Source organism: Apibacter sp., from assembly GCF_025291155.1.
Taxonomy (GTDB): domain Bacteria; phylum Bacteroidota; class Bacteroidia; order Flavobacteriales; family Weeksellaceae; genus Apibacter.
Map to the genome: position 1 here is coordinate 1 of NZ_JAMBJZ010000002.1, position 57,671 is coordinate 57,671.

The window sequence follows — 57,671 nt, forward strand, 5'->3', positions numbered from 1 at the left end:
AGGAAAGTCAGCATAGAATTCTGTAACAGTACGAGAATGATCGATGATCTGGAAAGGTCAATTGGAAATAAAACTGATTGGGCTGATTATAGTTAGCTCTCATCAAAAAGTATGACTTTAGAAAAACATTTATTTTTGATTGTGGTACTGAGGATATATTATACCAAAGTTCTTTTCAATTAATTGATTATCTCTATAAAAAGAATATTCCCGCAACATTTATTAGCCAGACGGGCAATCATATATTGGCATTTTTCTATTGAACATCATTTTGTTTATTTTCAACAACATTTAAAATAATATTACTTGAAAAATATTATTCTTTCTTTCTCTTAATGTTATTCTCTGCCCAAGTACTTATCTTTTCAATGTAAGGTAGTATACCTTGTCCTAATTTGGTTAGTTTATATTCTACTTTAGGTGGAACTTCAGGGTATACTTTACGAGAAATAAAACCATCTTTCTCTAGCATCTTTAACGTAGACGAAAAAACTTTGAGAGAAATCCCATCAATCCTACTGAGTAATTCTCCAAAACGTAATATATTTTCTTCGCTCAATATTTGAATAATGAGAATAGACCATTTATCTCCAAATCGATGCATTACAATACGAAGAGGACATTTATTATCACAGGGTTTTCTTTTTATTAAAATTTTATTCATAAGTATTAAATAATCAATATTACTAACCTTTAGGTTATATAGCAAACTCAAAAGTAACGTATTGTTTTTTAAAACGTTATGTAATACTTTTGATAAATCAAAAATAAAATTTTATTCATTAAATAGAAAATAATTTTATTGATACTTGCTATCATTAGCACAATAGACTTTAGAAGTAAACAAACAATTTAAATGGAAACAAAATGGATAATATTAATCAAAAATTACTTGTTATTGATAATCACTCTCATGTCACATTCCCGCTCGAAGATCATATTCATTTAATGGATGAAGCAGGAATAAACAAAACAATATTATTTAGAACCCTAGTACATCCAGAAAAGACAAAGAATCTATATGAATTGAGAAAGGAAATGAATCAGTTGAATTCAATTCTTAACGGAAATGTTTCTTTGGCTCAACTTAAGGCGAAAGATGCTGAAACAGAATTATTAACTGCAATAGAAAGATACCCCGATCGATTTATCGGTTTTGGGGCAATTCCCCTATCATTTAATACCGTTCAAATGGTTGAATATATTGAAAAAGAACTTCTCGCTAAAGGATTGGTTGGCATAGGTGAGTTTACTCTAGCTAGTGGTTCCATTTATTTATTAGAAAATGTATTTAAAGCTTCGAGTAAGACCAAAAACATTCCATTGTGGATACATACTCTCAATCCTCTTATACTTAAAGATATACAAGAAATAGAAATTATGGCACAAAAATATCCATCAGTTCCTGTAATTTTGGGTCATATGGGTGGAATGAATTGGTTAGAAGCTATTGATATAGTAAAGAATACAACTAATATATACATTGACACCTCTGCTAATTATTCTACGTTAGCTTTAAAGACTGTAATTGAAGAATTACCCGATAAAACTCTGTTCGGCGTTGATTATCCATACGGAAATATATTATTATCTCGAAAAACAATTGAAGAAGTTTGTAAAAACAAAGATGTCTTAGCAAAAGTACTAGGTGGAAATATCCAAAAACTTTTGAAGATAGATTAAAATAATTGTTATTATTCTCGATGTACGCACTCAGATAAAAATAAGCTTTTTTCAAAGGTAATATTTACATAAGCATATATCGATTTACTCATAAACTTCTACTTTATAAATCACTTAAAAAACATATGCCAATGAATGATTAAATTAAAAGAGAGTTCTTCAATATTTACTTTAAACTGCTTAAAACATTATCAAATACAATGATTTGTTTCAAGGTTCATACAAATCAAAACATAGAAAAAAATTTCAAGAGAAAAAGCCTTTTAAAATTTACCACCTTATATTAGGTTATTCTTCTATTATATAGAATCTAAAAAATAACATATTATTCACCTAATTATAGGACACTAATATCCTTAACCCCTTCTAACAATTCCAACCAAGAAAGAGTAATTAGTTTATTAGTAAATTCCAAAAGATTGTAAATATCAATTCATATATGTTATTCTACTTTTTCTTCATTCAAAAATAAAGATTGTTGAGATATATGAACTAAGGTAGAAAATAAACAAGATAAATCAGTATAGCTATCTATTTCTAGAGTTAAACAATATTTTTTCATACTTATTTTTACGAATTGCTCTCAGACAACTTTAGCTTCTATACATAGTTTTTTGTTTTTCTTATTCATAACACAACACTTTGAAGCAAAAAATATAAAATAAATCTATATAGTATTGATAAGTCCTTTATATTATACATTTTTACCGATAAAATACAGGTCTCTTTTTATCAGATTTTTCTTATTTTTGCTAAAATACTTTTATTATGAATACAGATACAGCACCTAATAAAAAAGTACATCAGGGAAGAAATATAAAAAGATTAAGAGAAATGCTTGGAATTAAGCAAGAGTCTTTAGCTTTTGATTTAGGTGTTAGCCAAGCAACTGTATCAGATTATGAACAAAAAGAAGCATTAGATGAAAAAATATTAGAGAAAGTTTCTCAGGCATTGAAAGTTTCTGTAGATGCTATTAAAAATATGACTGATGAAAATTTGACAAACTTTTTTCAATCATTTTATGATAATAGTAGTCTCAATTATCAATGTACATTCAACCCTATTGATAAAATTATTGAGTTATACTCTGAAAAAGAAGAACTTTATAAGCAATTATTAAAAGACAAGGATATTTTAATAGAAAAGTTGTCTAAGGATAGTAATTAAAGAAAATTCTAAAAATTCATATTCATACCACACATTTGAAATAGTCACGATTTCATATGACAGTTACTAATAAAAACAGTAACATTAAATTATGAAAAAGATAAGTTTTGACTACATCACAAAAAGTCATTAAAACAAATTATGAGTTTTAAGATTAGCCCGATAATTAGGAATGTAGGTTAATTGCTTTTTGATTTTATAAAATTTACACAATTGCAAAAACATTTTTTATCTTAAAAGGTAATTATAGGTAATCAATTATATAAGATATGCAGCATTATTAAATAAAATAAACACCAATATTTATTTTCAATATCTTTTATACTTAATGATTAGATACGAATTTTAATCCAATGATGGAACTTACAAGAGTAATGATAAAAAAGATTCTCCAGAATGTTGCCGGTTCTTTGAAAACAAATATTCCCAATAATACTGTACCCGCTGCTCCTACTCCGGTCCATACAGCATAAGCTGTTCCTAAAGGCAAGGTTTGCGTGGCCTTTATCAGTAAAAGCATACTTGAAATTATACACACTAAAAAGCTAGCATACCAATAATAAACGGCATTGCCTTGTGAATTTTTTGCTTGCCCTAAACTAAAAGTAAATCCTACTTCAAATAAACCTCCGATAATTAACAGTATCCAATTCATTTTTTTCTATAAATCTCTTTTTTCCTTGCAAAAATAAAGAAAAACTTATTTTTTATCTATTATTTTAATTTTTCAAAGTTCTAAGCATATTTTCTAAGATTTCATTTAATTTAAGGTAAATTGTAATAATTACAGGTTTCTAATTTTTTTATATATCTCATATCTTTTTTATGAATTATAAAAGACACCTCATCATACATTAAGTAATTATTGTATCTTATGTCTTCTTAATTATAAAAATATTTCGAAGTAATTTTAAAGTAATATTTTCTAATACTATAAAAAATCACTAAAATTGTAACCAATTGATAGCATTTATATGAAAATAGTAAAATTTGGAGGATCATCCGTCGGTTCCAGTCAAAGCATTCAAAATGTAATTGACATCTTGAAGCAAAAACATGCTTCCGGTGAAAAATTTCATGTAGTATCTTCTGCCATGGGAGGAGTAACTAACATTTTAACAGACTTAGCTCAAGCAGCTTCAGAAGGATATGATTTTAAAACGGTACTAACAGAAATTGAACAAAAACATTTTACGGTTATCAAGGAAATGATTGCGGTGAAAAATCAGAATCCGACATTTACCCAAATTAAGATTTTCATTAATGAAATCGAAGACCTTTTACAAGGCGTATACAGCTTACAAGAACTCAGCCTACAAAGCAAAGATCTCATTATAAGTTATGGAGAAAAATGTTCCACATTTTTATTAAGTCAAATTGCTAAACAATATTTTTCTAATAGTTTATATGTAGACACTTCTGCTTTAATAAAAACAGATAATAATTTTGGAAATGCACGAGTAAATACTCCTCTTACAGAGCATTTATTGAAAGAATATTATCAACAACATACCGAAAATATACTTTTTTTTACCGGTTTTATTGCATCCAATGAAAATAATAGAATTACTACTTTAGGCAGAGGTGGAAGCGACTATACAGCTGCCATCATTGCTGCTGCTTTAGATGCAAAAGAAATTGAGCTATGGTCTGATGTTGACGGTATGCTAACAGCCGATCCTCGTGTTGTAAAAAAGGCATTTTCTTTATCAGAACTTTCCTATACGGAAGCAATGGAATTATCTTACTTCGGAGCAAAAGTTATCTATCCACCCGCTATGATTCCGGCATTTCGAAAAAAAATACCAATTGTATTAAAAAATACATTTAATCCTACCTTCGAAGGAACCAGAATTGAGGAACATACTCATAAAAATATGTATCCGATCCGAGGAATTTCTTCAATCAACGAAATAAGCCTTATCAATATTACAGGGAGCGGAATGATCGGACAGATAGGATTTAGCGGTAAACTTTTTTCCTTACTTGCCCAAGAACATATCAATGTAATACTCATTACCCAATCTTCTTCAGAGCACAGTATTACTTTCGCTATAGAGCCTAAAGACGTACAAAAGGCGAAGCAATTATTTTGGAGCGAATTTGAGTTAGAATTGGAAACCAATAAATTAAACCCTCCGATTATTGAAGAAAACTTATGCGTTTTGGCCATAGTAGGAGAAAATATGAAACAAACTCCGGGAATATCCGGGAAACTATTCCATGCGCTGGGAAGAAACGGAATTAACATACATGCTATTGCCCAAGGATCTTCCGAATATAATATTTCGGTAATCATTAAACGCAAGAACATATCCAAAGCCCTCAATGCAGTCCATGATGCTTTTTTCACTCAATTAACTAAAACACTACATGTATTTAGTGTCGGAACCGGAAATATCGGAACTACCTTATTGCGTCAGATTCAAGCTCAGAGTGATTTTTTACGCGATAATAACGGCATTGAAGTAAAAATATCAGGGATCGCCAATTCCAGAAAAATGATTATTGATGAAGAAGGAATCGACCTTACCCAATGGGAAAAAGCTATAAATGCCGGAGAGGTATCCAACATGGACACATTTATCCAAAAAATAAAATTATTAAATCTTTCTAATTGCATTTTTGTAGATAATACCGCAAGTCCAGTCACAGGGACCTATTATAAAGAATTATTTGAATCGAATGTTTCCGTGGTTACTTGTAACAAAATTGCTAATTCGTCTTCCTATAAAGAATATAAAGATTTAAAAGACACAGCTAGAAGAAGAGGGGTTGATTTCTTTTATGAAACGAACGTAGGTGCCGGTTTACCGATTATTCGAACCTTAAAAGACTTAATGACCAGCGGCGATAGAATTCTTAAGATTGAAGCTATTTTAAGCGGTACGATTTCATACATCTTTAATAATTTTACCGGAAAGATTTCCTTTTATGAGGTCGTAAAAAAAGCTCATGAGTTAGGATATACAGAGCCCGATCCTCGGGAAGATTTAAGCGGAAAAGATTTTATGCGTAAAATGATGATTCTTGCTCGAGATGCTGGTTATGTGGTAGAAGGAAAAGATGTAAGTTTAGGAGCTATTCTTCCTGAAAGTTGTATTAATGCCCCATCTATAGATGATTTCTATAAAGAATTAAAAAAATCAGATTCCTATTTCAACCAATTGAAAGAAAAGGCCGAAAATGAAAATAAAGTTTTAAGGTATATCGGAAAATTGGAAAACGGCAAAGCTTCTATAAGCCTTGAATGGGTAGATTCCAACCATCCTTTCTATAATTTAACGGGAAGTGATAATATTATTTCTTTTACTACAGAAAGATACAAATTTAATCCGTTAGTTATAAAAGGACCGGGAGCAGGTGCTGAAGTTACAGCTGCTGGCGTTTTTGCTGATTTAATTAATGTAGGTGCCAATTAGATTTTTTGATCTATAGACTTTATATTGTTTTAAATTTTTATATTCAGAAGCTTTTAGTACGGATTTTTTCAAATTTAAACCATTAATAAACATATTGTATAAAGGATACAAGGCTTTTGATATCAAATATAATTAGCTTACATTTGTCTAAATAAAATTGAACGTTTTCAAATTTAGATGAGAGAAAAAGATAGTGTGCACGTTTTTGCTCCCGCGACTTCAGCTAATTTTATTTGTGGATATGATGTTTTAGGCTTAGCACTGAATGAGCCCGGCGATGAAGTATTACTAAAACGCGTTGATGAGCCAGGAATAAAAATAACTAAAATAACCGGAGATCAGGGGCTTTTGCCCACAGATCCGAATAAAAATACGGTAAGCGCTTGTGTAAAGATGATTCTGGATTTCTTGGGTAAAAAAAACTACGGGATTGAAATTGAACTTCATAAAAAAATGCCAATCGGAAGCGGTTTAGGTTCCAGTGCGGCAAGTACTATAGCGGGATTGTTTGCTATTAATCAACTTTTAGGCGAACCTTTATCTAAGAATGAGCTACTACCATTTGCCTTAAAAGGTGAAGAGCTTGCCTGCGGACATGGTCATGCCGATAACGTTGCTCCTTCGCTTTTGGGGGGCATAACTTTAATACGTAGCTACAATCCATTGGATGTTATTAATCTTCCTGTACCTAAAGAGCTTTGCTGTTCAATTATCTTTCCGCATGTAGAAGTACAAACCCGAGCCGCGAGACAGATTTTGAAGAATAAAATAGAATTGAAAGATGCGGTTTCCCAATGGGGAAATATTGCCGGATTGATCACCGGTTTATTTAATGAGGATTATGAGTTAATTTCAAGAAGCCTTGAAGATAAACTCATCGAGCCTACACGATCTATTTTAATACCAGAATTTGAAGCTATGAAGAAAATTGCTAAAGAAGAGAAAGCTCTGGGATTTGGAATATCCGGATCCGGACCTTCAGTAGTTGCTTTTACGAGAGGAATAGAATCGGCAAAAAACATTACGAAAAAGCTTAAAGAACATCTTAAAAAGAACGAAATAGAAAGTAACGGTTATTTTTCTCCTGTAAATATTCAGGGAGCAACCGTACTTTAAAATGTAAAGCATAACCATACGATAATGAAATTATACAGCACTAATAATAAAAATCTTAGCGTAACTTTTAAAGAAGCCGTTTTTACCAGCTTCCCCTCAGATAAAGGCTTGTATATGCCATTGAAAATTCCCAAACTATCGGAAAATTTTATACAGAATATCACGCAATATTCTTTTGATGAAATAGCTTTGGAAATAGCTCATGCTTTTATTGGAGAAGATATTCCCTATAATGACTTGGAAAAAATAATTAAGGATGCAATCAATTTCGATGCTCCATTAGTTTCGTTAGATGAAAATTTGGCTGTGTTAGAGTTATTTCACGGTCCATCTCTTGCTTTCAAAGATTTTGGCGCTCGTTTCATGAGTCGGGTGATGGCTTATTTATCCGATAATAAAGATAAAACACTCGATATTTTGGTAGCTACCTCGGGAGATACCGGCGGCGCTGTAGCATTGGGATTTTTAGGAGTTCCGGGCACACGGGTAACTATTTTATATCCAAAAGGTAAGGTTAGTGAAATTCAAAAACTCCAATTAACTACTAACGGACAAAACATACGCGCTCTTGAGGTTAACGGTACTTTTGATGATTGCCAGTCCTTAGTAAAAATGGCTTTTAATGATCCTGAGCTTAATGCTAAGTTAAGATTAACTTCAGCAAATTCTATAAATATTTCACGCTTGTTACCTCAAACCTTTTATTATCTATATGCTTATGCGCAAGCTCTCAAGATAAATAAAAAAAATATTGTTTTTGTAGTACCAAGCGGAAATTTCGGTAATATAGGAGCCGGATTACTTACCTATAAAGCTGGTCTTCCCGTGAAACATTTTGTTGCCGCTACCAATGTTAATGATACGGTTCCCGTTTATTTACAAAAAGGAATTTATGAGCCTAAACCATCTGTACAAACACTATCCAATGCTATGGATGTTGGTAACCCAAGCAATTGGGTGCGTATTAGTGACTTATTTAATGAAAATTTGGATGCGTTGCGTAATCTTATTTCTGCTTACTCCTTTACCGATTCGGAAACCATACAGAGCATTAATGAATTATATAAAAACTATAACTATATAGCTTGTCCTCATACTGCCGTAGCTTATTTAGCCGCAAAAAAGTATAACCATCCGGAGGATTTCACAATATTTTTATCTACAGCACATCCTTGTAAATTCATAGATGTCTATCCTGATAATTTTAAAAATAAAATTACTATACCGGATCAAGTACAGCAACTCGAAAATAAAAAGAGCTCAGCTACTTCTCTTGAAAATAACTTTTCAAATTTAAAAGCTTTTCTTATAAGTGAATAACATCTTTGAGGGATCTAACCATTAAGTAAATATAAATTTTGTAAGGAAATCATAAAATTATCTTAATAAATTTTAAAAATTCCTTACTATATTTGCATGCAGAAAATTTCATAGTAAATGATTTCATTTATAATTATACTACTTTCTGTATATATTTACTTTATTATTTCCCTCCTTATTAATCATAAAGTAACATTATTACTTTCAAATACATTAGTTAATCTAAATAATAATAAAAACACATTAGCATATCATGAAATATAAAAGAATACTTTTAAAGTTAAGTGGAGAAGCTTTAATGGGAAATCAACAATATGGAATAAGCTCGGATATTCTTCAAAGTTATTCTAAACAAATTAAAGAAATCTCTGACATGGGGGTGGAAATTGCTATAGTTATCGGAGGCGGAAATATTTTTAGAGGAGTAGCAGGTGTTGCAACCGGAATTGACAGAGTTCAAGGAGACTACATGGGAATGCTTGCCACGGTTATCAATGGAATGGCACTTCAGAGCTCACTCGAAGCATTAGGTGTACATACCCGTTTGCAAACGTCTATAAAAATGGACCAAATCGCTGAACCTTTTATTAAAAGAAGAGCTGACAGGCATTTGGAAAAAGGTAGAGTGGTCATATTCGGAGCGGGAACCGGAAATCCTTATTTTACTACAGATACGGCTGCTACTTTGAAAGCTATCGAAATTAATGCTGAGGTAATTTTAAAAGGAACTCGTGTAGACGGTATTTACGATACGGATCCTGAAAAAAATAAAAATGCAGTAAAATTTAATAGCATTTCCTTTGACGAAGTATATGAAAAAGGACTTAAGATCATGGATATGACAGCTTTTACGTTAAGTCAAGAAAATCAACTTCCTATCATTGTTTTTGATATGAATAAAGAAGGAAATTTAAGAAAAATTATTGAAGGGAAAGAAGTAGGGACTTTAGTTTCAATTTAATTAATTAAATTTTATATTTGCAAGGCAACGTTAGTAGAAAATTATGGAAGAAATAAATTTAATTATTGAAACGACAAAGGAAAGCATGGAGTCCTCTTTAAGGCATTTAGAATCTGCTTTTAATAAAATTCGTGCAGGACGAGCAAATCCTTTAATGCTTCAAAACATTTTAGTGGAATATTACGGAGCCCCTACTCCTTTATCTCAAGTTGCCAACATCTCTGTTCCCGATGGTATGACTTTGAGCATTCAACCCTGGGAAAAGTCTACACTAAGCGCTATAGAAAAAGCCATTTTTCAATCTAATTTAGGTTTTACTCCTAATAATAATGGTGAAAATATTATTATAAACATACCTCCTTTAACCGAAGAAAGAAGAAAAGACTTGGTAAAACAGGCAAAAGCGGAGTGTGAAAATTCTAAGGTAGGTATTCGAAAAGCAAGACAAGAAGCTAATGCGGATATTAAAAAGATAGAAAGTGCTTCTGAAGATGAAAAGAAAAACGGAGAGGAACAGATTCAATCCTTAACGGATAAATATGTGAAATTAGCCGAAGAACATTTATCTCACAAAGAAAAAGAGATCCTGACTGTTTAATTTTACAATTATATATTAAAAAAAATTATAAATCGGTTTCTTTCTTTAAGAACCGATTTTTTTTACCTTTGAATTTATAGCTATGTCAAAAACAGTAAGTGTAATCGGATTAGGTCTAATTGGTGGTTCAATAGCCTTAGATCTTAAAAAAAGTGGATTTGCATCAAAAATTATCGGTGTTGATAAATCTAAACTCCATGAGAAACAGGCTTTGGAATTATCCATTGCCGATGCTATTATGTCTTTGGAAGAAGCTGTTTGCGCATCTGATTTAATTATTCTTTCCACTCCCGTGGATGTAAGCATGAAACTACTGCCGGCTATTTTAGATAGGCTTCCTTCAAATGCAGTACTTATGGATGTTGGATCCACCAAATCATCCTTAATCGAAAAAGTAAAAAATCATATAAAAAGAAAGTTCTATGTAGCTTCTCATCCTATGGCGGGAACGGAATATAGCGGTCCTTCTGCTGCTTTTCATGGATTATTTAAAGATAGGGCTGCAATCATATGTAACCCTGAAGATTCATCCCCTAAAGCCGTGGAACTAGTTTCTGAAGTGTATTCGAAATTAGGTTCCCGTTTGGTGCTTATGGATGCAGAGTCTCATGATGAACATGTTGGCTATGTATCTCATCTTTCTCATGCTATTTCCTATGCTCTAGCTGTCTCTGTCCTCGAAAAAGAAAAAGATGATGCCGCCATATTCAATTTGGCTTCGGGAGGATTTGCCTCAACTGTACGTCTGGCAAAAAGCTCTGTGGATATGTGGCTTCCCATTTTTGAACAAAATTCCAAATATATTTTACCTATACTCAATACTTATCTTAATAAACTCACGGAATTTAAATCTTACCTAGAAAATGGAGAAACTGAACATCTATATGAATTTATAAAGGAAGCTAATCGAATCAAAAATAAATTGGAAAAGAAATAAATTATATTAAAGCCCTTATTGGATTGTAAATAAAATTTTTACTTAAATTATTCTAAAGGGTGAATACTTTTATTGTTGGCGAGATTAGATTTTGCAAAACATCTATTGTTTCATAATTTAAAAAATTATTCCCTTTAAATTGGAAAAATTATAACTAATAGCTTTTCGTTATCAAAATTATCATTTTACCATCAATTATATTTTTATAAAACAAGATAAATTTTTAACAACTTAACCATCCATATAGATTGGGTTATGTAGATGTCCAACCAATTTCAAAACTCTTTCGTTGTTTGTTAAATAAAATTATTCCTCCTTGATATTTAGTTAGCCTTAAAATGCAAATGAAATAAAGTATTTTTTTAGTAATTTATCTTTTCCTAAAAACAATAAATTTTTATCTATTTTATATCAATATTTTCTTTAATAGGTTTAATTAATATTTTTTGTTATTATTTTAGATGTCACTAATTAAATAAAAGGGCTTACATTTCAGTAAGCCCTTTATTAATTAAAAAAGTAACTTTATAATCACTTTTTCGACCTTACGTAAGCCATTTCCAACAACGTGGATTAATCCTCCACCTTCTGTTTTAACTAATTCTTCTTCAGTTAGTTCTCTTACGTTCAACAATTTTAAATTTTTCATAATATTATTTTTTTATTATTATTGTAAATATATATTATATTTTTAATTATTATCCATATTAATGATAAATATCATATTTTATTATATTATATTTATAAATATATTAACAAATAATATATATTTTATCATAAACAAAAGACTATATATAGCTAAAATTAGATTAAAAATTACTAATACAATTATCTTCGAAAGAGACTGTTTGCTATTCTGATCCAATTATTATTTACGCTCCTGTAGGTGTAAGCATGAAATTACTACCTATTATTTTAGATAAACCTTCTTCGATTGTAGTACTTATTGATATAGAATACACCCAGTCAACTTTAATCAAATTTGCTTCAGAAAGATTTACCTCAACTTAACGTTTAACAAAAAGCCCTGCGGATATATGACTCCTTATTTTTGAACAAAAACTCAAGTATATTTTACGTATACCCAATATTTATCTTAATAAACCTACGAAATTTAAATCTTACCTAGAAAATGGAAAAACTGAACATTTATATGAATTATTAAAAAATTAATCAAATCAAAAATAAATCGTAAAAGAAATAGATTTTATCGAAACCCTTATGAGTTCTAAAATAAAGATTTTAATTTTATTATTCCACTAATTAAATAAAAAGGTTTATTAAAATGCAAGACCGTAAGTAATTTCTAATTTAATTATTATTGAAACCTCTCATAAACGGACAAAAAGCTCCATACTCCCCCACATTAACTTACTATTTTTAAACAAGTTATCTCACATCCAATGATATTGAATTTTTCATCATATTATTTTCTTATTATTATTTCAAAAATTTACATTTTATCCCCCTATACATAATCACGATAATTATAATATCATTTTTTTTAGATCTATTTATTAATACTAATTAATTTATTATAGAAATAATATTAATATATATAAAGTACATTACAATAATTTTTTATCATTTTAAATTATATGTATATGAATCCATATAAACCTATAATGATTAAAATCAGTTTTAGATAAAACCATCTAAATCTCTACATTTTTTTTACTTTATATATAGAAACGACGTTTTATACTTCTTTAAACTTGAGTAAGAAAGCCATAGATTTTAATTTTTGTATAAGTTATAGCATGTGCTTTATACCGGCTGTCTTCTCGAACATCTTTTGAAAATATTTTTTTATGACATCTAGGGAATTTATACTTAAACTAATTATAATAACTTTAAAACAATACCCTAAAATAATTATACAAATTTTTCAATAGTTATTAAATATTATTTACAATTAAATATAAACACTAATAAACATATAAATTGAATATACAACGTAAAATATAACTATATTTGTATCAATTTGTATATTTGTATATATTTATTATACTACTATGATAAAGATGTATTTACCAATATTAATATTTATTTTATTAATATTTATTTTTCTTCCAATAGTACATATTCCGATAAATTCTTCTTCCAGAGGCATCATACGTTCTTATAATGAAAATGTAACAATTATTTCAATGGTCAGCGGAAGAATAGTAATAAATAATCTAACACACAATAATCAAATTATTAAAAAAGGCGACACTCTTTTAGTAATAACAACGCAACAATTAGAAACTCAAAAAAATTTACAACGCTCTCATCTTTCAGATAGTTATGCTCAATTAAATGATCTTAATAAAATTGTTACGGGTAATTTTCAACTATTAGAAACCGGACAATACCAAAAAGAAGTCACCGCCATGCTTGAAAATATTGCACAAATTCAAGCCGAAGTCAACCTTGCAAATAAAGATTTTAAAAGAGCTGAAATTTTATATATGGAAGGTGTAATATCGCAATCGGAATATGATAAAGAGCTATCTAAGTTTGAAAATTTAAAAAAACAAATCTCAACGATTAGAGAAAAACAGATAGCACAATGGGAAGCACAAAAAAGAGAAACTGAAAGGAAAATTAATGAGCTCAAATCCGAATTTAATAGATTAGGCCAGGAAGCTGAAAATTATATTATAATTTCTCCAATTTCAGGTAAGTTAATGAATTTTAAAGGGAAACAAAAAGAATCTTACATCATCGAAGGAGAAGAAATTGGAGTAATATCTCCCGAAGATAAGATAGTTGTTGAAGTCTATGTTTCTTCCAAAGATATCGGATTTATACACCTTGAGCAAGATGTTAAAATTCAAATGGATACATATAATTACAATCAATGGGGGCTATTAACAGGTAAAGTTATAAAAATTGAACAATATCTTACTTCAAATGAGAAAACAGGAGAAAATTACTTTAAAGTATTTTGCTCAATGGATAAAAATTTCTTACAGTTAAAAAATGGACATAAAGGAAATATTGAAAAAGGGATGACTCTTACCGCTCGTTTTCATTTAACTGACCGTACATTATGGCAATTATTATTTGACCGTCTCGATGATTGGTTTAATCCAAGCCTAAAAGAATAAGTAATGAAGAAAAAAATCCTTGTAAAACAACATGATTTTAAAGATTGTGGAGCCGCATGTTTAGTTTCCATATGTGCTCATTATGGAAAATCTATTTCAATTGCTAAAGTACGTCAAATTTGCCATACCGATACCAGAGGAACTAACGTGCTTGGAATGATTCAAGGCCTTAATGATCTCGGTTTTAACGCAAAAGGTGTTAAGGGCGGTTTAGATTCAATTACCAAAATCCCTTTACCTTCTATCGCGCATATCATTTTAAACGAGACCATGCATCATTATGTAGTTATTTATAAAGTTTATAAAAATACTATATCCTATATGGACCCTTTTAAAGGAGAAATTGAGACAAAAACATTAGAAGAATTTTCAAAAATTTGGTCTGGCGTAATAATCTTACTGGAGCCAAATGAATATTTCGAACAACGCAATGAAAAAGTTAATATCTACATAAGATTTTGGAATTTAATTAATCCACATAAAGCTATATTATTACAATGTCTTTTAGGCTCCATAATTTATACAATTCTGGGTCTATCAATGCCTATTTATATTGAAAAAATAACAGACTATGTTTTAATTGATGGAAATTTAAGACTATTAAATATATTATCAGTCGGCATGATTATAATATTATTTTTTCAAATTTATATAAATAGTATTAAAAGCATATTAATGCTAAAAACGGGGCAAAAAATAGATAAACATTTAATTTTAGGATATTACAAACATCTTTTAGATTTACCTCAACGCTTTTTTGACACCATGAAAATTGGAGAAATCATATCAAGAATAAATGATGCTGTTAAAATTCGTTCTTTTATAAATGATGTTGCTATTCAGATATTTGTTAATTTCTTTACTATTATTTTTTCATTTATACTCATGTTCTATTATAATTGGAAATTGGCACTAATCATATCTTTAGTTATCCCTATATATTCTGTAATTTATTGGTTAACAAATAATAATAGCAAAAAAATTGAGCGTCAAGAAATGGAAAATTCTGCAGAGTTAGAGTCTCATTTAGTCGAATCTATTAATTCTATTACTACAATTAAACAATTTGGAATAGAAACTTTTGAAAACAATAAAACAGATAATCTTTTCACTAAACTTATTAATACAATTTATAAATCTGTATTAAATTCAATTCTTCCTATAAGCTCTACTGAATTTCTAACGAAAATTTTTACTATCATTCTTTTATGGATAGGATCAAGATATGCGATAAAACAAACCATTACACCAGGAGAATTATTATCGTTTTACGCTTTAATCGGTTATTTTAATACACCCTTATTAGAGTTAATTGGATTGAATAAAACAATTCAAAGTGCAATTATTGCTGCAGATCGTCTTTTTGAAATTATGGATCTTGAAAGAGAAGAAACTACTAATAATTTTGAATTAACAAGAGAAAACGTTGGCAACATAGAGTTTGATAAGATCACATTTAGTTATGGAAGCAAGGTTACTGTTTTCAAAGATTTTAGCTGCATTATCCCTAAAGGGAAAACTACTGCTATCGTTGGTGAAAGTGGATCCGGCAAAACCACTATAGCTTCTTTGCTTCAAAAATTATATCCTTTAAAAAGCGGCAAAATAAGAATAGGAAATTACGATTTAAATTATATTTCAAATTATTCACTTCGGAAATTAATTTCTACAGTACCTCAACAAATTGATCTATTTTCAGGAAATGTTATAGAAAATATAGCAATAGGTGAAGATTTCCCAGACATTCAGAAGATTATAAATATAACTAAAAATGTTGGAATTATAGAATTTATTGAAAATCTACCTAATGGTTTCAAAACCTATTTGGGTGAAAATGGCTCAATACTTTCAGGGGGACAAAAACAAAGAATTGCTATAGCTCGAGCTCTTTATAAAGATCCTGAAATTTTAATTCTAGATGAAGCAACTTCTTCATTAGATTCTGAGTCTGAGCAGATCATACAAAAAACATTACTTGACTTCAAAAGCATGGATAAAACTATGATTATTATAGCTCATAGATTAAGTACTATTGCTTTTGCTGATAATATAATTGTTATCGACAAAGGAAAAATAATAGAACAAGGATCGCATAAGGAATTAATTAATTTAGATGGAAAATATGCTTCTCTTTGGAAAAAACAAACATTGGTTATATAAAAAAATAAAGATTTATTTAGAACGTTTAGTGACGACCTACCTAATTGATCAATAAAATAACATTCTTTAAAAAAGGCTATAATTTTAATTATATGAAAAGATATTAAAATAATATTAGTTTTACTTAATTTTCAAATATAACTTTGATTATAATACCTAAACTACTGCTAAATGGTCCTCCAAAATATATATTTTATAATCAACTAATTGTAAAATTGAATGTAAATATTCTTATTTTTTCTTTACCATAGATCATTTCTCAATTATTTTGTATAAATCTAATTCAAAAAATAGATTTTTCATTATCTAAATTATCATTTGTTCCATTAACTAAATTTTTGATAAAGCAAGATAAATTATAGATAGTTTAAATATTTATAATTAGCATTAGTAAGTATCTAAGTTATTTCAGATCTCTTAAGATTATTAATAAATTTACTTTTTTCTTTTATATATAGGTACGGTGCTGCAAGCCTCTCCAAACATTAATGAGGAAGCCAGCGGTTTTAACTTTTGTATAAGTTGTATATATGCGTTTTGCGGAACCGGTTTACGAGAACATCCTTTAATAATAATTTTTTTATCTTGATATGTTTCTTTATCCATTTTTTCTATAATTTCAGTGTAAATATCTCTTTCAAGGTCTTCCAGTGTTCCGAATGATATCAACTTAGCTATTCCTGTTAAATAACTAGCAATTAACAAGTAAGACCAGGAAGGTATAATAACATCAGAAGAACAAATTATAGCGACATAGGTATTTTTATATATTTCCCAATCCAATTTTGAAAGTTTCTCACGAAAATCTTTTTCTTTAAGGACTAAACCTTCATATAGATAATCTTTTAAATCAAACAGTACTCTTTTTTCTTTAGGATAAAAATCTTCTAAATCAATGGTAATAAGCCCGCTTTTTTCTACTTTATTTATAATTTCATCCATCGTAAATTATTCATTTAATAAGTCAGGCCTTCTTTCTTTCGTACGTTTATAAGACATTTCATGTCTCCATTCATCTATTTTAGCAAAATTACCGCTTAATAGAATTTCGGGTACCTTTAAGCTTTTATATTCTTCCGGTCTTGTATATACCGGCGGCGCTAGCAAATCATCCTGAAAGGAATCATAAAGAGCTGATGTTTCATCATTTAATACACCTGGAAGTAACCTAACTACCGCATCTACTAAAACACATGCTCCAAGTTCTCCTCCGCTCAAAACGTAATCTCCTATCGAAATTTCCCGTGTTATAAACATATCTCGAACTCTTTGATCTACTCCTTTATAATGTCCGCAAAGTATGATAATATTTTCTTTTAATGATAAGGTATTGCAAGTCTTTTGATTCAAGGTTTCACCATCGGGAGTCATATAAATTATTTCATCATAATTTCTTTCTAATAATAATTTGGAAATGCATTTATCAATAGGTTCAATCATAAGGACCATTCCTGCTCCCCCTCCGTATTGGGTATCATCTACTTGACGATAATTTCCTTTCGCATATTCTCTTAAATCGTGAAAATGAATTTGTACGAGTCCTTTGTCTTGCGCTCTTTTCATAATGGATTGCTGTAAAGGACTTTTCAATAAATCCGGTACCACGCTTATTATATCTATTCTCATACTCTATTCTCTAATACAATTTTCAATAATTTATTGAACCTTATTTCTTTATTAATGAATTAGTATTGTTATTTTCTAGAAATAACAATTTTATTAAAATAGCTAATTAAATGTAATATTTTAATATTCTCTATTTTTCGAACTTAAACATTTTTTACCAATTTTTTGTTTCTTTTAGGTGAGTTATATGGGCTAAGTGATGATTACCATGCCAGGCATACGTTCCAATAGATTCTTTTATTGTAAATTCTTTATTAATTCCTGGGTGAATGAAAGTCTTCTTAAGATCTTCTTCTGTAAGTTGTTCTAATAAATATCCCCATCTTTCATGTACTCCTTCAACTATAGCTAAAGAAGAGGCTATTGGAAAATTTAGACTATCAGGCAATTCTGCCCATCGTTTCTCATAGTAAGGTTTAATTACAGGATTATTTTCAGTTAATGCTAATTTTATCCTGATAAACGAATTCATATGACTATCAGCCAAATGATGAATAACCTGCCTAACTGTCCATCCCTCTGGTCTATAAGGGGTATTCAACTGTTCCTCTTTTAGTTTTTGCACTTCTTTTCTTAATCTTTCAGGTAAAGATTTTATCTGAATAATCCACTGTTCCAATTCTTGTTGAGAAACATTTTCAGGCATTTCAAACTTACCTATCGGATATTTAAGTTTTTCAAGATTTAACATGTTTGTTATATTTTTATTTAAATAATTTCCATCTTGGTATAATTGGAACTAAGGCAAAACCGATAAATAAATATAATCCGTTAATAGCATCTAATTCTTCAAAGCCTAATGATAAATGAAATAAAATATCTAATATTAAAGTCAAGCCAAAGAGATATATTCCCATTTTGAAGAAATTAAAGGTAGCTATTGCACCTATGATCATAAGTATGCCTAAAACAATATTTGAGACAAAAAACCAAGTTGAGGCACCCGGAAAATATATTTTCATAAAACCTAAAATTCCGAGAAAAATAGGTATAAAGCCCATAAAACCCATATATAGACATGAAAATATAAATGTTACAGTTTTTTTTTCTTTTACCTGAAAATATTCCTTAGGACGTTTACCGAAAATTTCTTCATCAGAACTCATATTTTATCTATTTATAACCAAAGTAAATGTACAAAAAATTTATAGGGATATAACGAATACAGGAGGAATAATATTCCTCCTGTATTTATACTTCTTATCTCGTATCTAGATAATTTAAAATAAAAAATCGTAACCTTTCAGACTTAGTTTCTCATATTTTTCTGCATCAAACTTATATAACTTAGCAGATTTTCTAGACGTAGAATTATCTATTAAATCTGTTTCAATAATTAATTGAGAATTTACTATTTTTTTTCTGAAATTTCTTTTATCCATTTCTCGGTTTAAAGCGGTTTCATATAACTTTTGTAATTGAGATATGGTAAAATGTTCAGGCAACAAATAAAATCCTATTGGTCTTCTTTTTACTCTTCGTTTTAACCGTTCTTTTGCATAATCTATTATATCATTATGGTCAAAAGCCAAATCCGGAATTTTAGAGTATTCAACCCATTCTTCACCCCTATCCTTAGAATATTTTAGAAGCTCATCGTCTAGCTTCACTGTAGCGTAATAAGCTATATTAACTACTCTTCCTAAAGGATTTCTAAAAACTTTTGCAAAAGCTTTTAATTGTTCAACGAAGATATAATCTTTTTGTGTATGTAAAAACACTAATTTTTCTAAATTAGAATCAATACCTTCATGGGCTTTCACATATACAGAGGGCAGAAGTTGAGCGCCTTTAAATGGACCGTTATTTGTATCATTACTTAGTAAAATACGCAACCTTTCACCATCAAAACCAAACAAAACCAAAGAAACAGATATGGCTACCTTAAAATAAATTTCTTTTTCTTCAGGAAGCATTATTTTTATTTAAACAAAGCATCCATTAATCGGTTTTGATCGTTGATGCTTTCTTCTAGTGAAATCATACTTTCTGTTCTTAAAACATCGTCAATATCATCTATTTTATAAATAACATTTTTTGCATCTTCAGCATCTTTAGCGCTAATTTTACAATAAATATTATATTTCCCTGAAATTACATTCGCAGTTGTCACATTTGGAATAGCTGCTAATTTCTCTAATACGCTTTGAGTTTTACTTGATTTAGTCAACAAAATTCCTACATAAGCTATAAAGCTATATCCCAAAATATTGTAATCAATATTTAAACAAGTTCCTTTGATAACCCCTACATCTTCCATCTTTTTAACTCTTACGTGTATAGTTCCTGCGGATACATCCATTTTTTTTGCAATTTCAGTAAAAGGCATTCGGGTATTAATAGATAAAAATTGTAAAATTCTTTTATCAGTTTCATCTATATAAAATTTCTCTTTCATGGTAAAAACTTTATTGTTTGTTAATTTAATTTATCTTTATTTTACAAATATATAAAATTAATCTTCAACCTATGTATGTTTTTATACAAATTCTTTAAAATTTAAACAAAATCTCTACTAAATGAACAATTCTACTCATTGATTTTAAGTATAATTAATTTTATTTTTATCTTTGTTATCAAATTAATTGATAATAAGATATTTTTTTTAGTATTAATAATTTAGTTTTGAAAAAAATTATAAAAGAAATAAAATTATTTTTTATAGGTAAAACACCTGAATGTAAAAAAGGTACAGCTACATGGAAAGCTGAACTTTATGAAATTATTTTCGAATCTGATACGATTAGAGGTAAAATTTTTGATGTAATTCTTCTTTTTTTTATTACTCTAAGTACGCTCATTATTATGCTGGAAAGTGTTCCGGGAATTAGCTCGAAAATAGGATTTTGGCTTTATATTTTAGATTGGTGGGTCACTATTTCTTTTACTGTAGAATATATTTTAAGAATATCCACCGCAAAAAAAGCAAAAAAATATTCCACCAGTTTCTATGGAATTATCGATTTATTATCCATTATTCCTACCTATTTAAGTATATTTTTTGTAAAATCTCATTTTTTATCAATTATACGAATATTAAGACTTTTACGAGTATTCAGAATTTTTAAAATGGGAACGTATATTGATGAAAGCAATTCCCTTTTAATTTCATTGAAAAGAAGCAAACGCAAAATATTTGTGTTTTTATATTTTATTATAATCACAACGTTAATTTTAGGTTCTTTAATGTATGTAATTGAAGGCGGAAGAAATCGTAATAGCTTTTCCAGCATTCCTCAATCGATGTATTGGGCAGTAGTTACTTTAACAACGGTCGGGTATGGTGATGTAGCTCCTACCACTGTTTTGGGTAAAATTATCGCATCCGGTATTATGATCTTGGGATATTCTATTATTTCAGTTCCGGCGGGATTATTATCTGCTGAGTACAGAAGAAATAAGAAAAACGAATTAAATGTCAAAAAATGCAATTTTTGTAATACAATTAATAATGAAGCTGATGCTATTTACTGCAAACATTGCGGACATATTCTGAATGAACCTATAAAGGATAACGCAAATAATAACTGACTTTTTATAATTATATGTTTACCGACGAATATTATATGAAAATTGCTTTACAGCTTGCAAAAGAAGCTTTTTTCAAAGATGAAATACCGGTAGGTGCCCTAATTGTTGCCAATAATAAAATTTTAGCTAAATCATATAATTTAACAGAATTGTTAGTTGATGTTACCGCTCATGCGGAAATGCAAGCTATTACTGCTGCAAGTAATTTACTAGGGGCAAAATACCTTATAAATTGTACTTTATATGTTACTCTTGAACCCTGTACGATGTGTGCTGGAGCCTTATATTGGTCTCAAATAAGCAGGGTTGTTGTAGGTACCTCAGATAAAAATAGAGGTTTTTTGTCAAAAGGATTATCACTGCATCCGAAAACAGAATATGTATCAGGTATTTTAGAAAACGAATGCTCTTTATTACTTAAAAATTTTTTTGAGTCAAAAAGATAAAAATGTATTTGTTACATAAACAGTTTTACTATTGAATAAACAATCATTGCAAGTACTGCACTAACCGGAATGGTAAGCACCCATGCCCATAATAATTTAATAGTAATTCCCCAACGCACTGCAGATACCCTTTTAACCAAACCTACTCCTATAATGGATCCTGTTATAGTGTGGGTAGTACTTACCGGTATTCCCCAATGCTCACTTAAGAATAAAGTTATTGCTCCTGATATTTCTGCTGTAACTCCTTCTAAAGGAGTTACTTTCGTGATACGGGTTCCCATTGTTTTTATGATTTTCCATCCTCCCGACATAGTTCCCAATGCAATTGCTATAAAGCTACTTATAGGTACCCACCAATAATCTGTAGTGAAATGCTGGAATCGTTCAGCTGTTGTTAGGTTCATATATTCTATAGAATGAGCAATATTAACTTCATAATAGATAAATGCTGCTCCAATAATACCCATTACTTTCTGTGCATCGTTTCCTCCATGTCCAATGCTGAAAGCTGCTGATGAAACTAATTGTAATTTTTTAAACCATTTATCTGCTTTATAAGGATTGGCATTTCTACAAATATTCATAATTATTAATGTAATAATTGATGAAACTATCATTCCTATGACAGGAGCTATGAATATAAATAATATTATAGGTATTACGACCGGATAATTTATAACTGTTTGTCCTGCTTGACTAAATCCTCCTATATGGGCAACGGCCGCTCCTATAAATCCTCCGATTAATGTATGGGAAGAAGAAGATGGAATTCCGGCCCACCATGTAAATAAATTCCAAATAATTGCTGCTACCAGCCCTGAAAAAATAACTTCCAGAGTAATAAAATTTTCATGAACTGATTTTGCTATGGTATTTCCAATTTTAAATTCTCCAACAATATATAAGGAAACAAAATAAGCAACAAAATTAAAAAATGCTGCCCAAAGAACAGCTTGAAAAGGAGTTAATACTTTTGTCGAAACAATGGTGGCAATTGAATTTGCCGAATCATGAAACCCATTAATATAATCAAATATTAATGCTAATATCACGATAGTTACAAGTAAAGCCATAAAGTGTTTATGAGTATTTAACTAAGATAGATTCTATTATATTAGCTGAGTCTTCACATTTATCTGTAACGTCTTCTAAGTATTCCAATACGTTCTTCAATTTTATAATATCCAATACATCTCTTTTACTTTCAAATAATGCACCAATTTCCTTACTGAAAAAATCGTCAGCTACGTTTTCAATCCTATTTATTTCCACACAAGAAGCTAAAACTTCTTTAGGTTTTTTAAAATTTCTAAGATTATAAACTGCTTTTTGGAGCTCTAATACGCAATCATGGATAAGATTTGCAAAAGTAAAATAGGCCGGAATATAAGGTGACTTATATAGCATAATATATTTACATGATGCATATAATATATCTGCAATATCATCAAGTGCTGAAGTTAATTGATGGATATCCTCTCGATCGAAAGGGGTAATGAAATTTTTTCCTAATTCTATAAATATGCTGTGTGATAACTTATCATTAGCATGTTCATAATCTTCCATTTTCTTATAAAATGCCTCTGTTATAGTTTCTTGTGATTTCATCCCCTCTACCATATCTTTCGACATGGCAGCCAGATTATCAACAACTTGTTCGAATAAAGTATAGAAAACCTTATCTTTCGGTTGAAATAATCTAAAAAATGCACTAATACCCATAGCTTGCTTTTTAGTTTACTTTATGTAAGCAAATATATCGAATTTTAAATTAATCAATATATCTTTTTTTAAATTACACGATTTTCAAGTCTATGTATTTGTTTAAGAAGTTTATCCAACGTCATAATTTGATTAAATATTTCCAATCTTCTTTCTTCTGATATTTCACCGGAACTTAATTCTTTAGCTAATTTTTTATTTATTTCTGAAATTCTTATTGCTTTATATTTAAGAATTACATCTTTTGTATTTTTTGATAAATTTTGTTCTAACGTAGGAACATAAATTTCTTTAAGTTCCCAATTGTTACTAATTGAGTATTTCTTTAGCAATTTCCCTGCAGCAAATTGAGTGATATCATCTTCTTTTGATTTAACAAAATATTCTCCGGTTCTTAATTGATTATTTTCTATACCTTCGATTATTTCTAAATAAATCTTATTATAAAAATCTATGGTCAATTGCAAATCATCTTCTTTAAACCTCTGAACTATTTCTTCAATTACTGTTGTGGTATAAGGTTCTTCTTCCTCTAAATAACTTATTACTATTTGGTGATCTCCGTATGAAAGAAGCAATTCTAGAATATCTTCTTCAATTTTATAAGTAAAATCTATCTCTTCTTGTTGAGATTTATCAACGGGTTGCAATACAACTTGCTGTCTTTTATTACTACTGACTCCTGTTTGAGTATTTTGTTGGGTTAATTGGGCTAACTCACTAAATAATACTTGCTCTGAAATATCTAATATACGCGAGCATTCTTTTACATAAATCTCTCTTTGAATTAGATTTTTAATCAAAGCTATACTTCCAACAATGTCCCTAATTAATCCTGCTTTTTTTATCGGGTCTCCATTGGTTTCTCCTAGTAATATATCGGTTTTAAAGCGAATAAAATCTTTACTGTTTTCTTTAAAAAATAGTTCTATTTCATCAGCAGTATGTTTTCTCGCGAAGCTGTCCGGGTCTTCTCCATCAGGAAATAATAAAACCTTAACATTCATCTCTTGTTCAAGAATCATGTCTATGCTTCTAAAAGAAGCTTTTATTCCAGCTTGATCTCCATCATATAAAATGGTTATATTATTAGTTAACCTTTTTATTAGTCGTATTTGTTCGACAGTTAGTGAAGTACCTGAAGACGCTACTACATTTTTAATACCATTTTGATAGAGGGATATCACATCCATATAGCCTTCTACTAAAAAACAATTATCTTCTTTAATGATAAAAGACTTTGCATGAAATAATCCATATAGAACCTGACTCTTATGATAAATTTCACTTTCAGGCGAATTTAAATATTTAGATGCTTTTACGTTATTTTGTAGTATTCTTCCTCCAAAACCTAATACTCTTCCTGAAAAACTATGAATGGGAAAAATTACTCTTTCTCTAAAACGATCAAAACCTTTATCTGTTACATCTTTAAATATGGTTAAACCGGACTGTTCTAATATCTCTTTTTTATATCCCTTATTAAATGCGAATTGCGTAAAAGCTTCCCATTCCTTAGGGGAATAGCCTAATTGAAATTGCTTAATAATATCATCGCGTATACTTCTTTCTCTAAAATAAGAAATACCTATATTATTGCCCTCTTCGGTTTTCCAAAGTTGATTCTGAAAATATTCATTAGCTACTTCAGATAATTGATATAGGCTTTCTTTATTTAATTGAATTTCTTTTTGAGTTTCAGTCTGCTCTTTACTATCCTCCTCAATTTCAATATTATATTTTTTTGCCAGGTAACGTAATGCTTCTGGATACGTGTAATGTTCTTGTTCCATGATGAATGTAACCACATTACCTCCTTTTCCGGATGAAAAATCTTTCCAAATCTGTTTTGATGGGGAAACCATAAATGATGGAGTTTTTTCATCTACAAATGGGCTCAAACCTTTATAATTACTTCCCGATTTTTTAAGATTTATAAAATCGGAAATTACTTCTTCCACTCTGGCTGTAGAAAAAATCTTATCTATGGTCTCTTTGGAAATCATAAATACAAAAATACATTAATTTAAATTTATCGTCTGATAAGTTTCTTTACCTAATGCTACAAATTATGTTGACTTTTGTTTTAAAAATATTATATTATGATTGATATTTAATACATTGATGGTAATAGTAAAAGGAATATTAAATCTAAAGTTTTTAGATATATATTCATTTTAAGAAGTATTATTACTTCATTTTATTAAAGTCAATGGAGTAGTATCTTCTTTTAGTCAAATTTATAGTATTTAGTTATAAATTATTTTTGAATTATTTAATATTCAGTTTTCTTATAATAAAAAAGCATCTGAAGAAAAAATCAGATGCTTTACAATTTTTTTTATATATATGATAACTATTTTTTTCTTTCTGATTTATCTTGATCGGAAGTATTCCAAATTTTTAATTTATCGTTCTTAGAAATACCTTTAACTTGCACATATATCCCGTCAGATAACCCTAATTTAACATATACTTTTTTAAATTTCCCATCAGACTGTAAAACTTCCAAATAAGGTTTTTCTCCGTCAAATTGCATTAAAGCTTCTCTAATGGCTAAAATATTTTTTCTTTCACTAAGAATTACTTCTGCATTAGCACTATATCCAGCACGTATAGAAACACCTTCAGGAATTATAATATCTGCTTTGATTTTATATTTTACCGCTCCATTTTCTTCTTTACCTTGAGGGGAAATAAAAGTTAATCTTCCATTTATATCTTTATCTTGAAGAGCACCGATAATTATTTTAAGTTTCATTCCTTCGTGCATTTTTCCTGCATCAGATTCATCAACCTTACCTTCAAAAATCATCTTACTAATATCCGCTATACTTGCAATAGTTGTTCCTGCATTAAAAGTATTAGCTTCAATTACTTGGTCCCCTACTTCTACAGGGACTTCCAAAGCCTGTCCATTTGCCGTGGAACGAACTTGGATACTGGCTAAATCTTCTAATCCTGAAGTTATACCCGTTTTAGCAATATCATAATCTTTTTGAGCTTGATTTAGATTTTGCTTAGCTATTTTATATTCTGTTTCTGCGCTTTCGAAATCTTGCTTAGAAATAACTCCTTGACCAAACAAAAGCTTTTGACGATCGAAAACTTTTTTTTGATTAGCTAACTTAATTTCTGCAGAGTTAATATTTTGCATAGCTGTATTAACAGTAGATACCACCGGCACAACTTTAATGGTAGCCAATAATTGTCCTACTTTTACTTCATCACCCTCTTTTATATATATTTCTTTTATGATTCCCGAAATATTAGGTTTGATTTCAATCCTTTCTTTTGGGTTAATTTTACCGGTTGCCACAGCTTTTTGCTGAATAGTCATAATTACCGGAGACTCTGTCTCAAACTTATCATTCGACCGTGTATTGGTTATTATTACATACCAAATACAATACAATAAAAGTGCAATAAAAGCAATAGATAAAACTATTTTAAGAACTTTATTATTCATGATAACTAATTTCAATTATATTTGTATAATAATCTCAAAATTTGTTACGTAAAAAATAACTTTTTTAAGTTTTTTTCTACTTTACTTATTTTAGTTGTAAATATAGGATTCTTTTTTTATTTATCTCACATAATATCAGCAACAAACATTTATAGCAATCTAGATTCGGATAATTTTTTCTTTTATATATTTGTTGTTTGAAAATACATCCCTTATTTTAAATGGACCCTTCATTACCAAATAAAATTCTTGAATCTTATTGGGGATATAAAGAATTCAGGCCTCTTCAAAAAGAAATAATTCTTACAATTTTAGAAGCTACCGACACGGTTGCTCTACTACCTACAGGGGCAGGCAAATCAGTTTGTTACCAAATACCTTCCATTATAGCCCGGGGTACTTGCATTGTAATATCTCCCTTACTTGCTCTCATTAAAGATCAAGTTAGTTTATTAAAAAAGAAAATGATTCCAGCTGAATTTATTTCTTCCGAACAAACTCCTGATCAACAAATTTCAGTATTTAATAAATTAAAAAATAATGAATTAAAATTACTATATGTTTCCCCGGAGAGACTATTAAATAAAACATTTTTAGAAATCAGTAAAGACATTGAAATATCCTTTATCGCCGTAGACGAGGCACATTGTATCTCTGAATGGGGAAATGATTTTCGTCCGTCTTACCAACAAATTAAAAAATTTAGGGAACATATCGGATATCATATTCCATGCATGGCATTAACAGCCACTGCAACGCACAAGGTTCTTTCAGAAATAATAAAAAAGCTAGACTTAACTAATGCTCAAGTTTTTAAAAAATCATTTAAAAGAGAGAATCTTTCTTTACAAGTCATGAACATACATGATAAATTAGGACAGATTGAAAGAATATTACATCGTTATAAAGGATCAGGAATAATTTATTGCAGAACAAGAAATGAAACTAAAAATGTATATGAAACTTTAAAAAGAAAAGGGTTTGATGTTGACTTTTTCCATGCAGGTTTGCCTGCTTATGAAAAGATAAAAAAACAAAGGGAATGGACGGATAGTGACAGTAAAGTTCTAATTTCAACTAATGCATTTGGAATGGGTATCGATAAGGAAAATGTACGTGTTATTATTCATCTTTCCCCTCCATATTCTTTAGAAAATTATTACCAAGAAGTAGGACGTGCAGGGAGAGACGGACATTTATCACATACTTTTTTGTTATGGAATGAGCAAGAGTTTTCAGATATTTATTCTTCATTAACCCAAACTATTTCTTCTAAATCTGAATACAGCAAAATTTTACGTTATTTATTTTCAATGTTTAGCATTGTACCCAATGAATTACCTGAAAATATTTTTGATTTTGATTTAAATCTATTTCAACAGCGTACCCAAATAAGCAAAAATAAAATCATCCCTATATTAGAATTTCTTCATAATAGCTCTGTACTCCAGTGGAAATTTGAACCATCGGAAAGTCTGTTAAAAATAAATTTTCCCATTGAAAGATTAGATACAAATTTTTATGGTAAAGATTCTATTATATTGGAAAAAATAGCAAGAAAAATAACCGGCGTTTTTTCGTATCAAATTAAATTTGATGAAAAAAAATTAGCTGAAAGTCTTTTAATTCCTACTCATGACTTACATTCTATGCTAGTAAAATATAATCAAACGGGAGATATTTCCTATATAGATGGCAATAAACAAAAAATTCTTTTTCTTGAACCGAGAAATGATCAAATATTTTTAGGCAAATATTGGGATAAGTTTCAAGCAATCCAACAGAATAAATTAGTAAAATACAAGGAGCTGGAATTTTTTATAAAAAATAAAAAATATTGTAGAATGAGACTAATTCTGGGATATTTTAACGAAAAATCAAACCAGTCTTGTGATAAGTGTGATGTTTGTTGTGAATCTAAAATTGAAGGAGATTCTTACTTACTAGAGATTCTTAATTTTATAAAAAAAGAGCCTAGAAGTAGAGAGGACATTTATGCAGAATTTCAAAATATACCTTTTGAAAAAATTCATGAATATTTACAAGAATTGATTTCAGAGAATAGAATTAAAGCATTAAATTTCAATACTTATTCTATTTAATTCACATCAAAAGTTTAGAAAATTTCTCTTATTTATTTTTTACCTTTACTGGTATGAATATAGATATTGAACCATCCTGGAAAAATTTATTACAATCGGAATTTGAAAAACCCTATTTTTCTTCTTTAATAAATTTTGTAAAGCAGGAATATAAAGAACATACCTGTTATCCTAAAGGGAAAAATATTTTTAAAGCTTTTGAATTAACTCCATTCGACCGGGTTAAAGTAGTATTGTTAGGTCAAGATCCTTATCATGGAGAGGGACAAGCTATGGGATTATGTTTTTCTGTACCAGATGGAATTGTTTATCCTCCTTCTCTTAGAAATATTATTACCGAATTAAAGAATGATACCGGAGTAGAATTAAAATCGGGCGATTTAACTCCATGGGCAAAACAAGGAGTGTTTTTGCTAAACGCAACTCTTACTGTGCGGGCTCACCAAGCCGGTTCTCATCAAAAAAAAGGATGGGAAACCTTTACTGACTCAGTGATTCATAAAATATCTTCAGAAAAAGAGCATGTTGTTTTTATATTATGGGGAAGCTATGCACAACAAAAAATTGATTTAATTGATACTCACAAACATTGTATTATAAAATCAGTTCATCCTTCTCCTTTATCTGCACATAGAGGTTTTTTCGGCTCAAGACCTTTTAATCGTACGAATGAATATTTAGTTTCAAAAAAAATAAAACCTATTCAGTGGTAATGCTGAATAGGTTCTTTATTTTATTGGAATAAATATATTTTATTCAATTATTTTTTAAGTTCTTTTTCTAATTCTCTCATTAATTTCCTTTCATTTTTCTTGTACAATTTTTTCTCCTTCCTAGTCATATCTTCATAATTTTTTTCAAAAAAATCAGAAGTATCCCCTACTTCTTCACCTATAACCTGTATTTGTTCAATTCCATCTTCTCCAATAGTTGAAATTATTTTTTTATCCTCTTCCACTTCTACATTATCTTCTTTTCCTTCATTAGGTATAGAAACTTCAATTTTTTCATCTCTTTCAATTTGCGGAGCAGGTCGGACAATTGATTCTATCTCTATCGTTTTTTCTTCAGTTCGCGGAGCAGGATTAACAATTGGTTCCATTTCTACTGCTTTTTCTTCAATTTGAGGAGCAGGGCGAACAATTGATTTTATCTCTATCGTTTTTTCTTCAGTTCGCGGAGTAGGATTAACAATTGGTTCTATTTCTACTGTCTTTTCTTCAATTTGAGGAGCAGGACTAACAATTGGTTCTACTTTTACCGTTTTTTCCTCAATTTGAGGAGCAGGACTAACAATTGGTTCTATTTCTATCGTTTTTTCTTCAATTTGAGGAGCAGGACTAACAATTGGTTCTACTTCTACCGTTTTTTCTTCAATTTGAGGAGCAGGACTAGAAATTTCCTCTATTATTTCTTCTGATCCGAAAGCTTCATTTGAATTTTTTTGTTCTTGATTTATTTTAACCTCCGGAGCAGATAAAAATTCCTTCGATTTATCTTCAACTACATTAGCTTCCTCTATTTGAATTTCTATTTCTTTTTCCGGCGAAACAACTTCTTGTTTTTCTTCAACAATTTCTTCCGGAACCTCATTTACAACAGTTGAAGCTTCATTTACTTCAGTTAATTTTTCTGGTTTCTTTTCTTCTCTTTTATTTATTACAGGCATTTCCTCTGCTTTCGGCAAAGTAGAAACTTCTCTTTCTAATTCGGTTTTTACGATTGTTCCATCAATCAATTTCCAATATCTGTTTCCAGCTTCATCTTGTACAATTACCACTTCATTTGGTGAAGTAAACGTTGGGACTACCGATTTTTTAGTCTTTATTATATTAATTTTTTCATCTTTTCCATACGCAAATGCATAGCCATTACTTGTACTTCCCTCCAATGAACCCCTATAAACTAAGATATTTTCTCCATCTTGCTTAAAATAAACATCTTGTTCAGATGTTTCTTTTACTTTTCCTCTTTGAGCGTATGCTGAAAGCGTAAGTAGTAGAAGAAAAACAGTATAATTTTTTTTCATTGTTGTTTACTTATTTTAATTAAAAAATATAAATTTTTCAAGTTACTAATATACATCTTTATTTAATAATTACATATTTTTTTATTTATCAAGGTCATTTATATTATTTTTTTTTGAAATAAAAATTATTTACTATTTGTTTTTAAATCATCGTTATAAGGCAATGTACCTTTATTTTTTTTCAACTTAAAATTCTTAAAATCCTCAGATGATTCGATTCCATTAAACGAAATATTGGTAGTAATTCCGTCTGCTCTATAAATTTTTACTGTATCATTAGAAAAAATTTTCCTTTCTTTCTTATTCCAAAATATCTCATTGGTTTTTAAGGTATCCTTATCCGAGTTAATGATCACTACATTCTTACGAGCCTCATACCAACCCGTAGATTCAATTATTTTAGCATAATCAGCCTTTAAATGTCCGGGATCTTTATCTTTTTGATAAAAATCCAGATCCAGCCCTTTAGGAAAAACAGTATAGGGAGTTGGAACAAATTCATATTCCTCCATAAGGGGAGCTCTTAATTTAATAACTGCATAAATTGAATCAGTCAATGTTATCGTAGCATTATATATTTTTCTTGAAGCAAAATTTGTATTTTTCCCCCCTCTATTTTCTCCTTTTTCATCTGAACAAGAGGCATAAATAAATATAAAAATGATTAGAAATATCCAGTTCTTTATATCTTTAATTTTTAGTACCATAAATAGATGAAAGGAATATTAAATTTGAAAAATTCTAATCGTATTGTCTTTTTCTAAACCAAAGATCATCAAAATTAAACCCTACCTTAAAATTAACAAAGTTTTCCTTAATTAACCCATTTGATTTAGTTCCTCTTTGCCCTAATTCAATTCCTAAATTAAGCATGGAAGGATCATATTTACCCCTCTTTCCTAAAGGTAATCCTAGTCCAGCTGTTAATGCATATTGGTTGATAGTTTTATTATTTACGTCAAGCCCTGTATTTTCATAATACACACCATAACGATAAACAATTTTTTCAAAATAAGATCTAAAACCATTTATATTTGGAAGATACCATCCACCTACAGCTACACGATATTTATTTTTATAATTAAAATTATCTTCCGGTATTTTCAATTTAAATTGATCAGTAAATTTAAAATCTGCACCTAAAGACCATTTATGTTCTTTTCCATAAGAAACCCCGAACGAATACGATGATGGTAATTTTGCATCATGGGTTCCTTTAACATAATTTAATGTATCAACAGTGATTTTTTCATTATTATTGTTATAATTATAAGTTGAATAAAGATAATTTACATCTGCATCTATATTATGTCCTATATTATAGGTCGCTCCGATTTTTAATATATGATTATCTTTTAATTTTTTATGATAAGCAACCCCTAACGTATAATCGAAGAAACCGTATTCTTGTTTATTAAAAATACCTGAAATTAAATTTGCATTTTGTAAAGATATTTCTTGATCTTTTTTCAAATCTCCCCATACATAACCAATTTTAGCTCCTAAAGAAAATTCCTCAGATATATTGTAGGAATACATTCCACTAAATGCATTGAGTCCACCCCTTCCTTTAAATAAGGATCTTTGGTTTACTATCCCTAAATTTTCCATATTTATATCATACCCTATATTGGTATAAGGTTGTAAGTTAACCCCAACTCTCGATTTGTTACCAACTGGAAAAGCTAAGGATAGATTGGCCAAATAAGTTGTAGATCGATCACTACTTACATTTGAAGTCTTTGCATTAGTATAATCGGTATTAATTACAATATTGTAACTAGTGTACCTTAAATTTCTATTAGCTGCCGGATTAATAAAGTTAGCTTCATTATTAAAATCTGAAATATAAGATGTACCTAAACCTCCCATCGATGAAATCACGATATCGGAATTAGTTTTACTTTCCCCTAATCCAAATGAAGAATAAGGTGAAGTAGAAGTTTGCTGAGCATAAATTACATTCAGAAAAATAATAAATGATAATATTGAGAAAATTTTAATTTTCATTCAGTGCGTTTTTATACAATATACAAATATGTTAATAATGTATCGATTATAAAAATAATTGTAAGTAAAAATTCTTAGCAAGAATAAAGAAGTAATAAAAAATTGATTTTTTTTTGAAAAATATTTTGTCATTAAAAAATATGTCCTATATTTGCAATCCCAAATGAGAGGTACCTTAGCTCAGTTGGTAGAGCAAAGGACTGAAAATCCTTGTGTCCTTGGTTCGATTCCAAGAGGTACCACTTCATAAATCCATAATCAATTCGTTAAGAAAAAGATTATGGATTTTTTTATTTAACGAATTTTTATCAATTTTATTTTCATGTAAATTTTTTAAAAAATTTAATTGCATTTTAAAGATTAAATCAGCTTTTTGCAAGTTCATTCTTAAACTCTTTTTCTGACATTAACAAAATCTCTATAAACTCTTGACAAGTTTGCCAATTGAAAATTTTAATTCTACAATATAATTCCAATTCTATCAGATTTAAAATAAATCAGTTATTTTCTTTTCGATAAAATGTAGATCACTTTCATAATTCCTTTTATCATTCATTTTTATTTTAAATAATATTTAATTATTTTTTTGCTTATTTTATTGAATTTTGGAATAAAATTAGATTATCATATTTATTATAATCTTAACTCTTAGAGCTAAAAAATACAATAAATATTTTTAAAGCATAGCTCTCATTAAATTATATTAATTATGAATAACATAAGCATTTTCGTTTTTTTAGCAGGAATAATTATATTAAATCTAATAGCTTTTTTGCTGGGAAATTTATATTGTTTTGTTCCAACTTGGTTAAATTATACTATGGTTGGAGTTGAATTATTCTGCCTTTTACTGAGTATATATGCACGCATGAAAGACTTTAAAAATATAGATGCTTCTATAGGTATTATCCTTAATATTTTTCTTACAATTTTATTAGTTTGCCATATGATACTATATAAATCATCCAGTTAAAACAAAATTGAATTATCTATAAAGTAATTTAGAAAACGTATTTTTGCTTTTCTATTTTTAATCTATGAATTATCTTTCAGTAGAAGACATTAGTAAGTCTTATGGTATAAGAACTTTATTTTCGAATGTTTCTTTTCATGTAAATGAAGGAGATCAAATTGCATTAGTTGCCAAAAACGGAAATGGAAAAACTACTTTATTAAAAATCCTAGCTGGGATTGAAGTTCCCGATTCTGGAACAGTATTGCTTAATAAAGACAGTAAAGTAGTTATGTTTGAACAATCGGAAAGTTTCGATGGAGAAGTAACTGCTGAAGAATATATATTTTCTCATTCAAATCCTGTTTTGGATATTGTTCATCAATACGATAAGATGGTGCAGAGCGATCCATCCAACCCCCAATTATTAAGACTTATTGAAAAAATGGATCAATACGATGGATGGAAAGTGGAACCTGTTATTCAGGAAATAATTTCTAAATTAAAAATTGATTTTCTTACACAAAAAATAAAAAATTTATCCGGAGGCCAGCAAAAAAGACTTTCACTTACCAAATTTTTAATTGATATAAGTTTTGAAAAAGGAAATATTTTATTAATACTTGACGAACCTACCAATCATTTAGATATTGAAATGGTTGAATGGTTGGAATTCTTTCTTAACAAGGAAAATAAAACTCTAATTTTGGTTACTCATGATCGTTACTTTCTTGACGCAATTTGTACACGAATCTTTGAATTGGAAGATGGAGTCATATATTCACATTCCGGAGACTATGAAACTTATGTAACAAATAAATCCTTACGAATTGAGAATCAATTAGCCCAAACGGATAAAGCAAAGAATTTATATCGTAAAGAATTAGAATGGATGAGACGGCAACCTCAAGCCCGAACATCCAAATCTAAAAGTAGAATTGAAAGCTTTTATAAAACGGAAGAAATCGCAAAAAAAAGCATATCGGATACAAAAGTTCAATTAGACATGCAAATGACTCGACTTGGGAAAAAAATTATTGAAATGGAGCATGTTTCTAAACATTTTGGAAATAAAGTAATTTTAGATAACTTTTCATATTCCTTTGCTAGAGGAGCGAAAATCGGAATAATAGGAAAAAATGGGGTAGGTAAAACAACTTTTTTAAAAATACTTGAAAAACATGAGCAATTTGATTCAGGAACCATAGAATGGGGCGAAACCTTAAATATCGGGCATTTCAAACAAGAAGGTCTTTCATTTAAAGAAGACCAAAGAGTAATTGATTTTGTGAAAGATATTGCAGATTATTTTCCTTTATCTAATGGAAAACAAATTACTGCCAGCCAATTTTTAGAAATGTTTCTTTTTACACCTGAAACTCAATATACCTATATTTCCAAATTGAGTGGAGGAGAGAAAAAGAGATTACAATTATTATCAATCTTATTTAGAAATCCAAATTTTCTAATTCTAGACGAACCTACTAATGATCTGGATTTACCAACCCTAACCGTTCTCGAGAGTTTTTTAAATGAATACCAAGGATGCGTATTGATTGTTAGTCACGACAGGTATTTTATGGACAAAGTAGTTGATGAACTAATGATCTTTGAAGGAAATGGAAAAATATCTCAATTTATAGGAAATTACACTCATTATTATTTAAAATCTAAAGAAAAAAATTCTGAAACTGTTAAAGATACATCTAAAAATGAAATAAAAGATATAAATACAAAAATTAACAAAACTCCTAAATTATCTTTTAAAGAAAAAAAGGAATTAGAAATGTTGGAAAAAGAAATTCCTAACTTGGAAAAAGAAAAAAATAAATTAACTGAAAAATTATCTTCTTTAAATTTAAGTTTCGAAGAAATTCAAGAAATCAGTAAACAATTAGAAAATTTAATACAGAAATTGGATTCTAAAGAAACACGATGGCTGGAACTTAGTGAACTTAAATCATAGAGTTATAGTAATTTTACGATTAGTTTTTACGATACCACATGCCCTAAACGCGAAAGTTTTTGATGGTTAATAATTTTTATTCTTCTGCCTTCCACTTCAATAAGTTCATCGTTTTTGAATTCTGAAATTAAACGGATGGCACTTTCTGTAGCTGTACCAATCAAATTTGCCATTTCTTCACGCGTTAAGTTTATTTTAATAAATCCTTCATGATCAACATCAAGTTTCTTTTCTAAAAAAAGTAAAATTACCGCCAGCCTTTCACGTACAGTGTTTTGCGCCAATAGAGTAATCGTTTTTCCCGCTTCACCTAAATGCTGAGAAATCTTTTTTAATACATCAAAGGCAACTTTTGAACTCACTTCTAATAAACGGTGAAAAATAATTTCAGGGATGTAAACAGCGGTAATATCATCGATAACTGTACAAGAGGCACTGAAGGTTTCTCCTCCTAATAAAGATCGGTATCCGACTATTTCTCCTTTTTTGACGAAACGAAGTATTTGCTCTTTACCATTAAATCCTCTTTTATAAATTTTCCCGGTTCCACTTAAAATTCCATATATACCGGTAGGCTTATATCCTTCATGTATAATTTCCTGACCTTTTTCATATCGAATCTCCTTCATTTCCTTATCTAGAATATTACACTCATCTTTAGTAAATTTACTAAGAATTTCTTTATTTTTTAATTCTGATATAATTAAGTCTACTGAATTTTTAGGCATGATATTACTCATATTTTTAACAAATTATGCACAAAAATAATACTTTAATTTTAAATAAAAGGATATAACTTTGTACATCCAGGACTAGAATTTTTTATATGAGTGAGCATTGTTTTCATTGTGGACAAACTATCGAGAATAATATAAAAATTGATTTTGATAATAAAATATTTTGTTGTAATGGATGTAAGTCCGTGTACGAAATTTTAAATCAAAATAAGCTGGAAAACTACTACAGTCTCAATTCAAATGCAGGAATAAAACCTGAAAAAGGTCAAAATTATTTTGAATTTTTAGACACTCCTCAAATTTTTAATAAGATTATCGATTATTCGGAAGACGGAATAACACTGATTACTTTTAAAATACCGGCAATTCATTGCAGTGCTTGTATATGGCTATTGGAAAGCATAAAGGGAATCAACAAAAAAATTATTTATTCTACGGTTAATTTTTCCGCAAAAACAGTTCAAATAGCTTATAGAAATGAATCGTATAAATTAAGTGAATTGGCTCATTTTCTTACAGATTTAGGTTATAAGCCCGTAATTAATTTTGAAACTACAGAAAAAAAACATGAAAAAGTTGATCACACTCTACTCATAAAAATCGGTATCGCAGGATTTGCTTTTGGAAATATTATGTTATTAGCATTTCCTGAATTTCTTGAAAATGAAAAAGACCTATGGTTACAACAATACAGCTACTTTTTCAGAATTCTTATGTTTCTTTTTTCTCTACCTGTAGTTTTTTATTGTGCTTCAGATTATTATAAATCTGCATGGGGTGCTTTAAAGCATGGCGTTTTAAACATTGATTTCCCGATTGTTATTGGAATTATCGCCTTATTTTCGCGAAGCTGTTTTGAAGCATATACAGGGATCAGCAACGGCTATTTTGATTCACTCTGCGGACTTCTGTTTTTTATGCTTCTAGGAAAATATTTTCAGCAAAGAACCTATAAATCATTAGCATTCGATCGGGATTATAAATCTTTTTATCCTATTGCAGTTACCAAAATTGGTCCTAATACTAGCCAGGAAAATGTTCTTATTTCAAACTTAAAAATTGGAGACCGTATTCTAATCCGAAATCAAGAAATAATTCCTGCAGACTCCGTTTTAATTCATGGAGAAGGCTTTATAGATAATAGTTTCATCACTGGAGAATCTAAACTCATTGAAAAGAAGGTCGGAGAAAAAATATATGCCGGAGGCAAACAGTCCGGCACTACTATTGAGCTAGAAGTCATTAAAGAAGTTAACCAAAGCTACCTCACTCGTTTATGGAACAATGAAGCGTTCAAAAAAGATTCTTCCACCATTGAATCTATTACTAATAATATAAGTAAATACTTCGTTATTGTACTACTAATTATCACAATTTTAAGCGGTTTATATTGGTACTTAATTGAAAAAAGTCCTTCACAAATGTACCAAGTTATCACAGCTATATTGATCGTTGCCTGTCCTTGCGCTTTAGCTCTTTCAGCTCCATTTACCATAGGGAATATAATGAGGGTTTTCGGTAAAGAAAAATTTTATGTAAAAGATGCCATTACTGTAGAAAAGTTAGCAAAAATAAATCATATAGTTTTCGATAAAACAGGAACACTCACTATAAATAAAGCCAGTAAAATCAGCTATACAGGTAATGAATTAACTACTAAAGAATTAGAAAATTTAAAAGCTTTATTACAAAATTCCAATCACCCACTAAGCAGATCGCTTTATGAATACATATCGATGTCTTCTGAATTTATACCTGTTAAATTGTATGAAGAAATTCCCGGAAAAGGTATAAAAGGAAATGTTAATGGAATGTTCTTTAAAATAGGTTCTTCCGATTTTGTAGGAGCTAAAAAAAAGATAAGTTCAGATACTTCTGTTCATATCTCCATTAACGATATATATAAGGGGCATTATATCTTTAAAAATCAATATAGAAAAGATTTAAAAGAAACAATAAACGCTCTTAACAATTATAAAATTTCTCTATTAAGCGGAGATAACGATTCCGAAAAATATAGATTAGAAAAAATATTTTCACCAGAAACAATTTTAAAATTTAATCAATCTCCTCAAGACAAATTGGACTACATTAGGGAATTACAAGAAAAAGGCTATCATGTGATGATGCTCGGTGATGGACTAAACGACGCTGGAGCTTTGAGACAGTCTAACGTAGGTATCGCTATATCAGACGACATTAATAGCTTTACCCCTTCTTCAGATGCTATTTTAGATGGAAATAATTTTTCTTATCTACCTTCCTATCTTAAATTATCAAAAAAAGCATTAGGTATAGTATCCCTATGTTTCGTTATTAGTTTCTGTTATAATATTATCGGATTAAGTTTTGCTGTTTCAAATAAGCTTTCTCCATTAGTTGCTGCTATACTCATGCCACTAAGTTCCATATCCGTTGTAACATTTACTACCTTAGTAAGCAGAATTATTGGTTACAAAATGTTTATCCATAAATGAAATAAATTTACCACATCCCAAGTAAGTTATTGTACCTATACCTAGCCTTAATTTAGAAATATTCTAAATTAAACATCCGATGTAAAAATATGTAACAAATCATTATCATTCATATTAAATAAAATGTATTTTTGTTCAGTCAGTATGGAAATATTATATTTAATGATATTATGCAGCCTTTCGTTAGCCATTATATTTTTGGTTCTTTTTATCTATGGAATAAAGAAAGGACAATTTGACGATGACGAATCACCTGCCGTGCGAATATTATTCGATTCCAATGACGATAATATAAACGAAGAACAAAAAAATAATAAATAAGAAAATAATAAAGTAACTACATACTATACAAATGGAAACACAAAAATTTTCATATGATAATAAAATTACTAAAGCATTTGCCTATGCAACCATATTCTGGGGTATAGTCGGTTTCATTGTAGGACTTACTGTAGCCTCATTATTATTCATACCTACTCTACCCGAATTCTTTTTTGGTAGTGAAGGGGCCGAATTAGCAAGGTCTCATGGTTTTATGGGGTATGGAAGATTGAGAATGCTACATACAAGTGCCGTAATTTATGCATTCGTTGGTAACGGATTTTTTACAGGATTTTATTATGCAACCCAGCGACTATTGAAATGCCGAACTAATGATTTATTAAGCTGGATTCATTTTTGGGGGTGGCAATTAATTATCGTATCTGTAGCAATAACTTTTTTAATGGGAATAAATACTTCCAAGGAGTATGCAGAACATGAATGGCCTATAGATATTATGGTAGCCATCATTTGGATATTATTCGGGCTAAATATGTTTATAACCATTGCCAAAAGAAGAATAAGCCATATGTATGTGGCCATTTGGTTTTTTATAGCTACCTGGGGAGGTATTACCTTATTATGGGTATTTAATAACCTTGCTATTCCTTTAGATTCAAATATTTTATACGCAAAAAGCTATTCCATATATTCAGGAGTTCAAGATGCAATGGTACAATGGTGGTTCGGTCACAATGCTGTAGCATTTTTCTTAACTACACCTATTTTAGGGTTGATGTATTACTATTTACCAAAAGCAGCTAACAGACCAGTATTTTCATACAAATTGTCAATAATACACTTTTGGTCATTGATATTTGTTTATATGTGGGCTGGTCCACACCACCTATTATATACATCTTTACCTGCTTGGGCTCAAATGTTAGGAACTGCATTTTCCATTATGTTAATTGCTCCATCTTGGGGTGGTATGCTTAATGGATTATTAACCTTACGAGGAGCATGGGACAAAGTACGAGAAGATCCAATACTCAAGATGTTTGTAGTAGCTGTAACCTGTTATGGTATGGCAACTTTCGAAGGACCGTTATTAGCTACCAAAACATTAAATAAAATAGGCCACTTTACAGATTGGGTTATAGGTCACGTTCACTTAGGAGCTCTAGGATGGAACGGGTTTATAATTTTTGGAGCAATTTATTATATCATTCCAAGAATTTATAATACTAAGTTATATTCAGTAAGATTAGCAAATTGGCATTTTTGGTTAGGTACTATGGGAATAATCTTATATGTTATCCCTATGTACATGAGTGGATTTACTCAAGGACTTATGTGGAAACAGTTTAATCCAGATGGAACTCTAGTAACTAAAAACTTCTTAGAAACCGTTACTTCTTTAAGATATTTCTTTATTTTCAGATTTATCGGTGGAGTATTTTACTTATCAGGAGCTATATTATTAGTAATAAACATTATTGCAACAGTTAGAAAAGGAAAATTTGTAGCTAATGAAGAAGCAGAAGCTCCAGCATTAAATATTTCTCCAGCTAAAGGAGTCAATGAAAAAACTTTTTCTTGGTTGGAAAGAACCCCTCTTTTCTTCTCTATATTAGCTATCATTGCATTAGCTGTTGGAGGAGCAGTAGAAATATTGCCTACTATTTTTGTTAAATCTAATATACCTCAAATTACTAGCGTAAAACCTTATACTCCCTTAGAATTGGAAGGTAGAGATTTATATATTCGGGAAGGTTGTAATGCTTGCCATTCTCAAATGATTAGACCATTTAGAGATGAAGTGGTTAGATATGGAGAATATTCAAAGGCAGGAGAATATGTATATGACAGGCCATTCCTTTGGGGATCTAAAAGAACAGGGCCAGATTTACATAGAGAAGGAGGAAAAAACCCGGATTCATGGCATTTTACCCATCTATTCGATCCTAGAGAAACTTCTCCCGGTTCAATTATGCCTCGTTATCCTTGGTTAATATATAATAAACTGGATGTATCTAAAACCAAAGAAAAGCTTGAATTGATGAAAAATTGGTTTAATGTCCCATATGAGCAAAAAGATATAGACAATTATCAGGCAAATATGGAAGCACAAGCTAAAGAAATTGCTACCAGTATATTTACTGACAGACCAGACTATAAAGCCGGATTTGATACATCTGCTAAGGCTGAAGGCGCCAATTTTGTACCTTTAGAAAAAAGAGAAATTGTTGCAATAATAGCTTATTTACAAAGATTAGGTGTTGATATCAAAAAAACACAAACAGCTAATAATTAAAAAAATGCTAAAATTTTATAATAAGATAATCGCAGGAGTAGACAATGCAATAATTTATCAAAGCCTAGCCCTTCTGCTTTTTGTCCTATTCTTTCTTGGCGTAACCTTTATGGTAATGAATAAGCCAAAAGATTATTATACAAATATGAGCAATCTACCATTAGAAGAAAAAGATAAAAAGGAATAAATAATAAAATACAAAATGATCATATGAAACCTAGAACACCCTTTGTCATAAATGCTATACTAGCGGTATTTTTAATTACCGGAGCATTTTACATGTTCTTGCAAAATTTTGATTTCATCACAAATCCTATATTTTTGGCTACCATTGCCATTTCATTTGTGTTATTACTTATTAACAATTCTTTGAATGCACTTATAGATGCCGAAAAATTCAAACTGCTTACAGAAAATGAAAAAAAGGACTATTTAGAACTTGTAAAAACGCCTTATCTAACAAGAGTTTGGAGAGATGCATTTAAACAAAGTAAAGCAGAAGAGAGCGGCGAAATCAAGTTAATAGACCATGGATACGACAATATAAAAGAGTTAGATAATCGACTCCCCAGATGGTACATCGGCTTATTTGCTGTAACCATCACATACGGAGTGGTATATTTCTTCTCTTATTCATTTACAACCTTCGCACATCCGGATGTTGAATATGAAGAAGAATACAAAACTCAGTTAGCAGAAATTACTGAATATGAAAAAATTGCCCCTCAAGCTACCATAGAAACGGCACAATTTAATCCTGATGCTGTAGCCGATGGAAAGGTAATATATGATCAACTTTGTAAAACTTGTCATGGGGACGGCGCAAAAGGACTTTCAGGCCCCAACCAAACTGACGATTATTGGATTAACATTCAGGAAGAATATAATAATGCTAATGAAGATTCCGAGTTTAAAAATATATTCTATACCGTATGGAATGGAAGTAAAAACAATCCAACTATGAGAGCCTTTGGAGCAACTGGAGAAATAAAAGGTAATGATATTGTTAAAGTAGCAAGCTATCTATATCAATTAAATAAAAATTCACCAAAAGATGCTAAAGGTAAGTCTGTAGATAATACAGCTAAAGAGCCTCAAGGTACTTTAGCCCCTTGGTCTAAAGCATATAAAGGAGGCACAGCTCCAGCTACTGCACCGAATCCGAATGAAGCAGCTCCAACAGCTACTACACAAGCCTCATCAGATTCAGGAAAATAAAATAATAATCATATTAAGTCTGCTTAGTTTCTTAAGAAACTATCAGGCTTTTTATTTTTAAGATATAATTTTATCTATTTATTTTAGATTGTAATTTAATGAATAATAATTATATTTATACTAACCTAACTATTAAACACAATAAATAAAATAAAACACCATGTCTCAGGAAACGGATGATAGAAAAACTCCTGACCTTGAACAGCAAAAGGAAGATTTCAGAGAAAGCCTTGCTACTGCAGAAGTTTCAGGAGAAAGAAAATGGGTATACGCAAGAAAACCTCATGGAAAATTTACAAGATATAGAGATATAGTAAGTGCTCTTCTTCTTATTAGTTTATTTGTATTTCCGTTCATTAAAATTAATGGAAATCCTATCTTTCTTTTTGATATATTAAATAGACAATTTTATATTTTCGGTGCATATTTTTCACCATCAGATTTTTATCTTTTTGGGATAGGTCTAGTTACTACAACTGTCTTTATCATTGTTTTTACAGTCATTTACGGAAGAATATTTTGTGGCTGGATCTGTCCGCAGACCATTTTTATGGAACATGTTTTCAGAAAAATAGAATTTTTGATAGATGGAGATAGAAATATGCAAATACGTTTAGATAATCAAGTATGGAACGGTCAAAAAATAAAAAAAAGAATTTTAAAATGGTCCTTATTTCTAATCGCTTCCCTAACTATTTGTGCTATACTTTTTTCTTATGTATTAGGAACAGATGAGATAATAAAAATAGGTAAAGAAGGTATTTCTAAACACATAACTTTATTCATTGTATATATTATATTCACAACTCTATTTTATTTTGTATTTGCCTGGTTTAGGGAGCAAGCCTGCACTTTTGTATGCCCCTATGGTAGACTTCAAGGGGTATTAATAGATAAAGACACTATAAACATTGCTTACGACTTTGTAAGAGGTGAAGGTACTGCCGGAAGATCAAAGTTTAAAAAAAATGAAGATAGAAAAGCCTTAGGTAAAGGAGATTGTATAGATTGTAAACAATGTGTTGAAGTTTGTCCTACAGGTATCGACATAAGAAACGGTATGCAAATGGAATGTGTTAATTGCACTGCTTGTATCGATGCTTGTGATATGGTCATGACTAGAATGAAGATGCCTACAGGATTGATAAAATATGCTTCGGAAAATATGATTGAAAAAAGAACCGATTTCAAATTTACTCCGAGATTAATTGCTTATACTATCGCTCTTTTTGTATTTGTTTCTGTCTGTATTTCATTGCTCTTTTTCAGATCAAACGTTGAAACCAAATTTTTAAAAATTGTTGGTACTCAATTTACTATTGAAAAGCAGTTAATAGTCGATGAATATCAATTTATTTTTATTAATAAAACGACTGAAAAGAAAAAATTGCATGTCAAAATTGTAAAGCCAAATCACGCTATAATCACTTTAGTAGGTTACGGTACAGAATTTACGATACAACCCAAACAAACTCTTAAAGGTACCGCAACAATAAAAATCCCACAATCTGATCTAATTAAAACAAAAGAAGAGATTATTATTGGTATATTTGATGAAAATGGCAAAAAAATAGATGAATATAAGACCAACTTTATAGGCCCTTCTAAAATACGTTTTTAATTATGAAATTTAAATTTACCTGGGGGCATGGAGTAATAATTGCTCTTGCTTGCTTTATTATATTTATATGTACTCTAATATTCACAGTAGAATTTTCAAAAAATACTTTTGATTTGGTTACGGATAATTATTATGAAGAAGAAATAAATTATCAACAAGAAATTGATGCTACTAATAATGCCTCTTTATTAAAAGAAAAACCTAAAATTGAAATAATCCCTGATTCCGGCATCAAAATAACTTTCCCAAAAGAATTTAACTCAATCAATACGATTGGAAAATTTAAGCTTATTAGAGCCAATTCACAAGCTTTGGATATTAATAAAAAAGAGTTTGATTGGGTCCCGTCAAACACCTTATTTATACCAGCCAAAGTTTTGGTTAAGGGAAATTACACTTTAAAATTGTATTGGACAAAAGAAAAAACAAATTATCAAATGGAAATACCTATAAAATGGAATTAGATATAGTATATTTATATACGGCATTAAGTCTAGGATTATTAGGCGGATTTCACTGTATTGGAATGTGTGGTCCCATAGCATTTTCAATTGGTTTAGACGCTACTAATAAATTTAAATTCTATTCTCAAAACATCTTGTATCAACTTGGTAGAATAACTACATATTCATTATTAGGTGGAATTGTGGGAATTGTAGGAAAAAGTTTTAATATAGCCGGATATCAAAAATATATATCTATTTTTGCCGGAATTCTTTTAATTCTAATGGTTTTGTTGCCAGGAAAAACAACAGAAATTGGAGATAATTTTAAACCTATGAATAAATTTATGATAAAAATTAAAATATTCTTAGGTAGATTTCTCAAAAGAAAAGATAATACTTCTAGATATCTTACCGGAGTACTTAACGGATTTCTTCCTTGTGGAGCAGTATATGTTGCCCTAACTTCTTCTATTGCTTCTGGGGGAATTATTCAAGGTATGATGTTTATGTCTATGTTTGGGTTAGGAACATTTCCTTTTATGTTTATAACCACTTTAACAGGCAAATTTATAGGAGCTAAAATAAGATTTAAAATTTTGAAAATCTTTCCTTACTTTATCATACTCATAGGTATTTTATTTATTTTAAGAGGTTTAGGATTAGGCATACATCTAGTGTCTCCTTCTAATCAAGCATTAAAGTTAGAACAAACTGATCAAAAGAGAAGTTGTTGTCATTAATACAGATTCTTTTAAAAATAATCTTTCTTTTTTTAAAAACAAAAAAATAGTAACTTCGCACAATTATGGGAATGATTTCGAATATTGGTGCTTATTCTTTCTTAATGGCCAGGGTTTTCAAAAAGCCTCAAAAAAGAAATATTTTCAGAAAAAGCTTACTTAGAGAAATAAATGATTTAGGTGTTAATTCAGTAGGTTTGGTTGCTTTTACATCATTTTTTGTGGGTGCTGTTGTAGCAATTCAGATGTATAACAATTTTAAAACGTCCTCCTTTCCTATTCCTGATTATTATGTAGGTTATGCAACTAAAGTTGTATTGATATTAGAATTTTGTCCTACTATAATTAGTGTAGTTTTAGCAGGTAAAGTGGGATCTTTTATTGCTTCCAGTATAGGAACTATGCGAGTAACCGAGCAGATTGATGCATTAGAAATTATGGGTGTAAACAGCCCATCGTATTTAATTCTCCCTAAAGTAGTAGCCTCTTTGTTTTTTAATGTTATCTTAATCATGATTAGCCTTATCATGGGAATACTTGGTGGCTATTTTGCAGGAAGTTTTTCCGGAAGTTGGGCGCCTGTAGATTATGTTCAAGGACTGCAAATGGCTTCTCCTGATTTCTTTATTTACTACTGTTTTATTAAAACTATCGTATTTGCATTTATCATAGCAACTGTGCCTTCTTATTATGGATATATAGTAAAGGGAGGTTCTTTGGAAGTTGGACGTAACAGTACTTCAGCGGTTGTATGGACAACAGTTCTTATCATCATCACAAATTTAATGTTAACACAAGTTTTACTAGATTAAACAATGATTTCAGCAATAAATGTTACTAAATCATTTGATGGAGTAGAAGTACTTAAAGGCATTTCTGCTACTTTTAAAAAAGGGAAGACCAATTTGATCATAGGGCAAAGTGGTTCTGGGAAAACCGTCTTCCTTAAATGTCTGTTAGGCTTATTTGAACCTTCTTCTGGACAAATACTATATGAAAATACAGATGCATCGAAATTATCCGTATCATCAAGACAAAAATTAAGAAGTGAAATAGGAACTGTTTTTCAAGGAAGTGCGCTTTTTGACTCAATGACAGTGGAGCAGAATGTAAAGTTTCCTCTTGAAATGTTTGCGAATTTGTCCGAGAAGGATATGAGAGAACGCGTTGATCAAGTATTAGAACGCGTAAATCTGATTAATGCGCGCAAAAAATTTCCTTCAGAAATTTCAGGGGGAATGCAAAAAAGGGTAGCCATTGCTCGAGCTATTGTTAATAATCCAAAATATTTATTTTGTGATGAGCCTAATTCAGGGTTAGATCCTCAAACTTCTCAAATAATAGATACGCTTATTCATGAAATTACTCGTGAGTACGATACTACAACTATTATTAATACACATGACATGAATTCAGTTCTTGAAATAGGAGAAAATATAATATACTTAAAAAACGGAAAAAAAGAATGGGAAGGAGATAAAAATTCCATAGTTACTTCTGATAATCAGGCATTATTAGACTTTGTATTTTCTTCGAAAATATTTAAGATGGCGCGTGAAGCGATGTTATATCATTTAAAAAATAAAAAATAAGGTTAATAATATTAACCTTATTTTGATTTTTTATCTTCTTCTAATTTTTTAATATTTTCCAGATAATCTTTTATTTTTTGGTCGTTATCTCGAGGACAAACTAATAAAGCTTCTGAAGTATCCACTATAATAAAATCTGTTAAACCGTCAATAATATATATTTTGTTTGAAAGGTCTGTTTTTATTATAGTATTACTGGTATCGTAGGTATATATGTTATTTCCATGAACCGCATTACCTTCTTCATTTTTATTAAAATTCTCATATAATGCACTCCATGTGCCTAAATCACTCCAACCGAAAGTAGAAGGAATAACCCAGACATTGGTTGATTTTTCCAAAATTCCATAATCTATAGAAATTTTTTCAATTTTGGAATAAATCTTTTCAACTGCTTCCGCCTCATTATTTGTATTATAATAGGGAACAATGGATTTAAATATTTCGTACATCTCCGGAAGGTATTTTAGATAAGAATTTAATATACTTTGAGAAGACCAAATGAAAATCCCGGAATTCCACAAAAAATTTTTACTTTTTAAAAATTCTTTTGCTGTTTCGAGATTTGGTTTCTCTTTAAAAGATTTTACTTGGTATAATCCCTCTTTTCCTTCTTTCGCATATTCAATATATCCATATCCTGTATCAGGTCTTGTAGGAGATATTCCCAGTGTAACTAATATATCTTCATTACTCGCATGTTGTAATGCGGTTAAAACATTTTTAATAAATAAGTCCTCATCGATAATTAAGTGATCGGATGGAGCTACAATGATACTTGCATTTGGATTTAACTTATGTATTTTTTCTGCCATGTAGATATTGCAAGCCGCTGTATTCATCATTTTGGGTTCACCAATAATCTGATTTTTGGAAATATCCGGCAATTGACTTAAAGTTAGTCCTACATATTCTTTATTGGTAATGACAAAAATATTTTCTTTTAGGATAACTTTATTTAATCTCTCAAATGTTTGTTGTATTAATGTTTTACCTGTTCCTAAAATATCATGAAATTGCTTTGGAAATTTTGTAGTGCTTATAGGCCAAAATCGGCTCCCTATTCCTCCGGCCATAATTACACAATAATAGTTCTTATTCTTTGTCATAAAACATTTATTTCAGTAACTGGAGCATTCTCAGCTATCAAATATCTTTTACCTGTCTTTTTTTCAATGCAAATATAACGAGTTTTTGATTTTTTTGATTTATAAAAAAATTTATTATTAATCTCAAATAGTGCATTTAAACATAAATCTTTTAATAGTAACGCATTAGGGTTCTGCATTCTTATAAAATATTCCGATAATTTTTTATCAGCATAAAAACTTGCTTTAGGATTACGCTTGTATTCAAATAGTAGTTCCTTCAATTCTTCTTCGTAAACTTGAATACTTTCCGAAATCATTTCAGAAAAAATTTTTTTCCACTCTTTTCCATGAGGCATAATATTTTTAGAATAAATATCAAATGCTCTTAAGTGGGCAATTTCATGAGTTAAAGTTAAAAAACATAAAGACTTCGGCATTCCTGAATTAACAGTAATTATATGAGGCATTCCCTTGATTGGAATTCTGTAATCACCTAGTTTAGTAATTCTTGGTTTTTTTATCACCAAATGAAACCAATAGGGACTCAACCATTTTTGAATAAAGCTTATTGCTTGTATGGGTATATGAGGAATTAATTTTGAATAATCTACTTTTTTATCAGTTTTCACAATATTTATAAATATTTCTGCAATTTTTATTCAAAAGTAAGTCTTTTATATTAAATAAAAGAAATATATCGACTATTACCTTCTGCTAAAATAATTCAATACAAAATATTTTAAGACTTATAACTTTAAAAATATCTATCTTTGTAAATTAGATTAATTTCGAGTAAATGGAAACATGCAGTTCTTGTAGTTCTGGTGAACTACCTAAAGGATGTAAAAATAATGGAACTTGCGGAACTGGAAATTGTAACAGTAAACTTTCTGTATTCAATTGGTTATCCGATATACATCCTCCTACCAAAAAAAATCAACCCCAATATATTGAAGTCCGATTTAAAGATGATAGAAAAGATTTTTATATAAATGATTCAAACCTTGTCCTTTCCATTGGAGATATTGTTGCTGTAGAAGCCAATTCGGGACATGATGTAGGAGTTATTTCCTTAACAGGTGAATTAGTAAAGATTCAGATGAGGAAAAAAAAGGCAAAAATGGATGAGTTAGGTAAAGTTTATAGAAAAGCTACTCAAAAAGATATTGAAATTTGGCAAAACTTCAAAAATAAAGAACACAATGTCATGCTAGATGCGAGAAAGATTGCCAGAAGTTCGGGGTTGCAAATGAAAATCTGTGATGTAGAGTATCAAGGAGACGGGTCTAAAGTTACTTTATATTATACCGCTGAAGGAAGAGTCGACTTTCGACAGCTAATTAAAGATTATGCAATGGCCTTTCGATCAAAAATAGATATGCGACAAATCGGATATAGACAGGAAAGTGCTAAAGTAGGCGGAATAGGATCTTGTGGTAGAGAATTGTGTTGTTCAACCTGGTTAACAGATTTTAGGTCTGTTAATACAGCTGCTGCAAGATATCAGCAACTCTCCATTAATCCGCAAAAATTAGCAGGTCAATGCGGAAAATTAAAATGCTGTCTTAATTTTGAATTAGATACATATGTAGATGCACTAGCGGATTTTCCTTCCAGTCAAACTGTATTAGAAACAGAAAAAGGAAAAGCCTATTGCATAAAAGTCGATGTATTTAGAAATCAAATGTGGTTTACTTATACAGAAAACCCCATCTCTTGGCATCCGATAAATATTTATGAAGTAAAAAAATTAGTTGAACTCAATAAAAAAGGTATAACTGTAAAACCATTAGATGAATTATTGGAAAAAGAGGACCTTAAAGTAGATTTAATTGAAGAAAACAATTTACATAGATTTGAAAAAAAATCTAAATCAACGAATAAAAGAAAATCAAGAAATAAAAATCAGCAAAAAACAAATACCAAAAACACAACGGAAAAGCAAAAAACAAAATCAAAAACTAACAATACCAATTCTAATCAACAAAAGAAAAGAACCCCAAAAAAACCTAAATAATTTTTTAGTATTATTTTAATTAGTATTATTTTGAAATGAAAAAATTTCTTTTTATATCCTTTTTATTCCTCATTTTTTTTTCTAATTGTAGTCATAAAAATGAATACTCCCGAATGGAAAATATAAATGATTCTTGGAGTAAAAAAGATACGATAAATTTTAACTTTAAAATTAAAAATGCTCCCACTAAAAAAAATATAAATTTTGTAGTAAGGAACAATAAAGACTATTTATTTAGTAATCTTTATTTATTTATAAAATTAAAACAAGGAAAAAAAGTTATTTGCACTGATACACTCAATTATAAATTAGCAGACAAAACGGGAAAATGGCTGGGCTCAGGCATGGGATCCATTAAAGAAATTTATTTCCAATATAAAAAAAATTTCTTATTTTCAAAAAGCGAGGATTACACAATATCCGTGGTCCAAGGTATGAGAAAAGATACTTTAAAAGGAATTGTTGATTTTGGGGTAAATATTGAATAAAATTATGGCATCAACGAATAAAAATAAAACTAGAACTTTTGCTAAAAAAAAACAGCCTAACACCAATAAAAAATTTATTACAAAATTTTTATTCTGGTTTTGGGGATTATTTCTAGCTGGAATTTTAGCATTTACTTTACTTTTTATCTTGACTATTTATGGCTTTTTTGGAGAAATGCCCAATGTTAGAGATTTAGAAAATCCGGATATTTTTATAGCTTCTGAAATTATATCTGAAGATGGTGTTGTTATACAAAAATTTGAAAAGGAAAAAAGAATACCGGTTGAATATCAAGACTTACCTCCTTCTTTAATTTATGCTTTAATGACTAAAGAAGATGAACGTTTTCCTAATCATTCCGGGGTCGATAAAAAAGCTTTATTCAGAGCTGTTTTCTATAGAGGAAAAAGAGGTGGCGGGAGTACTATTACCCAACAGCTCGCCAAACTTCTCTTTACTTTAAAAGAAGATGAAGATGGTAATTTTACCTATAAAGGTGTTTCCCAAAATAAATTTCAACGGGCTTTTCAAAAAATAAAAGAAATTATCATTGCTGTTCAACTTGAAAAATTATATACCAAAGATGAAATTATAACTCTTTACCTAAATAAATTTGACTTTCTCTTTAGCGCTAATGGTATAGCTACAGCTTCAAAAGTTTATTTTAACAAAAATGTAAAGGATTTAGATTTATCTCAGAGTGCAACTTTAGTCGCTATGTTAGAAAATCCCGTAGTTAACAACCCTAAGATAAATCCTGAAAATGCTAAAAGAAGGAGAAATGTAGTTCTCGGATTAATGAAAGAACAAGGATATATTACCGAAGCTGAGTTTAACTCAATAAAAGATACTCCTATCGAACTTAATTACAAACCTGTAAAAGAAATAGGTGAAGGATATTCCGCTTATTTTAAGCATGCTCTAAAAAAAGAAGTAACCGCAGTGTTAAATGACTATGAAAATCAGACCGGAAAAAAATATAATCTTTATAAAGACGGCCTAAAAATATATGTAACCCTTGATTCAAGAATGCAAAAATATGCTGAAGAAGCGATTGAAAAACATTTAAAAAATCTTCAAAAAACATTTTTCAATGAACAAAAAGGAAGAACATATGCTCCTTTTTATACCTATCAGGGTGATCCTAAAATAGATTTCTTATATAACAAGCTCATGACAGACGCCATGAAAAGAACAGGAAGATATAAAAACCTGAAAAACAAAGGCTTATCCGATGAGCAAATTTTAACCGAATTTAAAAAACCAACTACATTACAAATATTCACATGGAAAGGTGATAAAGACACCTTAATGTCTCCATGGGATTCTATAAGATATCATAAGCATATTATTCAGGCAGGGCTCATGGCTATAGAGCCTCATTCAGGAAATATAAAAGTTTGGGTAGGCGGTATTAACTGGAAGCATTTCCAGTACGATCATGTTAAACAAGCAAGAAGGCAAGTTGGATCCACATTCAAACCTTTCGTATATGCCACAGCCATAAAAAACCTTAATTATACTCCGTGTACAGAAGTTTCAAATGCTACCTACACTAAAGGTAAATGGACTGTTTTAGGTAACGGAGCTTCCATGTCACTAAAATCAGCGCTTGCCTATTCCAAAAATGCAGTAACTGCTCGATTAATCGATGCTACAGGCTATGATGCCGTAATAAAAATGGCAAGAGATTTAGGGGTTGAAAGCCCTATTCCTAGAAATAATACCATAGCACTTGGTTCTGCAGATTTAACTATATACGAAATGGTAGGAGCCTATAGTACTTTTGCCAATTTTGGTAATTATACGAAACCGGAAATGATCTGGCGTATTGAAGATAACAATAGTAAAGTAATTAAAGAATATAAGCCTCAGGTAAGAGAAGTTATGAATGAAATATATTCATACACTATGATAGAATTAATGAAAGGAGTAATTGATCAAGGTACCGGTAGAAGAATTCGATCCATGGGTATTGATGCCGAAATAGCAGGCAAAACTGGAACCACTAATAAAAATGCTGATGGGTGGTTCATTGGGATAGCTCCAAAATTAGCTACAGGAATATGGGTTGGATGGGAAGATAGATATGCGCATTTCGCATCTACTTCTATAGGACAGGGTTCAAGTATGGCATTACCTATTTGGGGATACTTTATGCAAAAAATTTATGCGAATCCTAAATTAAGCATCACTCAAAAAGACAAGTTTGTAAGACCGGAAACTATGAAAGATAATTTCAGCTGTGATGATTTAGCATATTATGGGGCTTATGATGGAGATTTTCCAGAAAATGGAGGTTATCATAATAATCACGTGGAAATTAATGAATCAAATAAACAAGGGAGCATAAATCAAAACCTTAGAAAAAAAGATTCTATAAATTTTGATAGATAAATAAAAAATAAAGTATTATTTTTATGCTACTTTCAAATTAATAAATTTAATAAATATAAAAAGGTAATTTTTCTTTAATTAAAAGTATTTTATCTAATTAATAATGCCTATGAATAATTATTAGTAACAAGTTATTCAAATAGAGTGAATAATTACTACTAGCTAATTTCTGTCACATTATAATAACATAAAATTACGTAACTTGCAAATTATTTTAATAATTTAATGATTTCTCTTATAACATCCGCAGTATTACTTGGATTAATTTTAAGCCTTGTATTAATAGGTCCCGTATTTTTTTTATTAATTGAAACGAGTCTTACTAAAGGTATTAAACCTTCTATAGCCCTCGAAGCCGGAGTTATATCTGCAGATATATTATGTATATATGTATCGCATACAGGAAGTAGAGGATTATTAAAATTTATAGATACTCATCCATCTGTATACATGATTGCCGGATTTGTCATATTTATTTATGGACTTTATAATATCCTATCCAAAGGCAATTTACACATAAAGACCAATGCCAATATTGCAACTACCAATTATTTTAAAACCTATCTGAACGGATTTTTACTTAATCTTGTGAACATCGGAGTTATTGTTTTCTGGTTAACAACCGTTGTATTAATATCTGCACAATATCCTAAGATGTCTGATTTTTATCTATATATAATCATTTTATTACTCACAATGGTATCTATAGATTTACTCAAAATATTTCTAGCTTCTAAATTTAAACATCAACTTACTGATAGGTTAGCCTATAAAATTAAAAAAATTGTTGGTATATCTCTTATAATATTCGGTATTATTATCTTTGGTAAAAGTTTTATAAAAACTAAAACAGAAAATCCATTTGAATTAATTGAAAATAATAATTTTCGTAAGAAAAATTAACACTAAAGACTATTTTTTTTATTATTTATTTTTTCATGTAACCTTTTAGTTTTAGCCTTGTCTATACAGAAAATAAATTTATTAAATGATTACAAAGAAAAATACATTATCCCTATTGTGTTTACTATTATATACCTTTATATTTTCACAAAACATCGTCATCACAGGAACGGTCACTACTAATACAAATCAACCGGTTCCTTTTAGTAGCATTACGCTTACAAACTTAGAAGATACCTCTAAAGTATTTGGAGGCTTGGCTGATGAAAAAGGAAAATTTACTATTAAAATAACACCGGGGGAATATGAATTGGTAGTTGATCAAGCGGGATTTGATTCTTTCGTAGATCTAAAATCACTACTTCAATCAACTTCATTAGGAAATATAAAAATAGGACAAAGTTCTAAAGAGTTGGAAGAAATTGTTGTGGAAGGAAAAAAGCCTTTATATAGAGTCGATCTGGATAAAAAAGTTTATGATGTTTCTCAAGACATAACAGCAAAAACAGGAACACTTTCCGACGTAATGCAAAACGTTCCTTCGGTAAATGTTGATGTAGACGGAACAGTCAGCCTTAGAGGAAATGAAAATGTAAAAATCTTGGTAGATGGAAAACCATCAGCTATGCTTGGTATTAATGATACCGCTGAAGCATTAAAATCCATACCTGCAGATATGGTCGAAAAAATCGAGGTAGTAACTAATGCTTCCGCCAGATATGAGTCATCCGGAACGGCAGGAATTATTAATATAGTAACTAAAAAAAACAGGAAAAAAGGATTAACCGGCAGCGTTCAGATATCTGGAGGGACTCCCCAATCATACGGTACTTCTATTAATCTGGGATATGGTAAAAAGAATTGGAATTGGTTTACCAATATAGGTTTAAGATATGGTAAAAATAAAGGAAAAGAGAAAAAAAATTATATCGGATATGATTTAAACGAGGAAATGATTGAAAATTCATTTCAAGATTCTAGAAGATATCGCGAAAGAACCTCTATTAATGCCAGTACAGGATTTAACTTTACCTTTGATAAAAATAATTCATTATCCGCTTCTTTAGGTTATAATTACAACATAAGCAATTATAAAAGTATCACTCATTACAATACATTATTATATCCTTCATTAATACAAAATCTTACGGAAAGAAAAGAACGAGAAAATAGAAATAATTACGGGATAGATGGCAACCTAAATTTTACTCATAATTTTTCAAAAAAGGGTAATGTATTGACAGTCGACGGATATTATTCTTATAATCTTAAAGACTCCGATTCCGATATTTACGATCGTACTCCGGGAAAAAATAAGAATGATAACACGCAAACCAAATTAATGTTAAAATCGGATTATATACTTCCTTTTAAAGAAGGTTCGCAATTAGAAGCTGGTATGAGGGCAGATTATACTAAAATTAATTCGGATTTTTCTTTAAATGAATTTAAAAACAACTCTTGGGTATTAAATCCGGATCAAACGGATAATACAATCTATGAAGAAAATATTTTATCTTCTTATTTACAATACGGAAATAAATGGGGCGCTTTTTCATTTTTAGCAGGATTAAGAGAAGAAACTTCTATTATTAAAGTACAGTCTCATCAAGCAAACTCAACAATACATAAAAATTATACAGACTTATTCCCTACTCTTCATCTTAATTATGATTTAACAGAAAAAAGTCAGTTGCAAATCAGCTATAGCAGAAGAATACATCGTCCGGATAGCAGAATGCTAATACCTTATAAGAACATTTCAGATGACAGAAATACTCGTCAAGGGAATCCAGATTTAGATCCTTCTTATACCAATTCATTTGAATTAGGATATAACCTTCAACACAGCATTTGGGGTATAACTCCTTCTTTATATTATCAAAGAACTCAAGACCCTTTACAGTTTATAACTACTTCTGATCAATATGGAAATTTAAATACAATGCCTACCAACTTAGGACATGAAAATCGGTACGGAGGAGAAGTATCTTACTCCATAAATCCATACAAATGGTGGAAAATTTTTGGAGATGTAAATCTTTTTCAATACAAAAGTTATGGAAGTTATACGTATGAAAAAATAAATACCGTATCCGGAACTACAACATTAATCACAGAAAATTTAGATAAAAAAGGGTTTACTTGGAGAACTCGTATGAACATGACCTTTAAACTTCCAGAAAATTTTAATTTTCAGGTACAAGGAAATTATATGGCTCCTTCTAAAAATGGACAAAATAAAAATAAAGAAATGTACGGAATGGATTTAGGTCTCAGCAAAGATATTCTAAAGGGTAAAGGAACCTTACTTTTTAATATACAAGATGTTTTCGATTCTAAAAAAAGAAAAACTAAAACTTACGGGGATGATTTTTACAGGTATTCCGAAATGCAGTGGAGACCAAGACAGTTTACTTTATCCTTTACTTATAGATTTAATAAAGATAAAAGAGCCGATAAAAAGAATCATTCTCAAAACAATAATTCTGATTCTGAATTTATGGATTTATAATTTTTTAATTATAACCTTACATTAGCATTGTCATAAAATCAAATTAAAAAAGTATTATTTCATTTTTTCCAATTTATGAAATACTTGAATATTATTAGCTCTTGTATGTAATGATCAAAAAATCATAAGGGAAAAAGATGAGAAACTGCTATTATATTTTATAGCCTGTTATTTATGGGAAGATAAAGAATATTTATCTTCCATTTTTAAATTAAAATGAATATAGAAAAAATATTTCAAGTTATTTATTTGACTATATTTCAGCAATCTGATAAATATATTTAATGACGGATGTATTAAAATTAATCTTTAACTTGCGTTAAATTAATTTTATTTAATGAAAAGAATATTTTTTATTTGCTTATTAGTATCAGGATTGATATCGAAATCACAAATAAATCCGTATTATCAACAAAAAGCTGACTATAAAATGAACATCGATGTTGATACCAAAGACTTTAAGTATAAAGGTAATCAACAAATAATCTATTATAATAATTCGCCTGATACACTTTCCGTTTTTTATTTTCAT

The 57,671-nt window shown here is 29.6% G+C and carries 49 protein-coding genes and 1 tRNA gene (1 of these 50 running past the window's edge); 32 read left to right on the plus strand and 18 right to left on the minus strand.

Translation table 11 applies throughout. From position 1 onward, the window contains the following. Positions 1 to 316: 316 nt before the first annotated feature. Positions 317 to 664, minus strand: a complete 348-nt coding sequence (locus M3Z80_RS00425; protein ID WP_293916452.1) for a winged helix-turn-helix transcriptional regulator — start codon at positions 662 to 664, stop codon at positions 317 to 319. A gap of 203 nt (positions 665 to 867) precedes the next feature. Here M3Z80_RS00425 and M3Z80_RS00430 point away from each other — a divergent pair, with 203 nt between their 5' ends. Together M3Z80_RS00430 and M3Z80_RS00435 are read left to right on the plus strand one after the other, a co-directional pair. Continuing rightward, positions 868 to 1,683, plus strand: a complete 816-nt coding sequence (locus tag M3Z80_RS00430; RefSeq protein WP_293916454.1) for an amidohydrolase family protein — start codon at positions 868 to 870, stop codon at positions 1,681 to 1,683. A 768-nt stretch (positions 1,684 to 2,451) separates the two neighbouring features. Beyond that, positions 2,452 to 2,853, plus strand: coding sequence for a helix-turn-helix domain-containing protein (locus tag M3Z80_RS00435; RefSeq protein WP_293916456.1), 402 nt, complete (start codon positions 2,452 to 2,454; stop codon positions 2,851 to 2,853). Positions 2,854 to 3,178: 325 nt separating this feature from the next. Here M3Z80_RS00435 and M3Z80_RS00440 read toward each other — a convergent pair whose 3' ends face one another. After that, positions 3,179 to 3,508: a DMT family transporter gene (locus M3Z80_RS00440; protein WP_293916458.1), complete on the minus strand. Its 330-nt coding sequence runs from the start codon at positions 3,506 to 3,508 to the stop codon at positions 3,179 to 3,181. Positions 3,509 to 3,827: 319 nt separating this feature from the next. On the opposite strand from M3Z80_RS00440, the gene thrA reads away from it, so the two are divergent. The 8 genes from thrA (at position 3,828) to M3Z80_RS00480 (ending at position 16,462) form a co-directional block, all read left to right on the plus strand. Next, positions 3,828 to 6,275 (plus strand): bifunctional aspartate kinase/homoserine dehydrogenase I, encoded by a 2,448-nt coding sequence (gene thrA / locus M3Z80_RS00445; RefSeq protein WP_293916460.1) that lies wholly within the window; start codon positions 3,828 to 3,830, stop codon positions 6,273 to 6,275. Positions 6,276 to 6,452: 177 nt separating this feature from the next. After that, complete coding sequence (locus M3Z80_RS00450) at positions 6,453 to 7,391, plus strand: homoserine kinase (RefSeq protein ID WP_293916462.1); 939 nt, start codon at positions 6,453 to 6,455, stop codon at positions 7,389 to 7,391. 24 nt (positions 7,392 to 7,415) lie between these two features. Next, on the plus strand, positions 7,416 to 8,711 hold the full coding sequence (thrC, locus tag M3Z80_RS00455) for a threonine synthase (RefSeq protein WP_293916464.1): 1,296 nt from the start codon (positions 7,416 to 7,418) through the stop codon (positions 8,709 to 8,711). Between the two features lie 253 nt (positions 8,712 to 8,964). Further along, positions 8,965 to 9,672 (plus strand): UMP kinase, encoded by a 708-nt coding sequence (pyrH, locus tag M3Z80_RS00460; RefSeq protein ID WP_293916466.1) that lies wholly within the window; start codon positions 8,965 to 8,967, stop codon positions 9,670 to 9,672. Positions 9,673 to 9,715: 43 nt separating this feature from the next. Next, the gene (gene frr / locus M3Z80_RS00465; RefSeq protein WP_293916468.1) at positions 9,716 to 10,270 is read left to right on the plus strand and encodes a ribosome recycling factor; all 555 of its coding nucleotides are present in this window, start codon (positions 9,716 to 9,718) and stop codon (positions 10,268 to 10,270) included. A gap of 82 nt (positions 10,271 to 10,352) precedes the next feature. Further along, on the plus strand, positions 10,353 to 11,207 hold the full coding sequence (locus M3Z80_RS00470; RefSeq protein ID WP_293916470.1) for a prephenate dehydrogenase: 855 nt from the start codon (positions 10,353 to 10,355) through the stop codon (positions 11,205 to 11,207). A gap of 2,024 nt (positions 11,208 to 13,231) precedes the next feature. Then, entirely contained in the window at positions 13,232 to 14,302 is a 1,071-nt protein-coding gene (locus tag M3Z80_RS00475; RefSeq protein ID WP_293916472.1) for an HlyD family secretion protein, read from the plus strand. Between the two features lie 3 nt (positions 14,303 to 14,305). Then, positions 14,306 to 16,462 carry a peptidase domain-containing ABC transporter gene (locus tag M3Z80_RS00480; RefSeq protein ID WP_293916474.1) on the plus strand — a complete coding sequence of 719 codons (2,157 nt, stop codon included), beginning with the start codon at positions 14,306 to 14,308 and terminating at the stop codon, positions 16,460 to 16,462. A gap of 435 nt (positions 16,463 to 16,897) precedes the next feature. On the opposite strand, the gene M3Z80_RS00485 is transcribed toward M3Z80_RS00480, so the two are convergent. The 6 genes from M3Z80_RS00485 to M3Z80_RS00510 form a co-directional block, all read right to left on the minus strand. After that, complete coding sequence (locus tag M3Z80_RS00485; protein WP_293916476.1) at positions 16,898 to 17,404, minus strand: DUF2480 family protein; 507 nt, start codon at positions 17,402 to 17,404, stop codon at positions 16,898 to 16,900. 6 nt (positions 17,405 to 17,410) lie between these two features. After that, on the minus strand, positions 17,411 to 18,088 hold the full coding sequence (gene trmD, locus M3Z80_RS00490; protein ID WP_293916478.1) for a tRNA (guanosine(37)-N1)-methyltransferase TrmD: 678 nt from the start codon (positions 18,086 to 18,088) through the stop codon (positions 17,411 to 17,413). A 154-nt stretch (positions 18,089 to 18,242) separates the two neighbouring features. Beyond that, positions 18,243 to 18,779 carry a YfiT family bacillithiol transferase gene (locus M3Z80_RS00495; protein ID WP_293916480.1) on the minus strand — a complete coding sequence of 179 codons (537 nt, stop codon included), beginning with the start codon at positions 18,777 to 18,779 and terminating at the stop codon, positions 18,243 to 18,245. Positions 18,780 to 18,792: 13 nt separating this feature from the next. Continuing rightward, positions 18,793 to 19,194 (minus strand): hypothetical protein, encoded by a 402-nt coding sequence (locus tag M3Z80_RS00500; RefSeq protein WP_293916481.1) that lies wholly within the window; start codon positions 19,192 to 19,194, stop codon positions 18,793 to 18,795. 114 nt (positions 19,195 to 19,308) lie between these two features. Next, the gene (locus tag M3Z80_RS00505; protein WP_293916482.1) at positions 19,309 to 20,004 is read right to left on the minus strand and encodes an NUDIX hydrolase; all 696 of its coding nucleotides are present in this window, start codon (positions 20,002 to 20,004) and stop codon (positions 19,309 to 19,311) included. 5 nt (positions 20,005 to 20,009) lie between these two features. Continuing rightward, a complete protein-coding gene (locus M3Z80_RS00510; protein WP_293916484.1) occupies positions 20,010 to 20,486 on the minus strand; it encodes an Lrp/AsnC family transcriptional regulator in 477 nt (158 codons plus the stop codon). 227 nt (positions 20,487 to 20,713) lie between these two features. Here M3Z80_RS00510 and M3Z80_RS00515 point away from each other — a divergent pair, with 227 nt between their 5' ends. Beyond that, entirely contained in the window at positions 20,714 to 21,619 is a 906-nt protein-coding gene (locus M3Z80_RS00515; protein ID WP_293916486.1) for an ion transporter, read from the plus strand. 14 nt (positions 21,620 to 21,633) lie between these two features. Continuing rightward, positions 21,634 to 22,065 carry a nucleoside deaminase gene (locus tag M3Z80_RS00520; protein WP_293916487.1) on the plus strand — a complete coding sequence of 144 codons (432 nt, stop codon included), beginning with the start codon at positions 21,634 to 21,636 and terminating at the stop codon, positions 22,063 to 22,065. An 11-nt stretch (positions 22,066 to 22,076) separates the two neighbouring features. On the opposite strand, the gene M3Z80_RS00525 is transcribed toward M3Z80_RS00520, so the two are convergent. The 4 genes from M3Z80_RS00525 to M3Z80_RS00540 form a co-directional block, all read right to left on the minus strand. Next, the gene (locus M3Z80_RS00525; RefSeq protein WP_293916489.1) at positions 22,077 to 23,141 is read right to left on the minus strand and encodes an inorganic phosphate transporter; all 1,065 of its coding nucleotides are present in this window, start codon (positions 23,139 to 23,141) and stop codon (positions 22,077 to 22,079) included. Positions 23,142 to 23,148: 7 nt separating this feature from the next. Next, on the minus strand, positions 23,149 to 23,790 hold the full coding sequence (locus M3Z80_RS00530; RefSeq protein WP_293916490.1) for a DUF47 domain-containing protein: 642 nt from the start codon (positions 23,788 to 23,790) through the stop codon (positions 23,149 to 23,151). 68 nt (positions 23,791 to 23,858) lie between these two features. Then, a complete protein-coding gene (gene dnaG, locus M3Z80_RS00535; protein WP_293916492.1) occupies positions 23,859 to 25,796 on the minus strand; it encodes a DNA primase in 1,938 nt (645 codons plus the stop codon). Between the two features lie 350 nt (positions 25,797 to 26,146). Continuing rightward, a complete protein-coding gene (locus M3Z80_RS00540; RefSeq protein ID WP_293916494.1) occupies positions 26,147 to 27,259 on the minus strand; it encodes an efflux RND transporter periplasmic adaptor subunit in 1,113 nt (370 codons plus the stop codon). A 221-nt stretch (positions 27,260 to 27,480) separates the two neighbouring features. On the opposite strand from M3Z80_RS00540, the gene M3Z80_RS00545 reads away from it, so the two are divergent. Together M3Z80_RS00545 and M3Z80_RS00550 are read left to right on the plus strand one after the other, a co-directional pair. Then, positions 27,481 to 29,361 carry a RecQ family ATP-dependent DNA helicase gene (locus tag M3Z80_RS00545; RefSeq protein ID WP_293916496.1) on the plus strand — a complete coding sequence of 627 codons (1,881 nt, stop codon included), beginning with the start codon at positions 27,481 to 27,483 and terminating at the stop codon, positions 29,359 to 29,361. 53 nt (positions 29,362 to 29,414) lie between these two features. After that, complete coding sequence (locus M3Z80_RS00550; RefSeq protein WP_293916498.1) at positions 29,415 to 30,074, plus strand: uracil-DNA glycosylase; 660 nt, start codon at positions 29,415 to 29,417, stop codon at positions 30,072 to 30,074. Positions 30,075 to 30,121: 47 nt separating this feature from the next. On the opposite strand, the gene M3Z80_RS00555 is transcribed toward M3Z80_RS00550, so the two are convergent. From M3Z80_RS00555 to M3Z80_RS00565, 3 genes are all read right to left on the minus strand, one after another. Then, entirely contained in the window at positions 30,122 to 31,390 is a 1,269-nt protein-coding gene (locus M3Z80_RS00555; RefSeq protein ID WP_293916500.1) for a hypothetical protein, read from the minus strand. 125 nt (positions 31,391 to 31,515) lie between these two features. Next, complete coding sequence (gene lptC / locus M3Z80_RS00560; protein WP_293916502.1) at positions 31,516 to 32,097, minus strand: LPS export ABC transporter periplasmic protein LptC; 582 nt, start codon at positions 32,095 to 32,097, stop codon at positions 31,516 to 31,518. Between the two features lie 34 nt (positions 32,098 to 32,131). Then, positions 32,132 to 33,400, minus strand: a complete 1,269-nt coding sequence (locus M3Z80_RS00565; protein ID WP_293916504.1) for an OmpP1/FadL family transporter — start codon at positions 33,398 to 33,400, stop codon at positions 32,132 to 32,134. A 169-nt stretch (positions 33,401 to 33,569) separates the two neighbouring features. On the opposite strand from M3Z80_RS00565, the gene M3Z80_RS00570 reads away from it, so the two are divergent. From M3Z80_RS00570 to M3Z80_RS00580, 3 genes are all read left to right on the plus strand, one after another. After that, a tRNA-Phe gene (locus M3Z80_RS00570) sits at positions 33,570 to 33,642 on the plus strand. Between the two features lie 467 nt (positions 33,643 to 34,109). After that, complete coding sequence (locus tag M3Z80_RS00575; RefSeq protein ID WP_293916506.1) at positions 34,110 to 34,373, plus strand: hypothetical protein; 264 nt, start codon at positions 34,110 to 34,112, stop codon at positions 34,371 to 34,373. A gap of 64 nt (positions 34,374 to 34,437) precedes the next feature. Next, positions 34,438 to 36,318 carry an ABC-F family ATP-binding cassette domain-containing protein gene (locus M3Z80_RS00580; protein ID WP_293916508.1) on the plus strand — a complete coding sequence of 627 codons (1,881 nt, stop codon included), beginning with the start codon at positions 34,438 to 34,440 and terminating at the stop codon, positions 36,316 to 36,318. A 26-nt stretch (positions 36,319 to 36,344) separates the two neighbouring features. Here the strand turns inward: M3Z80_RS00580 and M3Z80_RS00585 are convergent, their stop codons facing one another. After that, positions 36,345 to 37,058, minus strand: coding sequence for a Crp/Fnr family transcriptional regulator (locus M3Z80_RS00585; protein ID WP_293916510.1), 714 nt, complete (start codon positions 37,056 to 37,058; stop codon positions 36,345 to 36,347). An 86-nt stretch (positions 37,059 to 37,144) separates the two neighbouring features. Here M3Z80_RS00585 and M3Z80_RS00590 point away from each other — a divergent pair, with 86 nt between their 5' ends. The 9 genes from M3Z80_RS00590 to M3Z80_RS00630 all read left to right on the plus strand — a co-directional run bounded on the left by M3Z80_RS00590 (position 37,145) and on the right by M3Z80_RS00630 (position 47,727). Beyond that, complete coding sequence (locus tag M3Z80_RS00590; protein ID WP_293916512.1) at positions 37,145 to 39,532, plus strand: heavy metal translocating P-type ATPase; 2,388 nt, start codon at positions 37,145 to 37,147, stop codon at positions 39,530 to 39,532. Between the two features lie 144 nt (positions 39,533 to 39,676). After that, positions 39,677 to 39,853: a cbb3-type cytochrome oxidase assembly protein CcoS gene (gene ccoS, locus M3Z80_RS00595; protein ID WP_293916514.1), complete on the plus strand. Its 177-nt coding sequence runs from the start codon at positions 39,677 to 39,679 to the stop codon at positions 39,851 to 39,853. A gap of 31 nt (positions 39,854 to 39,884) precedes the next feature. Continuing rightward, positions 39,885 to 42,110: a cytochrome-c oxidase, cbb3-type subunit I gene (gene ccoN, locus M3Z80_RS00600; protein WP_293916516.1), complete on the plus strand. Its 2,226-nt coding sequence runs from the start codon at positions 39,885 to 39,887 to the stop codon at positions 42,108 to 42,110. A 210-nt stretch (positions 42,111 to 42,320) separates the two neighbouring features. Beyond that, on the plus strand, positions 42,321 to 43,328 hold the full coding sequence (locus M3Z80_RS00605) for a cbb3-type cytochrome c oxidase N-terminal domain-containing protein (protein ID WP_293916518.1): 1,008 nt from the start codon (positions 42,321 to 42,323) through the stop codon (positions 43,326 to 43,328). 160 nt (positions 43,329 to 43,488) lie between these two features. Next, a complete protein-coding gene (ccoG, locus tag M3Z80_RS00610) occupies positions 43,489 to 44,949 on the plus strand; it encodes a cytochrome c oxidase accessory protein CcoG (protein ID WP_293916520.1) in 1,461 nt (486 codons plus the stop codon). A gap of 2 nt (positions 44,950 to 44,951) precedes the next feature. Continuing rightward, positions 44,952 to 45,413, plus strand: coding sequence for a FixH family protein (locus M3Z80_RS00615; RefSeq protein ID WP_293916522.1), 462 nt, complete (start codon positions 44,952 to 44,954; stop codon positions 45,411 to 45,413). Then, positions 45,404 to 46,135, plus strand: a complete 732-nt coding sequence (locus M3Z80_RS00620; RefSeq protein WP_293916524.1) for a sulfite exporter TauE/SafE family protein — start codon at positions 45,404 to 45,406, stop codon at positions 46,133 to 46,135. Before M3Z80_RS00615 ends, M3Z80_RS00620 begins: the two co-directional genes overlap by 10 nt. 65 nt (positions 46,136 to 46,200) lie before the next feature. Continuing rightward, positions 46,201 to 46,947, plus strand: coding sequence for an MlaE family ABC transporter permease (locus M3Z80_RS00625; protein WP_459251430.1), 747 nt, complete (start codon positions 46,201 to 46,203; stop codon positions 46,945 to 46,947). Positions 46,948 to 46,950: 3 nt separating this feature from the next. Continuing rightward, positions 46,951 to 47,727, plus strand: coding sequence for an ABC transporter ATP-binding protein (locus M3Z80_RS00630; RefSeq protein ID WP_293916528.1), 777 nt, complete (start codon positions 46,951 to 46,953; stop codon positions 47,725 to 47,727). A 17-nt stretch (positions 47,728 to 47,744) separates the two neighbouring features. On the opposite strand, the gene M3Z80_RS00635 is transcribed toward M3Z80_RS00630, so the two are convergent. Continuing rightward, the gene (locus tag M3Z80_RS00635; RefSeq protein WP_293916530.1) at positions 47,745 to 48,836 is read right to left on the minus strand and encodes a mannose-1-phosphate guanylyltransferase; all 1,092 of its coding nucleotides are present in this window, start codon (positions 48,834 to 48,836) and stop codon (positions 47,745 to 47,747) included. After that, complete coding sequence (locus M3Z80_RS00640; RefSeq protein WP_293916532.1) at positions 48,833 to 49,447, minus strand: SprT-like domain-containing protein; 615 nt, start codon at positions 49,445 to 49,447, stop codon at positions 48,833 to 48,835. Before M3Z80_RS00640 ends, M3Z80_RS00635 begins: the two co-directional genes overlap by 4 nt. 167 nt (positions 49,448 to 49,614) lie before the next feature. On the opposite strand from M3Z80_RS00640, the gene M3Z80_RS00645 reads away from it, so the two are divergent. From M3Z80_RS00645 to M3Z80_RS00670, 6 genes are all read left to right on the plus strand, one after another. Further along, positions 49,615 to 50,835, plus strand: a complete 1,221-nt coding sequence (locus M3Z80_RS00645; protein ID WP_293916534.1) for a PSP1 domain-containing protein — start codon at positions 49,615 to 49,617, stop codon at positions 50,833 to 50,835. 35 nt (positions 50,836 to 50,870) lie between these two features. Continuing rightward, complete coding sequence (locus M3Z80_RS00650) at positions 50,871 to 51,323, plus strand: gliding motility lipoprotein GldH (protein ID WP_293916536.1); 453 nt, start codon at positions 50,871 to 50,873, stop codon at positions 51,321 to 51,323. Positions 51,324 to 51,327: 4 nt separating this feature from the next. Next, on the plus strand, positions 51,328 to 53,721 hold the full coding sequence (locus M3Z80_RS00655; protein WP_293916538.1) for a transglycosylase domain-containing protein: 2,394 nt from the start codon (positions 51,328 to 51,330) through the stop codon (positions 53,719 to 53,721). 225 nt (positions 53,722 to 53,946) lie between these two features. Next, entirely contained in the window at positions 53,947 to 54,624 is a 678-nt protein-coding gene (locus M3Z80_RS00660; RefSeq protein ID WP_293916540.1) for a LysE family translocator, read from the plus strand. Between the two features lie 85 nt (positions 54,625 to 54,709). Continuing rightward, positions 54,710 to 57,139 carry a TonB-dependent receptor domain-containing protein gene (locus tag M3Z80_RS00665; RefSeq protein ID WP_293916542.1) on the plus strand — a complete coding sequence of 810 codons (2,430 nt, stop codon included), beginning with the start codon at positions 54,710 to 54,712 and terminating at the stop codon, positions 57,137 to 57,139. 337 nt (positions 57,140 to 57,476) lie between these two features. Then, positions 57,477 to 57,671: the beginning of a M1 family metallopeptidase gene (locus M3Z80_RS00670; RefSeq protein WP_293916544.1), read on the plus strand. Its footprint extends 1,650 nt past the window's final position; only the first 195 of its 1,845 coding nucleotides appear in the window; the start codon lies at positions 57,477 to 57,479; its stop codon lies beyond the right edge, outside the window.

Bases quoted from the DNA above. Each gene is read 5' to 3' on its own strand.
- M3Z80_RS00635 (WP_293916530.1), bottom strand. From the start codon at position 48,836: ATGACAAAGAATAAGAACTATTATTGTGTAATTATGGCCGGAGGAATA.
- trmD (WP_293916478.1), bottom strand. From the start codon at position 18,088: ATGAGAATAGATATAATAAGCGTGGTACCGGATTTATTGAAAAGTCCT.
- frr (WP_293916468.1), top strand. From the start codon at position 9,716: ATGGAAGAAATAAATTTAATTATTGAAACGACAAAGGAAAGCATGGAG.
- M3Z80_RS00475 (WP_293916472.1), top strand. From the start codon at position 13,232: ATGTATTTACCAATATTAATATTTATTTTATTAATATTTATTTTTCTT.
- M3Z80_RS00520 (WP_293916487.1), top strand. From the start codon at position 21,634: ATGTTTACCGACGAATATTATATGAAAATTGCTTTACAGCTTGCAAAA.
- M3Z80_RS00565 (WP_293916504.1), bottom strand. From the start codon at position 33,400: ATGAAAATTAAAATTTTCTCAATATTATCATTTATTATTTTTCTGAAT.
- ccoN (WP_293916516.1), top strand. From the start codon at position 39,885: ATGGAAACACAAAAATTTTCATATGATAATAAAATTACTAAAGCATTT.
- M3Z80_RS00605 (WP_293916518.1), top strand. From the start codon at position 42,321: ATGAAACCTAGAACACCCTTTGTCATAAATGCTATACTAGCGGTATTT.
- M3Z80_RS00435 (WP_293916456.1), top strand. From the start codon at position 2,452: ATGAATACAGATACAGCACCTAATAAAAAAGTACATCAGGGAAGAAAT.
- M3Z80_RS00555 (WP_293916500.1), bottom strand. From the start codon at position 31,390: ATGAAAAAAAATTATACTGTTTTTCTTCTACTACTTACGCTTTCAGCA.
- M3Z80_RS00590 (WP_293916512.1), top strand. From the start codon at position 37,145: ATGAGTGAGCATTGTTTTCATTGTGGACAAACTATCGAGAATAATATA.
- M3Z80_RS00505 (WP_293916482.1), bottom strand. From the start codon at position 20,004: ATGCTTCCTGAAGAAAAAGAAATTTATTTTAAGGTAGCCATATCTGTT.
- M3Z80_RS00430 (WP_293916454.1), top strand. From the start codon at position 868: ATGGATAATATTAATCAAAAATTACTTGTTATTGATAATCACTCTCAT.
- M3Z80_RS00540 (WP_293916494.1), bottom strand. From the start codon at position 27,259: ATGAATAATAAAGTTCTTAAAATAGTTTTATCTATTGCTTTTATTGCA.
- M3Z80_RS00470 (WP_293916470.1), top strand. From the start codon at position 10,353: ATGTCAAAAACAGTAAGTGTAATCGGATTAGGTCTAATTGGTGGTTCA.
- M3Z80_RS00550 (WP_293916498.1), top strand. From the start codon at position 29,415: ATGAATATAGATATTGAACCATCCTGGAAAAATTTATTACAATCGGAA.
- pyrH (WP_293916466.1), top strand. From the start codon at position 8,965: ATGAAATATAAAAGAATACTTTTAAAGTTAAGTGGAGAAGCTTTAATG.
- ccoS (WP_293916514.1), top strand. From the start codon at position 39,677: ATGGAAATATTATATTTAATGATATTATGCAGCCTTTCGTTAGCCATT.
- M3Z80_RS00660 (WP_293916540.1), top strand. From the start codon at position 53,947: ATGATTTCTCTTATAACATCCGCAGTATTACTTGGATTAATTTTAAGC.
- M3Z80_RS00585 (WP_293916510.1), bottom strand. From the start codon at position 37,058: ATGAGTAATATCATGCCTAAAAATTCAGTAGACTTAATTATATCAGAA.
- M3Z80_RS00545 (WP_293916496.1), top strand. From the start codon at position 27,481: ATGGACCCTTCATTACCAAATAAAATTCTTGAATCTTATTGGGGATAT.
- M3Z80_RS00630 (WP_293916528.1), top strand. From the start codon at position 46,951: ATGATTTCAGCAATAAATGTTACTAAATCATTTGATGGAGTAGAAGTA.
- M3Z80_RS00495 (WP_293916480.1), bottom strand. From the start codon at position 18,779: ATGTTAAATCTTGAAAAACTTAAATATCCGATAGGTAAGTTTGAAATG.
- M3Z80_RS00480 (WP_293916474.1), top strand. From the start codon at position 14,306: ATGAAGAAAAAAATCCTTGTAAAACAACATGATTTTAAAGATTGTGGA.
- M3Z80_RS00530 (WP_293916490.1), bottom strand. From the start codon at position 23,790: ATGGGTATTAGTGCATTTTTTAGATTATTTCAACCGAAAGATAAGGTT.
- M3Z80_RS00620 (WP_293916524.1), top strand. From the start codon at position 45,404: ATGGAATTAGATATAGTATATTTATATACGGCATTAAGTCTAGGATTA.
- M3Z80_RS00580 (WP_293916508.1), top strand. From the start codon at position 34,438: ATGAATTATCTTTCAGTAGAAGACATTAGTAAGTCTTATGGTATAAGA.
- M3Z80_RS00485 (WP_293916476.1), bottom strand. From the start codon at position 17,404: ATGGATGAAATTATAAATAAAGTAGAAAAAAGCGGGCTTATTACCATT.
- M3Z80_RS00625 (WP_459251430.1), top strand. From the start codon at position 46,201: ATGGGAATGATTTCGAATATTGGTGCTTATTCTTTCTTAATGGCCAGG.
- M3Z80_RS00655 (WP_293916538.1), top strand. From the start codon at position 51,328: ATGGCATCAACGAATAAAAATAAAACTAGAACTTTTGCTAAAAAAAAA.
- thrC (WP_293916464.1), top strand. From the start codon at position 7,416: ATGAAATTATACAGCACTAATAATAAAAATCTTAGCGTAACTTTTAAA.
- M3Z80_RS00665 (WP_293916542.1), top strand. From the start codon at position 54,710: ATGATTACAAAGAAAAATACATTATCCCTATTGTGTTTACTATTATAT.
- M3Z80_RS00650 (WP_293916536.1), top strand. From the start codon at position 50,871: ATGAAAAAATTTCTTTTTATATCCTTTTTATTCCTCATTTTTTTTTCT.
- ccoG (WP_293916520.1), top strand. From the start codon at position 43,489: ATGTCTCAGGAAACGGATGATAGAAAAACTCCTGACCTTGAACAGCAA.
- M3Z80_RS00510 (WP_293916484.1), bottom strand. From the start codon at position 20,486: ATGAAAGAGAAATTTTATATAGATGAAACTGATAAAAGAATTTTACAA.
- M3Z80_RS00645 (WP_293916534.1), top strand. From the start codon at position 49,615: ATGGAAACATGCAGTTCTTGTAGTTCTGGTGAACTACCTAAAGGATGT.
- M3Z80_RS00425 (WP_293916452.1), bottom strand. From the start codon at position 664: ATGAATAAAATTTTAATAAAAAGAAAACCCTGTGATAATAAATGTCCT.
- dnaG (WP_293916492.1), bottom strand. From the start codon at position 25,796: ATGATTTCCAAAGAGACCATAGATAAGATTTTTTCTACAGCCAGAGTG.
- M3Z80_RS00450 (WP_293916462.1), top strand. From the start codon at position 6,453: ATGAGAGAAAAAGATAGTGTGCACGTTTTTGCTCCCGCGACTTCAGCT.
- lptC (WP_293916502.1), bottom strand. From the start codon at position 32,097: ATGGTACTAAAAATTAAAGATATAAAGAACTGGATATTTCTAATCATT.
- M3Z80_RS00440 (WP_293916458.1), bottom strand. From the start codon at position 3,508: ATGAATTGGATACTGTTAATTATCGGAGGTTTATTTGAAGTAGGATTT.
- M3Z80_RS00500 (WP_293916481.1), bottom strand. From the start codon at position 19,194: ATGAGTTCTGATGAAGAAATTTTCGGTAAACGTCCTAAGGAATATTTT.
- M3Z80_RS00575 (WP_293916506.1), top strand. From the start codon at position 34,110: ATGAATAACATAAGCATTTTCGTTTTTTTAGCAGGAATAATTATATTA.
- thrA (WP_293916460.1), top strand. From the start codon at position 3,828: ATGAAAATAGTAAAATTTGGAGGATCATCCGTCGGTTCCAGTCAAAGC.
- M3Z80_RS00525 (WP_293916489.1), bottom strand. From the start codon at position 23,141: ATGGCTTTACTTGTAACTATCGTGATATTAGCATTAATATTTGATTAT.
- M3Z80_RS00615 (WP_293916522.1), top strand. From the start codon at position 44,952: ATGAAATTTAAATTTACCTGGGGGCATGGAGTAATAATTGCTCTTGCT.